We start from the raw sequence: 57,671 nt of genomic DNA on the forward strand, positions 1-57,671 counted from the left end.
GTGCGCACGCTCAGGGTCGGCCACCCGCTCGCCGTGGAGCACCCCGACGACCCCCACCCGCGGCTGGACTTCGGGCCGGTGATCAACGCGGCCAAGGCGAAGGAGCTGCGCGACCAGGTCACCGAGGCCGTCGAGCGCGGTGCCGTACCGCTGCACCACGGCGACGAGGCGGACGCCCGCTTCCTGCCCGGCCAGGACACCTCGGCGTACGTCCAGCCCGTCACGCTGCTGGACCCGCCCCCGTCGTCACCGCTGTACCACGCGGAGCCGTTCGGGCCGGTCGACACGATCGTCCTGGTCGACACCGAGGCGGAACTGCTGGCCGCCATGAACGCGTCCAACGGCGCGCTGGTGGCCACGCTGTCCACGGACGACCGGGCCACCTACGACCGGCTCGCCCCGCAGATCCGCGCCTTCAAGGTCGGCCACGGCACCCCGCGCTCCCGCGGTGACCGGGACGAACTGTTCGGCGGGTTCGGCGCCTCCTGGCGCGGCGCCTTCGTCGGCGGCGAGCTGCTGGTCCGTGCCGTGACGCAGGGACCGGCCGCGGAGCGGCTGCCGGGCAACTTCCCGGAGTACCACCTCATGCCCTGACGCGCCCCGTGCCCCGGGCAGGCCGGAGACCCCTGCCCGGGGCACGGAAACGCAGGTGAAAGGCACTGCGAAACCTTGGTATGGTTGTCCACGTCGCCGAGGGGAACGCCCCTGAAGGCGGCACACCTGGTCCGGGTGGCGGAATGGCAGACGCGCTAGCTTGAGGTGCTAGTGCCCTTTATCGGGCGTGGGGGTTCAAGTCCCCCCTCGGACACTCGCAGTGAAGACACGGATGCAAGGGCCTCGACCTTACGGTCGCGGCCCTTTTTCGTGCTTCCACGACCCCGTCCGACGACGCCCGCCCAGAAAACACCGCGGCCCCCTTCCCCCGCGCAAGGGGGAAGGGGGCCGCGGTGTGGAACGCCGGACGGTTCAGCGAGCCGCCGTGGGGGCGGGGGACTCGTCCCGGGTGGCGGTGTCGGCCGTGGCGGGGGCCTCGCCCTCGTCGAGGGCGGTGTCCTTCGTCTCCTTGCCGATCAGCAGCGAGACCAGGGTCAGCAGTGCCATCGCGGAGAGGTAGACGCCGACCAGCCGCGGCGAGCCGTCGGCGGCCTCCCACAGCGCCACCGCGATGAACGGGGCGACGGCCGCGCCGAGGATCGAGCTGACGTTGTACGAGATGCCGGAACCGGTGTAGCGCACGCTCGTCGGGAACAACTCCGGCAGGAGCGCGCCCATCGGGCCGAAGGTCATGCCCATCAGGGTGAAGCCGAGCACCAGCCACAGCACCACGCCCAGCGTGCCCAGGCCGATCAGCGGCACCCACACCAGCCCGAAGACCAGGATTCCGGCGGTGACCCAGATCAGGGTGGCGCGGCGGCCGTACTTGTCGGCGAGCGGGCCGGAGATCAGGGTGAACGCGGCGAAGAACAGCACCCCGAAGATCATCATCAGGACGAAGGTGGTGTAGCTGTACCCCAGGCCGGGCACGGCGGCGTCCGTCGCGGTACGGCCGTAGCTCAGCGAGAACGTGGTCATCAGGTAGAAGAGCACGTACGTGGCCAGCATGAAGAAGGTGCCGAGGAGCAGCTGCTTCCAGTGGTTGCGGAAGACGGTGGCCAGCGGCAGCTTCCGCACCAGCCCGGCCTCCTGGGTCTTGGCGAAGACCGGCGCCTCGACCAGACGCATCCGCACCCACAGGCCGATCGCGACCATCACGGCCGAGAACAGGAACGGGATGCGCCAGCCCCAGCTCAGGAAGGCCTCGGAGGGCTGCGACGGGTCGGCGCCCGCGGCGGACGGCAGCAGCGCGCCGATGATCAGGAAGAGGCCGTTGGCGATGATGAAGCCGAGCGGGGCGCCCAGCTGCGGGAACGTGCCGTAGAGGGCGCGCTTGTTCTTCGGCGCGTTCTCCGTGGCGACCAGCGCGGCGCCGCTCCACTCCCCGCCCAGCGCGAAGCCCTGGGCGAGCCGCATCAGCACCAGCAGCGCGGTCGCGATCCAGCCGGCCTGCGCGTAGGTGGGCAGCACGCCGATGAGGAAGGTGGCGATGCCCATGGTGAGGAGCGAGGCCACCAGCGTGCCCTTGCGGCCGAGCCGGTCGCCGAGGTGTCCGAAGACGACGGCGCCGATCGGGCGGGCGACCATGGCGGCGCCGAACACCGCGAAGGACGACAGCAGTGCCGTGGTCGGGTCGCTGTTCGGGAAGAAGAGCGAGGGGAAGACCAGGACCGCGGCGGTCGCGTAGATGTAGAAGTCGTAGAACTCGATCGTCGTGCCGACGAGGCTCGCGACGAGGACACGGGACCGCGAGTTGGCGGGCGCCGGGGCTGGACTGGTGGCTGGTGCGGGCATTTCTCGGTCTTTCGCACGAGGGCGGAGAACAGACGCCGACGGTGTGCCGCCGACGGCCCGTCCGACAGCGGGCGCCTTCCCCGGGGGAAGGCCGTATGTACGGTACAGGCAACTCAAGGTTCCCAAACATCTCACTCGTCAGTCGGCGCGTATCAGGATGTGGGACGAACCCGAGGTGTCCGGCGCTGCGGGCGCACGCGGGTCGGCCGCGGGAGCCGGCCCCGAAGAGCGAACGACGAACGGCCTGCGGCACGGAACCCGGGAGGAGTTCCCGGGCCCGCGCCGCAGGCCGTTCGTCAGGTCGCCGGACCGGACCGCCACCGGACCGCCACCGGGGCGCGGCGGTACCGGAAGGCTGACTCAGTCGTCGCGCGCTTCGGCCTCCACCGGCTTCGGGATCATGAAGGACGTCGCGAAGGCGGCGGCCAGGATGACCACTCCGGCGACCATGGCGGCGGTGTAGTCGGCGGGCGACGAGGGATCGTCCGGCAGGGCAGCCGTCTTGACCGCGTACAGCAGTGCGAAGCTGAGACCGGCGCCGAGGTTGAACGCCCCCGCGTTGAGGCCGGGCAGGAAGCCCGGGTTCTCCTTGGGGGACAGGACGATGCCGAGCCCGTTGAGCACGATGTTCGCCACACCCGCGTAGGCGATGCCGACCAGGATCGAGGTCAGCAGCAGCATGGCGCGGGACTGGGAGTCGACCGTGAGGATCATCAGGAGCACGCCCGCCACGGCCCCGATCAGCCCCAGCCGCAGGACGCGGCCGTACCCGAAGGTGGCGGCGAGCCGGCCGGCGAGGGGGCCCATGGCCAGGCCGGCCAGGGCGTACGGGGTGAGGGTCCACCACGCGGACTGCTCGGCGCCCATGCCGAGCCCGGCGTTCCCGTCCTGGGCGAGTGCCGGGATCAGTCCGTTCATGACGGCGAACACACCCGTCATGGTGAGCAGGGTGGTCAGCAGGGTCGCCCAGGTCGAGCGCTGCTTCAGGTGCCGGGTGGCGACCAGCGGGTGCGGGCTGCGGTCCTCGGTCCGCCAGAACAGGGCGAAGGCGACCGCGCCGACGACGATGAGGACGGCGACCAGGAGCCAGTGGGCGTCGGCGAGCTTGCCGGCCTCGTTCAGCGCGGTGAGCAGCGCGCCGACGGACACGACGAGGAGCGCGACACCCGGCCAGTCCATACGGGTCGCGTTGGGCGCCTTGGTCTCAGGGGTGAGGGTGGCGACCAGCACGGTGGCGAGGACCGCCACGACGGCCATCGTCCAGAAGACCGACCGGAAGCCGTAGGTGTCGGCGAGGTAGCCCCCGGCGAGGGCGTCGACACCGGCGATGCCGCCGTTGACGGCGGTGATCACGCCCAGCAGGGTGCCGTACTTCTTCGGTTCGCTCACCTCCTGCCGCAGCATGATCAGGCAGAGGGGGACGACCGGGCCGGACACACCCTGGATGATGCGGCCGACGAAGAGCACGGGCACGCTCGGCGCCAGTGCGGCCACGACACAGCCGACGGCCATGACCGCCAGCATGCCGGCCAGCACCTTGCGCCGGCCGAGGACGTCGCCCAGCCGGGGCAGGAAGAGGGAGAACAGGGCCGCCGAGGTGAAGAACGCGGTCTGGGTGAGCCCGATCTCGGCCGAGCTGGCGCCGAAGCTCTCCTCGATGTTCTTCAGCGCGGGGCTGAGCATGCTCGCGTTGAGCTGGAAGGCGAAACAGGCGGCGAGGAGCGCGGCCATCAGCACGCCCACGCGGGTGGCGCGCCGGCCCGACATTTCGCCGCCGGGCCGGTTCAGAGTGGTGGGTGCGCTCATGCCTCGACGTCACCGATCCGCTCGAGGGCGTCCACCACGAGGTCCCAGAAGCGCTCGCGGTCGAGCTCGACCGCGACCTGGGTGTGGCAGTCGGCCGGGGCCGGGGCGCGGAAGTCCGTCACGGTCATGCCCAGGGTCAGACCGCCGCTGAGCTCGACGTCCACGGGAGCCTTGCGCACCGTCATGACGGAGGGGTCGATCACGTACGCGACCGCGCACGGGTCGTGCACGGGCGGGTGCTCGAAGCCCTGCGCCTCCTTGTAGGTGGCGCCGAAGAAGTCCAGCAGCTCGCCGACGAACTGGGCGGGCTTGGTGCCGACCGCGGCGATCCGCTCGGCGACCTCGGGCGTCGCCAGGGCCTGGTGCGTCAGGTCGAGACCGACCATCGTGACCGGCCAGCTCTCGTTGAAGACGATGTGGGCGGCCTCGGGGTCGATGATGATGTTGAACTCGGCGACCGCGCTCCAGTTGCCCTCGTGGTAGCCGCCGCCCATCAGGACGACCTCGCGGACCCGCTCGACGATGCGGGGCTCCTTGCGCGCGGCGAGGGCGATGTTGGTCAGACCCGCCGTCGGGACGATGGTGATCTCGCCGGGCTCGTGCGACATCACCGTGTCGATGATGAGGTCGACGGCGTGCCGGCGGTCCAGCTCGAGGGTCGGCTCGGGCAGCTCCGGTCCGTCCAGACCGGTCTCGCCGTGGATGTCCGGGGCCGTCTCGATGGCCCGCACCAGCGGCCGCGGGCAGCCGGCGGCGAAGGGCACACCGGTGATCCCGGCGATGCGCGCCACGGAGAGGGCGTTGCGGGTCACCTTCTCCAGCGTCTGGTTCCCGACCACGGTCGTGACGGCGACCAGGTCGATGTCGGGGTTGCCGTGCGCCAGCAGCAGTGCGATGGCGTCGTCGTGCCCGGGGTCGCAGTCGAGGATGATTTTCCTGGTCATCGGAAGAGCCCCTTCGCTCTAGCGGGTCTGTGAGGAGGTGGAACTCCGCAGGGGCAGCAGTGGGCGGGCCACTGCGGAGGGTGCGTCGGCTCACGTCTCCGGCGCCGGAGGTGGCAGCGGCCCCCGCCGCGCTGCCGGGGGCATCGACACGTACGGAATCGCTGTCGCCGACCACAGGGGCGGACAAAACCGTCCGCATCCCTGGGCCATAGCGTGGGAAAACGTTCTCCAAAAATTTCACCCAAGCGTGCGCCGTTGTCAATGTCGGACATCCCATACTTGAGTGTGAATGAGTCGGTACTCGGCAGTTGTGCGGTGATAACGTTTGCCGAAACTGTTTCCGGGAGGCCGCTTCCAGCCCGGTGAAGCCCGATCGGGCCCAGCGCAGCCGAACCGAACGAAGGGGGTCGCATCGTGACAGACGTCACCCTGAGAGAGGTGGCCCGCGCGTCGGGCTGCTCCGTCGCCACGGTCTCCCGCGTCCTGGCCGGGACCCGTCCGGTCGGGGCCGAGACGGCCCGCCGGGTGCGGGAGGCGGCCGAGGCACTCGGCTACCGGCCCAACCAGGTCGCCCGTGCCCTGCGCAGCCGCTCCACCGGCACCGTCGGCCTCGTCCTGCCGCAGATCACCAACCCCTTCTTCCCCTCCCTCGTGCGGGAGGTGGAGCACGCCCTGCACGCCGAGGGACGTGCCGTGCTGCTCGTCGACTGCGACGACGACCCGGAGATCGAGGCCGCCCGGATCGCCGATCTCCTGGACCGTCAGGTCGACGCCCTGCTGGTCATCCCCGTCGACGAGAAGCGGAGCCGGGCCGCGGTGGAGAAGGCCGCGGCCCACGTGCCGCTGGTCCTGCTGGACCGCGGCTGCGGCCCCGGCGTCGCCGACTCGGTCGCGACCGACAACGCCACCGGTATGGCGCTCGTCATGGACCACCTGGTCGCCACCGGCCGCCGCCGGGTCTGCTTCGTGGGAGCCGCCGGAACCGGCTCGGCGGCGGTCGAGCGGCTCGCGGCGTACGAGGCCGAGGCCGGCGCCCTGCTCCCGCGCGGCTCCGGACAGGTCGAACTCGGCGACTTCTCGCTGGAGTGGGGGCGGACCGCGGCGGAGCGGATCCTGCCGTCCCGTCCGGACGCCGTCGTCTGCGCCAACGACCTCCTCGCGGTCGGCGTACTGCAACGGCTGCGCCAACTCGGCAGGGACGTCCCGGGCGACATCGCCGTCACCGGCTTCGACGACATCCCCATGGCGGATCTCGCCGACCCGGCCCTGACCACCGTCCGCCAACCCGTGCGCGCACTGGCCGCCGAAGCCGTGCACCTGCTCGGCCACCGGCTGGCCGGACAGAACGACGGGCCGCGCCGGTCGATCCGTCTCGCCCCCGAACTCGTCGTACGAGCATCCAGCGCGCCCAGCGCACCCCGCGTGTCCTCGACCGAGGACACCCGTAGCACCCGCAACACCCGCAACACGCGCACTCCAGAGGTAGAACAGTGATCGCAGTCGTCGGAAGCCTGAACCTGGACCTCGTCGCGCCGGTTCCCCGGCATCCGGTCCCCGGTGAGACGGTCCTCGGCGGTGACATGGCCCAGCACCCCGGCGGCAAGGGCGCCAACCAGGCCGTCGCCGCCGCCCGGCTCGGCGGGAACGTCTCCTTCGTCGGCCGGGTCGGCGAGGACGACGCGGCCGACGTCATGCTCGACGCCGTCCGGAGCGAGGGCGTGGACGTCGCGCACATCACCCGCACCCCGGGCGTGGCGACCGGCCGCGCCCTGATCGCCGTCGACCCGGCGGGAGAGAACACCATCATCGTCAGCCCCGGTGCCAACGCCCGCGTGGGCACCGCCGACTGCGAGGCCGCGGCGGCCGTGCTGCGGAAGGCGGCCGTGACCGTCCTCCAGCAGGAGGTCCCGGACGAGGCCAACCACGCCGCCGCACGGCTGGCCAGCGGCATCGTGCTGCACAACCCGGCCCCCGCCGTCGCCGGAGCCGTTCCGCCGCCCCACGTCGACGTGCTGGTCCCCAACCGCACGGAACTGGCGGCCCTCACCGGCACGCCCGTACCGGAGACGATCGACGAGGTCGTCGCCGCGGCCCGGAAACTGACCGGTGCGGGCGCGGTGCTCGTCACGCTCGGCGGCGACGGGGTGCTCCTCCTCGAGGGCGCCTCGCACCTGCACGTCCCCGCCTTCTCCGTCCGGCCCGTGGACACCACCGCCGCCGGTGACTCCTTCTGCGGCGCGCTCGCCGTCGCCCTCGCGGAGGGCCGCACCCTCGAGCAGTCCGCCCGCTGGGCCTGCGCCGCCGCGGCGATCAGCACCACCCGGGCGGGCGCCCAGCCCTCCCTCGCCCGCCGCGACGAGGTGGAGGCCTTCCTCGCCGGGAAGCGCTGAAACACCGTCCCGGCGGGAGGCGCCGGGGAGATCGTCGCCGTGGCGCGGACCGGGGTCCGACCGCGCGGGATCCACACCGGATCCACACCGGATCCGCGCCCGGGGCCTCGGCACGGCCCACGGCGGACCACTGAAGATCTCAACTTGAGAAAGAATCCGGACAAGATCGTTTCGATGTGTCCTGCACCTGTTGAATAGCGGTCTCCTGAAGCCGCGTACGCGGATGTCCTGCACCCTCACCGGGAGATCTGATGGTCCTCCGCTCTCTCTTCCGCAACGCACGGTCCGCCGACACCGAGCCGACACCGTCGCCGACCCCGCCGACGGACGCGGGCACCCGGAGGCTCATCGCCGACCCCTCCCGGGCCGAGCTCTCCGGGGAGTGGATGTTCGACCAGGCGCACAGCACCATCGGGTTCGCCGCCCGGTACGCCGTGGTCACCCGGATCCGGGGGAGCTTCACCGACTTCGACGGCTGGCTTCGACTGGACGGTGAACGACCGGAAAGCTCCGGAGCCGGTGTGGTGGTTCGGACGGCCACGGTCGACACCCGCGTCGCGCAGCGCGACCGTCACCTCCGCAGCGCCGACTTCCTCGACGCCGAGCGCTACCCGACCATCACCTTCCGCAGCACCCACATCGAGCAGGTCGGCGACGACCGCTTCCGGATGACGGGCGCCCTCACCGTCAAGGGCCGCACGCATCCGGTCACCGTCGACCTCCTCTACACGGGCCTGGTGGTCGACGCCTTCGGCGTCGAGCGGATCGGCTTCGACGGCACAGCCGTCGTCGACCGCACCCAGTGGGAGCTCGCCTGGAACGCGAAGCTGGAGACCGGTGGCCTGATGGTCAGCGAGGAGATCGAGCTCGAGTTCGACATCTCGGCGGTCCGTGCGCCCTGACCGCGCCCGGCGGATCACAGCACGCCGACCAGCGCCGGGACATCGCCCCGGGGCGCCGGGTGCGGGCCCAGCCTCCTCGGCCGACCGGCACCGGTCCCCGTGGTCCTCCACCAGGCTGCCGATGAGCGAGCGCAGGGCATCGGCGCGGTGCCGGTCCTCGCGCTGGGCGCGCAGGGCCCGGTGGATCTCCGGGAGCCGGGCCAGGGCGGCCGGCTCGCGGTCCTGCACCTCTCCGCGCACGCCGGCCGGAGTGGACGCCGTCGGGCGTACCGTGCTCGTCGCCGCCGACGGACGCGGCACCGACGCCCTCGGGCTCAGCATCGGCGAGAGCGCCGAAGTCGCCAAGGCACTTGGACTGCGCGACGCGGTCAACCTCGACGGCGGCGGCTCGACCACGATGGCGGCCGATGGCCGTGTCATCAACGACCCGTCCGACGCCGCCGGTGAACGCCCCGTCGGAGACGCCCTGTTGCTCCTGCCCCACAGGAACTGAACCGTCCGGGGCTCAAGAGAGATCTCAGGTCGTGGCGGCGACCCGGGCGAGCCACGGCGGCGGGCCCAGCCGCGCGCAGCGGGTTGAGGCGACGGGCCTGTTGCGGCCCGGAGCCGGCACGGTTCCACGTCGGCCGGAAAATCGTTCCGAACGCGTTCGAAGATCGCTCTATAGTCGTGCAGTCCGAGACTGATGGTGAGCATGACAGCTACTGGTCTCTGCGTGGCCCTTGCACGAGCCGAAGGGCGGCGAACCGGCCCGCGCGGGCCGGACAACCGAAACAGGGGGGACCCCACCGCATGAACACGCATTCCGGTCGGCGCGCCAGAACCGCCGCCGCGGCCACGGGACTGGCAGCCGTGCTGCTCGCCGCCACCCCGGGCATCGCCACGGCGGCCGGGGAGAACCTTCCGCCGCTTCAGCCGAGCATCGACACCCTCACTGCCAACTGGAGCAAAGCTTGCTCCGCCGAACCCGTCTACGTCCCCAACGCGCCCGAACTCCGGGCCGTCGTCGAGGACACGACGGAGGACAACCAGGAGGGGGAGACCAACGGGGCCGGGGCCGAGTTCGAGGCCTGGTGGACCGACGCTGACGGAACCCCGCAGCGCCGCAGCCACACCTCCGGCATCGTGCACTCTCCGATCACCCAGTTGTGGCGGACCCCCTCCGACCTCCCGGCCGACACCGTCGTCTCCTGGCACGTCCGGGCCGTCGACCGCGAGGGCGCGACCTCCGCCTGGAGCGACGAGGCCCCCGGCATCACCTGCCGGTTCGTCATCGACACGGTCAGCCCCGAGCCGGCGACGATCGTCTCGGAGCAGTACCCGGACGACGACAGCGGCTGGCACGACGGCGTCGGCGTCTACGGCAGCTTCACGTTCGACTCCCCGTCCGAGGACGTCGTCGAGTACGTCTACTCCGTCCTCGGCTCCGCCCCCGAGCGGGTCCGGCCCGAGGAACCGGGCGGACCGGTCACCATCCGGTGGATGCCGGAGGACAGCAGGCCCTACCACGTGCAGGTCCGCGCCGTCGACCGGGCCGGGCGGTCCAGCTCCCAGACGACTTACTGGACGCGCGTCGCCACCGGCCGCGCCCCCGTCGCCCGCTGGAAGCTCGCCGATCCGGCCGGAGCCGACAACGCCGCCGCCGAGGCCGGCCCCGTGGCCCGCGCCGAGGACGGCGTCGTCTTCGGCGCCCCCGCACCCTCCCGCACCGATCTCACCTCCACCGTCACCCTCGACGGCCGGGGCAACAGCTATCTCACCCCGGACGCCCCCGCGACGGACACCGCCAGGACCTTCGCCCTCTCCGCCTGGGTCCGCCCCGCCGCCACCGACTCCCCGATGACGGTGGCCAGCCAGGATGCCGCCGACGGCACCTCAGCCTTCACCCTCGGCCTGCGCCCGACCGCGGACTCCCCGGCCACCTGGGCCTTCCGCTACGGTGCCACCACCCTCACCGGCGGCAGCGCCTCCGCCGGCGGCTGGGCCCACCTGACCGGCCTGTACGACACCGAGGACGACACCCTGCGCCTCTACGTCAACGGCAAGGAGGTCGCCTCCGAGACCGGCGTCGCCCCGGTGGCCGCCCCCGGCGCCTTCCAGATCGGCCGCGCCCGCGGCGACGGCGGTGCGCGCTGGCAGGGCGAGATCGGCGACGTCCGTGTCTGGGACCGGGTCGTGCCCCGCAAGGAGATCGAGAGGCTGGGTTCCCGCCCCGCCGAACTGGTCGCCGCCTGGGACATCGAGCGCACCGACGACGGTGTGATCCCCGACCGGGACGGCGACAAGCCGCTCACCCTGCACGGCGGCGCCGGCTTCTACACCCCCGACTACGACGCCTGCTTCGAAGACCCCGGGTGCGTCGAGTTCCCGGCGGACGCCCTCGACGGCAACGACCATCTGGCCCTGGACGGCACGGATGACTACGCCGCCACCGATGGCCCCGTCGTCGACACCGCCGACAGCTACAGCGTCGGCCTGCGGGTCCGCTTCGCCGACACCACCCCCGACCGGCCGATGACCCTCCTGTCCCAGGGCGACGCCGACAGCGACGCCTTCAAGGTCCGCTACGACCCGGCCGCGTCCGAGTGGCAGCTGGTCGTCACCCGCGGCAGCGAACCGGGCGCCGCGGAGACCGTTGTCGCCGGGCCCGGCGCTCCCACGTCCCACACCGACGAAGTGGTCGTCGTGTACGACGACTCCGAGGGCCACGTCACCTTGTACGTCAGGGGCGAGGCCGTGGCCACCACGGAGTTCAACGCCTCCTGGAGCGCCCCCGGCCCGCTTCAGATCGGCCGCGGCCACACCGCCGACGGCGGCTGGGGCGAGTACTTCCACGGCGGGGCGGACACCGTCCGCGTCTTCGACGGAGCCCTCACCGCGTCCCAGGTGAGATCGTTCGCCTACCTCTACTGAGGTCCGCGGGAGCATCCTCCAACTGTTCCCGACCTCGCTCCTCTCCTATGTCCCCCAGGCCCCGGACCACTTGGCAGTTCGACCGGATGCCCAGTGGCCCGGGAGCCGTGCGGTGCCCGGTTTCCGGGTCGTGGTGGCGGAAGACGTCGCAGTGGAGGCCGGTCCCAGGGCCGGCACGGAGGTCCGATCCCGCCAGTAGCATGGCGGCCCTTCGGCACCCGCACGCGGAAGGGCCGCCACCGGCGCCGCCACGCCCGCGACAACTGCCCGGAGACCAGGCTCAGCGACCGGGAACTGCGCGACGAGTGTGCGGGCTGGTGGCCACGGGGATTCGCCAAGCTGGACAGCGAGGGCTTCCGGGCCCCCCTGCAGGAAATGGTGGGTCTCGGCGTCCTGGCACCGAACCATGACGGACAGGGCCGGCACCTGCGCAGCCCGAACGCCCTGCGCATGATCGGCACTGCGCAGAAGATTCAGGCACGCCTCCTGGGCGCCGAGCGGGACCACCGCCTGGAGGAGGCCGTCGTCCTGGAGAGCCGTCCCGGTCTTGACGACGGCTTTAGCTCCGCGCCCTTGACGATCAACCAGATCGACTTCCTCCTCGGCGAAGGCGGCAATCAGGGGCGCGTCGTCCCCGGCACCCGCGCGACGGGAATCGGCGACGTGGAGCGCACCCCGCGGGACGCCACCGGCCGCGTCGTGGGCCGGACCCTGCCGCCGATCGGGAACGCCAACACCTACCGCCGGGAACTGCTGGCGGGCCGGGTCGGCGAACGGCGCCTGCTCGCTGGCGACCTCGGTCCCGGCAGGGACAAGTCCTGCTGGGAGTCCCTCAGGTGATGGGGGAGCGGTTTCTCGTCGAAGTGGACGATCCGGTTGCGGATGTCCTTTCCCCATCGACCTCCTCCACACGGGCTCGGTGGTCGACGCCTTCGGCGTCGAGCGGATCGGCTTCGACGGCACAGCCGTCCTCGACCGCAGCCAGTGGGACCTCACCTGGAACGCGAAGCTGGAGACCAGTGGCCTGATGGTCAGCGAGAAGATCGAGCTCGAGTTCGACATCTCGGCGGTCAGGGCCTCCTCGGCCGACCGTCGCCGGGCCCCGTAGTCCTCCACCAGGTTGCCGATGAGCGAGAGCAAGCCAGGGAGCCGCGCATGGTGTTCGCGACCGTGTGCGCACAGCGGCCGACCGCGGACTGTCACTCGTCGCGATGGTGAGTGAGAACCAAACAAAATTGAACACGCTGACCGGCGTCAAGGGGGGTAATTTCAAAATCAGTCAACCTGGCTTGCAACTGGATGCCCATTGTTGAACCTCTTCCGACAAAGTTGCACACCGCGTAGTCTCGTCGCCCAGCAGTAGCACCAGGGGAACGATCCAGGACGCCAGGCGAGGGAGACACGTAGATGGCTCACTTTCCCGGGTGGAGAACCCGGTCCGGCACTCCCGTACGCACTGCGGTGGCCACGCTCGCTGCTGGGCTGTTGTGCGTCACCGCACTCGGCTCGCCGGCGTCGGCCGCGGTGACTCCGGAGGAACCCCGCGCCTCCGCAACAGCCCCGGGGGAGGACGGTGACGACCACCTGGCACTGACGCCGCCGATGGGGTTCAACAACTGGAACTCGACCCACTGCAGAGCGGAGTTCGACGAGGAGTTGGTCAAGGGCATGGCCGATCTCTTCGTGGAGAAGGGGCTCAAGGACGCCGGGTACGAGTACATCAACCTCGACGACTGCTGGGCCCTGCCCCAGCGCGACGTCGACGGCAAGCTCGTGCCCGATCCGGAGCGGTTCCCCCACGGCATCAAGGCCCTCGCCGACTACGTGCACGGCAAGGGCCTGAAGTTCGGCATCTACACCAGCGCGGGAACGAAGACGTGCAGCAGCATCGGCTTCCCCGGCGCACTGGGCCACGAGTACAGCGACGCCCAGCAGTTCGCCGACTGGGGTGTCGACTACCTCAAGTACGACAACTGCAACAACGAGGGCGTGGACGCGAAGCAGCGCTACACGACCATGCGCGACGCGCTGGAGGCCACCGGGCGTCCGATCCTCTACAGCCTCTGCGAGTGGGGTGAGAACAAGCCCTGGGAATGGGCCAGGGGCGTCGGGCAGTCATGGCGCACCACGGGGGACATCAGCGACGACTGGGACTCCATGCTGTCGATCATGAAGGCGAACCTGGCCCTCGACGAGTACGCGGGCCCGGGCGGCTGGAACGACCCGGACATGCTGGAGGTGGGCAACGGCGGCATGACCGACACCGAGTACCGCACCCACTTCTCGATGTGGTCGATCATGGCCGCGCCCCTCCTCATCGGCACGGACCTCCGGTCGGCGCCCCGGTCGGCCTTCGACATCCTCTCCAACAAGGAGGTCATCGCCGTCGACCAGGACGAGCTGGGCAAGCAGGGCAAGGTGATCAGTTCCGAGGACGGCCGCTGGGTCGTGGCCAAGGAACTGGCCGACGGCAGTCGCGCGGTGGCCCTGTTCAACGAGAGCGACCGGCCGCAGCGGATCTCCACCACGGCGCGTACGGTCGGCCTGCCGCACGCGGCCGGCTATCGGGTGCGGGACCTGTGGGAGCACCGCTCCACCCACACGGCGGGCGAGATCTCCGCGACCGTGCCCGGACACGGAACCGTGCTGGTGCGGGTGGGCCCGGACCGCGGCTGGGCCCAGCTGCCGCCCGCCATGGACTCCGGAGTGGACGGCGTCGCGATCACCGAGGCGGGTGACAGCGCACGGCTCACCGCGGTGACCGCGAACCTCGGACGCCGCCCGGTGCACTCCGTTTCCCTCGCGCTGACCGGCCCCGCGGGGTGGCGGACGAAGGCCGACTCCCGTCCCGGGAGCCCGCTGCTCCGTGGGGGCGCGGAGTTCCGGACCACGTGGCGAGCGAGGGTTCCGGAGGGCACCGACCCCGGTACCTACGAGCTGAAGCTCACCACGACGTACCGCACGCCGTCCGGGCAGGAGGTCCGTTCCGTCTCCCCGGTCCAGGTGAAGGTGTCCGTCGCGCCGGAGGACGGCACCACCTACCTCAGCGACCTCACACCGCTGTCAACGGCCAACGGCTGGGGGCCGGTGGAGCAGGACCGGAGCAACGGCGAGAAGGCGGCCGGGGACGGCGGGACGCTCACCATCGGCGGCCGCACCTGGGACAAGGGCCTGGGCGTGCACGCCCACAGCAGCGTCGAGTACTTCACCGCGGGGCGCTGCGAACAGGTCACGGCCCTGGTCGGTCTCGACGACGAGACGGGGACACGCGGCACCGTCGCCTTCGAGATCCGCGCCGACGGCGAGCGCGCGGCGGCCACCGGCCTCCTCACCAACTCCCAGGACGCGCAGGAACTCACCGCTGACGTGAGCGGTGCCCGGACCGTCACGCTGGTCGTCACCGACGGCGGCGACGGCAACGAGTACGACCACGCCGACTGGGCGGACCTGAAGGTCACCTGCTGAGAACTCCGGTGGCCGGGCCCGCCGTCGGGCCCGGCCACCGTCCGCTGCCTCGCAGGGCTCGTTCAGGGAACGTGTGGCGTTCCAACCTGTACGGTCGGCCCTGGTACTGAAGAAGCCCACGGACGACAGGTGGAGTTCACTGGCCCAGTCGGTCGGTGTTCAGCTGATCCAGGCACCGAGGTTCCACGGAATCCGAGCTGCGCCGGCGGCGGTACGCGGCCACGAACAGGGGCGGTGCGCGGAGCGGACTTCGTGAGACGCGGCAGCGAGTCGCTTCACGACTGCTGAGACACCTCTGCCCGGACGGTCCTGCCGCTCGGCGGACACGGCTCCGTGTTCCAGCGGTCGGCCAGGGCGGTGACCAGGAGGAGGACGCGGCCTGACTCCGTGTTCAGGAGCGTGGTCAAGTCCGTGGCGGGGGCGGGAGGTGATCCCCTGCTTCTGAGCCGCGACGGACCATCCGGAGCAGGACGAGCGGCCCGCCGTCGGACCCGGCCGATGCCACGGACCGTTCCCGCCTCCGATCCGGCGCAGGCTCCCACACGGATGTGCAGTGCCGTGGTCCCGCTCTCGAGGATCTTGGCGTGGGCCAGAACCGGTCGGTACTGCGGCAAGCGCGCAGTCGCCGTCCATAGCCGTGTCGGCACGAGGTGGGGGGAATGGTGCGCGTTCGGACCCGGTCTGCGGTCCACAAGCAGCGCGACTTCTGGAATGAGCGTCGACGAACCGTCGTCACATCCTCATGCCATCCCTCCAGGCGGTGCTGAGGAAGAAGAGACTGTCCGGCACGGGTGCCGCTGCCGGTGTCCTCGTCGCGATGGGTGTGCTGGCGGCGCCTTCGACAGGGACGGCACACGCCTGCACGTCGAACCGGTCCTCCACGCGGCGCCGGGCATCGTCGACACCGGCAAGTGATCGACCGGTGAGTGGGGGCCGGGGTCAGACCCGGCCCCCACTTCGGCGCACCGACACCTGTCGCCTTTCCTGCTCCAGGGCACCCGCACGGTTGTCGGTGACGCCAGGTAGCCTCGGACCCATCGTCAACGCGGCCCGACGGGCTTCCGCTCCACTTCAGTGGGGTCTCGAAGGACACGCCCCCACCCGCACGAGCTACTTCGTGCTGCCTGGGGGAAGTCCTTGCTGTTCCGCGCGTCCGCGAAAACGGTCGCCGTCATGGCGCTCGACGGTTCGCTGTTCCTGCACCTCACCGACCAGTTCGTCCACATGCACGGCTACCGGCCCGGCACCTCGGAAGTGCGCTCCTGGGAGCGCAGCATCCCCGTCCTGGCCGCCGCGCTCGACGACGCCGGCCTGGGCGACGTGGAGATGATGCTGGAGTACGCCCTCCCGCTGAACAGCAAGCGCGCCGATGCCGTGCTCGCCGGCGTGCACCCGGTCACGGGTGAGCCGTCGTACGTCGTCGTCGAGCTGAAGCAGTGGAGCCAGGCGGAGCCGGACGAGGACGATCCGGTGCTGTGCCGGATCGACGCCTACACGCATCCGGTCCTCAACCCGATCGAGCAGGTGCGCCGCTACTGCGAGTACCTCGTCAACTTCAACGGGGCGGTGGCCGAACACCCGGGCCGGGTCAGCGGCGTGGCGTTCCTGCACAACGCGACCGAGTTCGGTGTGAGCGGACTGCGAGCGGTCGAACTCGACGAGCGCGGCCAGCTCTTCACGGGCGAGCGGCGCGGCGAGTTCATCGACCACCTCCGCACCCGGCTCAGCGGCCGGCACCCGGGCGCCCGGGCCGCTGACGAACTCCAGGCGGGCAGGACGGTCCCGTCCAAGCAGCTCATGTCGGTGGCGGCCCAGGAGGTCCGCGAGCGCGAGCAGTTCGTCCTCCTGGACGAACAGCAGGTCGCGTACCGCATGGTGCTCAACGCCGTACGCAGGGCGAAGCAATCCGATCACAAGGAAGTCGTGGTCATCACCGGCGGCCCTGGCACCGGCAAGAGCGTCATCGCGCTCTCCCTGCTCGGCGAGCTGTACCGTCAGGGTGTTCCGGCCCTGCACGCCACCGGCTCCCAGTCGTTCACCAAGACGATGCGCAAGGTCGCGGGCACCCGTAAGCGCGAGGTGCAGGAGCTCTTCAAGTACTTCAACAGCTTCATGACGACCGAGAAGAACACCCTCGACGTCCTGATCTGCGACGAAGCCCACCGCATCCGCGAGACGTCCGCCAACCGTTACACACCGGCCGCACACCGCACGGGCAAACGGCAGATAGAAGAACTCATCGATGTCGCCCGCGTCCCCGTCTTCCTCCTCGACGAGCACCAGGTGGTGCGCCCGGGGGAGATGGGAACGGTGCAGGAGATCAAGGCGGCCGCGGCGGCCAAGGGCCTGGAGTGCCGTGTGGTGCCGTTGGAGAGCCAGTTCCGCTGCGGCGGCAGCGACGCCTATCTGCGCTGGGTGGTGCGGCTCCTGGGTCTGGAGCCCGGCGGCGCGGTCGTCTGGGAGCCCGACGACCGCATGCGGCTGCTCGTCGCCGAGAGCCCCCAGGAGATGGAGGCCTTCCTCGAAGCCCGCCGAAGCGAGGGCTACGGCGCTCGCATGTCCGCGGGCTACTGCTGGACCTGGTCTCCGGAGCCGAAGCCCGGTGACCCGCTTCCGGCCGACGTCGTCATCGGCGACTGGTCCCGCCCCTGGAACCTCCGAGGCGAGCGCTCCGTCTCCGGTGCGCCTCCGTCCGCCCTGTGGGCCACCGACCCGGCCGGCTTCGGCCAGGTCGGCTGTGTCTACACCGCCCAGGGTTTCGAGTACGACTGGTCCGGCGTCATCATCGGCCCCGACCTGCTCTGGCGCGGCGACCGCTGGATCACGGACCGTACGGCGTCGAAGGACCCGGTCTTCAAGAGATCGACCCCGGACGACGACGTCGACCGGCTGATCCGCAACACCTACAAGGTGCTGCTGACCCGGGGCATGGTCGGCACGATCGTGTACTCGACGGACCCGGAGACGCGGGAGAAGCTGCGGAAGCTGGCGGGCGGCCGGCTGGAGCGGCGGGCTTCCACGGTGTGACGGGGAGGCAGGTCCTCGCCACGGAGCACACGATCCGGCCATGATGGCTACGCTTCGCGTCGATCACGGTGTCGTCGTCGTCCGTAGGGCAGCTGGTCTTCCTAAGATCCCGAGTACTGATTGCGGCCCGACGGGCTTCCTCACGAGAGGACACGCCCCCACCCGCACGAGTCACTCGTGCTCTGGGGGACCCACCTCGTGTCCATGCTCCTGCTGCGGCTTGCAGCACAGGATCTGCTGACCCTGAACTCAAGGCGCCGTATGGTGCCCCACCTGGCCGCCAGATGGCGGCACTTCCGAGGCGCCGACGCCTCGCTGTCGGAACGTTCCGCGTGGGCCGAGAGCCTCGTGCACCTCGCGGAGGACCTGGTCGCCGCCGGGCGCGGAAACGTGGAGATGATCGTCGAGTGCGCCGCCACCCTCGACGAGGCCGACCGCCCCGGCGACCCCAGGCTCATCGACGTCGTCCTCGTGGGCCGTCACCCGGAAGAGAAGGGACTGTCCGTCCAGCTGGTCGAGCTGAAGCGCTGGTCGACGGTCACCCGAGTGGAACGGGCCACCGCGGAACTGGTCCACGTACCGGGAATGGGCAGGAAGAAGCATCCCGCCCTGCAGTTGCGCGAGTACTACGAGGCGTTCACGGGCGACAGGGGGCCGCTGCACGGACTGGACTTCGAATGCGGCGGGTTCGCCTACCTGCACAACGCCACCGACGCCTCCGTCCGGCCCCTGGTCGACGTGGACGCTCCGACCGGCGCCTACGCCCGCGTCTACACGAACGACCGGCGCGAGCAGTTGATCTCCGACCTCCGTAAGCACTTCGCCGACGAAGGCGGCGCGTCCGCGGCCGAGGTACTGCTGCAGAGCATGGGATTACGCAACACACCCCTGCTCGACGCCATGATCCGCTCCCGCGGAGAGGACACGGTGTTCACCCTGCGTGGCCGGCAGAAGAAGGTCGCCGACCAGATCCTGGACACCGCGGCCGAAGTCCTCCCGGATCCGCAGCGCCCCGCCCTCGTGCCGGACGAGCGGCGCGTGGTCTTCCTGGTCACCGGCGGTGCCGGTACGGGGAAGAGTGCCATCGGCCTCCAGATCAAGGCGGAGCTGGAGGCAGGCGGCCGCACGGTCAAGTACGCCAGCGGCAGCAGAGCCTTCAACGGCGCGATCCAGGAGCACGTCGGCTACGGGGACCGGGAGTTCAAGGAGACCTTCACCTACTTCAGCAACTTCGTCACCCCACCGGATCCGCCGCTGGACGTGCTGATCTGCGACGAGGCGCACCGCCTGCGGGACCGCTCGACCAACCGCTTCTGGAAGCCCGAGCACCAGGGAACCAAACCCCAGGTCGACGAGCTTCTCGACGCGTCCCGTCTGACCGTGTTCTTCCTCGACGAGGGGCAGTCCGTACGGCCGAACGAGGTCGGTACCGTCGAGCTGATCGAAAACGCGGCGCAACGGTACGGCGCCGCTCTTGTCCGGTACCGACTCCGGGAACAGTTCCGCTGCGGTGGCAGCGACGCCTACATCCGCTGGGTGCGCGCCGTGCTCGGGGTGGCGGACGAGGAACCGGAGCAGTGGACGCCGGACGGACTGATGCACGTGGAGGTGGCGGACAGCCCGGAGGAACTCGAACGGATCATCCGTACCGAGGCGCTGGCCGGGGCGTCCGCCCGTCTCGTCGCGGGGTACTGCTGGCCCTGGACGAAGCCGATCGGCAAGGAGAGGCGGCTGGAGGCCGACGTGCGGATCGGCGACTGGCACCGACCGTGGAACGCGGACAGCGACGCGTTCTGCGAGAACGGGGCGCCGCCGTCCAAGATCTGGTCCGTGCACGAGAAAGGGCTTGATCAGATCGGTTGTGTGTACACGGCTCAGGGTCTCGAGTGGGACTGGTGCGGTGTGATCCTGGGTGAGGACATGGTGCGCCGGGACGGCCGGTGGGTGTTCCGACGGGGCAAGGAGCGCAAGGACCCGGAGTCCGGCGTCAAGCGCGTCGCCGTCCCGGGCTCGTTCGACCCCAAGGTGAAGGCGGGCAGCGTCGGTGAGCAGGAGTTCGCCCGGCTGGTCCGCCACGCCTACCACGTGCTGATGACCCGGGCGAGCCGGGCGACGGTGCTCTACTCCACGGACGAGGAGACCCGCAACTACCTGAAGGACATGGTCGGCGGGCTCCAGATACACGGGCTGCGCCCCACCTGGGAGAACCTGCCGGAGGAAGCACGCGTGCCGCACCTGCCCCGGCCGCGCCGAGGGCGGCGCCCCCGCAAGAAGCGCCAGAGCACGGGCCCGCACTCGCCCGACCTGTCCCTGTTCTGAAGCGGACTGCTCGCATGCGGAGTGGCGGGCTCTCCGGGCCCGCCACAAGCCTGCGTCAGAAGACCAGGCGCGCTGCCGCGGCCAGGGCCGTCACCACGAGCTGGGTGGCGACACCGGCGGCGACGTCGACCAGGATCTCGCGAAGCCGGTGACGACGTGCAGGCTTGTACTCAACGGGGTTCATGGATGTCCACTCCTTGGCGTGAGCTGGGAATGGCAGGGACCGCCCTACCGGGCATCCGCACTCACGCCGCGTGCGTGGCACGCAGCGGAAACCACTCGTCAGTCACAACCGGGAACCGGCATCCGAACACCGCAGACGTACCCTCCGGGAAGGTGCGCAGCAGAAGTGACGGTAGTGCACCACTGTTGAGGGCTCATGCTTTTCGGCCACCGCTGGAGTGCGTTCGGACGCGGTCCTCGGTCCGGCTGCAGCCAGGACGGGACTTGAACGGGCACACGTGACGGCATGCGCATGTTCTCGGAGTCGCACACGGGCAGGACAGTGGGTTGCGTCCTGGGAAATGGTGTACGGGCTCCCACCTGATCCGGGTGTTTGGCCCGGCGCCGGAGTGAGTGCCCGGATATGAGAACGGCCACCGGCTGATCTTTCAAGACGACCAAGTCTTTGAAGGAGATCAGCACGATGACCGCACCGGACAGTCTGCCCCTGCACGCCTTCGCCGAGGAGAACCTCGCCGCGGCGAGTCCCGACCTGCTGCGCGCGATGATCAAAACGTTCGCCGACGCGCTCATGTCCGCCGAGGCCGACGCCCTCTGCAACGCCGAATACGGGCAGGTCAGCGACGAGAGAGTCAACCACCGCAACGGCTACCGCCCGCGCGAGTGGGACACTCCCCCAGCCTCCGGCCGGGGGTACCCCCAGCGCCGGCACCGTCGAGCTGGCCGTCCCCAAGCTCAGGTCCGGGAGTTACTTCCCGCACTGGCCCCTGGAGCGCCGTCGGCGGGCCGAGCAGGCCCTCATCAGCGTGGTCGCCACCGCCTACCTGCTCGGCGTCTCCACCCGCAGGGTCGAGACGCTCGCCGAGTCCCTGGGCGTCACCCAGCTGTCGAAGTCCCAGGTCAGCGCGATGGCCAAGCACCTGGACGAGCAGGTCGCCGCCTTCCGCACCCGGCCCCTGGACGCCGGCCCGTACTCCTTCGTCCGGGTCGACGCCCTGACCCAGAAGGTCCGCGAGGGCGGCCGGATCGTCAACGTCCATGCCCTGATCGCGGTCGGCGTCAACGCCGACGGGCACCGCGAGATCCTCGGCATCGACGTGGCCACCGCCGAGGACGGTGCCGGCTGGCTGGCCTTCCTGCGCTCGCTCATCGCCCGGGGCCTGTCCGGCGTCCAGCTGGTCATCTCCGACGCCCACGCCGGCCTGGTCGACGCGATCGGTGCCGTCCTGCCCGGCTCATCGTGGCAGCGGTGCCGGACCCTCCCCCACGCCCTGAACGGGCGCGGGCGGTGCCCCCATCACCCACAATCTGCTGAGCCAGGTGCCGAAGTCGGCCCAGCCTGGGGGTACCCCCGGCCGGAGGCTGGGGGAGGATGGCGACCCTGCTGCGGACGGTGTTCGAACAGCCCGATGCCGACGTGGTGACAGCCCAGATGCGGCATGTCCTGGACGCCTTGGAAGCCAAGGGGCCTTCACCCGTGATGGTGGACACGCGGTCATTGCTCACGCGGCGAGCGTGAGTTTAGCCGCGTGGTGTCGGCGTTCGTATTCGTTGGGGCTGAGGTGGCCGTTGGTGGAGTGCCGACGGCGGGTGTTGTAGCGGGTCAGCCAGGCGAAGACGGTCCTGCGGCAGGTGACCGCGTCGCCGTAGTCGCGGGCGCCCCGGAGCGTCTCGCGTTTCAGGGACGCGTGGAAGCTCTCGCAGGCCGCGTTGTCCGCGCTGGTGCCGACCGCTCCCATCGACCGGGTGACCCCGAGCTGGTCGCAGAGGTCGGCGAAGGCGCGGGACGCGTACTGGGCTCCGTGGTCGGAGTGGAACACCGAGCCGTCCAGGCCGCCGCGGGTCACGGCAGCCATCCGCAGGGCGTCGGCGACCAGGCCGGTGCGCATGTGGCCGGCGATGGACCAGCCGACGACCTTGCGGCTGAAACAGTCCAGCACGGTCGCAAGATAGAGGAACTCCCCGTTATCCAGCGGGAGATACGTGATGTCACCCATGTATTTCCGGCCCGGCTCGGTGGCGGTGAAGTCCCGCTGGAACAGGTCCGGGACCAAGGATGCGGCCGGGTCCGGGACCGTGGTGCGGACACGTCGGCGCAGCCGGATGCCGGCGATGGAGAACGTCCGCATCACGCGGGCGACTCGCTTCTCGTTGACCCGTAGGCCCGTTTCCCGCAGCTCTGCAGTCACCCTGGGCGAGCCGTAGGCGCCGCCGGACTCGGCGTGGACGCGACGGATCTTCTCGGCCAGGAGCCGGTCCTCACGCTGCCTGGCGACCCGGCCTGCGGCGCCGGCGAGCCACTTGTAGTAGCTGGACCGGTTCAGGTCCAGGACCTCACAGAGCCGCTTCACGCCGAAGGCGTCCCGGTGGTCGGCGACGAACTGGAAGCGGCTCACCAGTTCGTCTCCCCGGCGAAATACTTGGCTGCCTTGCGGAGGATGTCCCGCTCGGTGGCGAGCTTGCGCTCACTCGCCTCGAGCTCGGCCACCCGGGCCTCCAGCTGACGGATCCGCTCGTCCGGACCGGCGGACGGTGCCGCCTGCCCGGCCCGGGCCGGCGTCTCCTTTCCCACCGACGAGGCGGTGGCAGCGATGCCACGTCGTTCGCGGTCCCGCAGTACCCACTCGCGCAGGGTGGCCCGGTTGACGCCCAGGTCAGCGGCGATTCCCTTATAGGTCGCCCCGGGCGTGGACTCGTACAGGGCCACAGCATCGGCCCTGAACTCGTCCGAGTAGTCCTTCATCGCCATCGGCGGTCTTTCTCGCTTCCTCCGGATCAAGCAGATCCAGTATCAGCGTGTCCACCGCTCAGGGGGAGGCCCCAAGTTCCCCAAGGCGGCAGCCCACTTGGACGCCGCCCAGCACGACCTGCCGGCTTTCACCGCCTTCCCGCGCGAGATCTAGCGGCAGATCTGGTCGAACAATCCGCAGGAGCGGCTGAACAAGGAGATCCGCCGTCGCACCGACGTGGTCGGTATCTTCCCCGACCGCACCGCCGTGATCCGCCTGGGCGGGGCGGCCCTGGCCGAGCAGCACGACGAGTGGACCGAGGCCCGCCGCTACATGAGCCGCGAACTCCTTGCCAAGGCCCGCCTCCACCCGATCGAGTCAGAAACCGACGACACCGTCCTGCCGACCGAACTCACCGCATAGCCTCACAACGAGATCACCGAGTGGCCGTCGATACACCACTCCAGCGGACGTGACCCAGGGACGCACTATGCAGTCAGACGGGTTGAGGCTTCTTGGGCTTGAGCCAGCCGGGACCGACGCCTGTCGACCGGTGTACGGACGTCGTTGACGATTTCGGAGAAAGGGTCAGACCAACTGGTCGACAGTCCACGCCCGAACTTTCGAAGCAAGCTCGCCTTACGGGGCGGCCGTGTTCCTTTACCTGTTCGGTGGCTCCACGCGTGCGGTGATGCCGAGGTCACGGCGCATCTCATCCCGTAGATCAGTCAGCCGGTCCCAGAGCTCGTCCACCTGCCGACTCAGTTCTTCGACGTTCTCCTCCTGCCTCGGCTGCCCCGCTTCGAGACGCTTGACCAGCCCGTAGATCTTTCGCAATGAACCATTGGCGGCCCCCAGGACGGGCAGTACGGCATCAGACACGATCATGTGGGATTCCGCGTGCTGAACGGCGTAGGCGTTCCAGCGTTCATCCAGTTCCGCCTTCCGGGCCTCTTCCAAGGTGTCGGCCCGGCGCAGATCGTGCATGCATCCGGCCAGGGTGTCCCGGGCTGCTCGCGCTGCGGAGTGCAACCGCGAGTACGCGGCGCGCCGTTCCTCCAGCAATCGGCTGTCCCACTGACGGACCTGGTCCTCCTGGCGATGCCGCTCGATCCGCTGATGTTCACGGATCCAACCACGTTCCGCACCGCGCTGCGTAAGGAACACCGACGTCAGGGAAACCCCGCTTCCGAGCACCGCAGCCGCAAGCGCCACCAACGCCGTACTCATCACTCAGCCCCCTTGCTCACCAGTCTCCCGGCATTCTTCCTGGTATTCCCCACCACTCACCGGTTTGCTGTCATCGACGGGTATACGGCCGCCCCAGCGGCATCAAGCGGTGGTGTCGTCACCGGCATGAGGAAAGGATCTCGACGCCCCGGCGTTCCCGGCCGGGACGGGCACCGATGAACCCCCCCCAGTCCGGCAGAGATCTCAGGCTGTGGTGATAGCCCGGGGTTTCGTGGATTCCGCTCCCGTGAGCACTAACGCGACTGATCGTCCTGGTCCTGCTGAGGGGCCGGGCCATCTCTCTTCGGCCGCAGCCCGACGACACCCGCCCTCCCGCGGAGGCCGTTCAGGAAGCAGCCCCTCCGCACCATGTCCCGCCTGACTCGCGGGTCGAAGTTCCGGCGACGCAGCAAGCGTTGACGAGTCGGACGGTCAGCCGACCTCGCGGCGAGGAAAGAAGCGTCGCCGCAGGCGGTCGCCGAGTTCACCGACGACAATCACAAACGCGGCGCCCGCCGCGCACTCCCCAAGACCCATCGGCTGATCGGTAACCGCACCCAGAAGCGCAAAGGCAGCGGTAACGGCCGCCCACCACATGGCCCACAAGCTGATCAGAACCCACCAACGCCGTCTCTTCACGGCCTCACGATACGTCTCCCGGTGCTTCCGGTACGGCGGCTTCACCTGAGTCTTCGCGTGGGCGGGTGGCACGGGCCGCTGCCGCGTGCCGGCGGGGCGAGCAGGATGGCTCCGGGGGATCGGCGCAGGTCACGGGTGCCTTCGGTGAGTCCTGCCGGTGTCCGGGCCCGGATCGGCAGCCGTTAACATCTGCATTTGTCGGTAACTGTCGCGCAGTGCCTCCCGCACAGCGTCCGGCGGTGCGGGGCGTGTCTCCGTGCAGGGGTGGCGTACCGGCTTCCGGGGCTCACAGCTCGACGCGTCCGGAGAACTTTTCGAAAGAGCTGGAGAACCGTTGTCCGATCTGCTGGCCAAGGACCGGCGCACCGCCGAAGCCGCCGCTGGTGAGAGTCTCTCCCTGTCCGACGACCAGGCGAAGGCGCTGTTGGGAGAACTGGGCCCACAGGAAGACGTCCGGGCCGTCTACCGCAACGGCTGGGGCTGGGCCGTGCTCACGAAGAACGACCTCGTTCTTCTACGGGGTCTGGTGAGACCCAGGGCGATCCGCGTCCCCGCACCCCTGCGGATCTCCCGCCGCACCTACGGCATGTTCCGGTCCGTCGAGGTCCTCGTCCACGGGCATCCGCACAAGCTGTGGGGCTCGAAACTCGACCCGAGGGGCGAGCTCCTCGTGGCCACGGGCGAGGTTCTCCCTCCCGACTCCCCCTTGCGCCCAGGCCGCGGAACACGGTTCGCCACCTGGATAAGCCGACACCCTGTCTTCGTCTCCGTAGCGGTGATCGGATTCCTCTTCGCCAACCTGGGCCCGGGCGCCGGCGAGAAGGAGGCCGTGGTCCAGAAGCCCGAGCCCGCTCTGACCGTCCCCGACTTCACGGGTACCTCTCTCGCCCTGGCGGCTGTGTCGGCCGACCTGCATCCGTGGAAGACGGTGTCGGCAGCCGACGCCTCCTCCGACCAGCGGCCTGTGAACACCACCACGAGCGGCTGGCAGGTCTGCTTCCAGAGCCCGGTCCGTGACGAGACGGTCCGTCCAGCAGCCAGGACGCTGACCCTGTACGCGGTTCCGGAGAAGGAGGAGTGCCCGCCCCGGTTGCACGGCCCCCGCCGGATCGTCGTGCCGGACCTCGTCGGCGAGCAGACCGACGATGCTTCCCGTGCTCTCGGCGACCTCGGTCTCGAGCACGTGATCTACTTCCACGCCCACACCGGCAAGCGTCTGTACGACGGGCTGGAGGAACTGGCCGACTGGCAGGTGTGCAGGCAGCAGCCGGAGCCCGACACCGAGGTCTCGACCGGGACGCAGATCGACCTGTGGCTGATCGGCCCCAGCGACCCCTGCACCAAACCCAAGCCGAAACCGAAGCCCAAGCCGGAGCCAAAGCCTGAACCGAAGCCTGAACCGAAGCCCGAGCCCAAGCCCGAGTCGAAGCCGCGACCGCGGCCCTCGTACGGCACCGGCTCGAGCGGCGGCACCACGGGCGGCAGCAGCAGTGGCGGCTCGTCCGGCGGCGGTTCCACCAGCGGCGGTTCCACCAGTGGGGGCTCCACCAGCGGGGGTTCCTCCGGCAGTTCGGGCGGCGGCACCGGGAGCCGGCCCGGCGTCCAGTTCGGTCAGTACTGTTCTCCCGTCGGCGCCGTCGCGACGACCACCGACGGGCGGCCCGCGAAGTGCTTCATGGGCAAGGACGGCAACGCCCGATGGGGATACAACTCCGGGTGACCGCAAACGACTCCCGGCCCGCTCCTGCCGCCGGCGGCACGACGGTCAGTCCAGGTCGGCCTGCCACAGGTCGGGGCCGAAGACCTCGTACTGGATGTCGCGCGGGGCGACCCCCTGCTCGATCAGCCGGCTCCGTACGGCCTGCATGAAGGGCAGGGGCCCGCACAGGTAGTAGAGGGCGTCGTCGGGAATGTCGACGGAGGACAGGTCCATCTGTCCCTCGAAGACGCCGTTCACCGGTTCGAGGCTGTGCGCGCCCTTCTCGTACCAGAGGTGCATCCGCGCGTCCTGCAGCGCCAGCACGTCGTTGACGACCTGCCGCCGCAGCGGGAAGGACGCCTCGTCGAGGTCGGCGTGGAGAAGGGTGATCGACAGCCCGGAGTCGGCCGTGACCAGGTGCGACAGCATGCCCGCCATGGGGGAGACCCCGATGCCCGCACTGGCGAACACCACCGGACGTCCCGAGTCGTCGAGCACCACGTCGCCGTACGGCAGCGACAGCGTCAGGTCGTCGCCCACCTGGACGGAGTCGTGCAGCAGCGCCGACATCTCGCCGTCGGGGTCGCCGTCCTCACCACGCACCCGCTTCACCGAGAACTGGCGGTGCTCGCCGTCGTCCGCGCGGGTCAGGCTGTACTGACGCGGCTGCAGCTTCCCGTCGGGCATCCGCATCCGGACGGTGACGTACTGGCCCGGCAGCGAGGTCTTCACCAGGCGGTCGTCGTTCCGCTTGACCACGAAGGTGACCACGTCGTCGGTCTCCCTGATCTTCCGCTCCACCCGCCAGTCCCGCCAGACCGTCTCCGGCCGGACCCCGCGGGCGCTGTAGAGACCGCGCTCCTGGTTGATCAGGGCGTTGGCCATCAGCCAGTACACCTCGTCCCAGGCCGCGGCGACCTCCGCGGTGACCGCGTCGCCCAGGACGTCGCCGATCGCCCACATCAGGTGGTCGTGGACGATCGGGTACTGGTCCGGGCGGATGCCGAGCGAGGCGTGCTTGTGGGCGATCCGGCTCAGCAGCTGCTCCGGCACCCGCTCCGGTGTCTCCACCAGGGTCGTCGCGAACGCGGCCACCGAGCCGGCCAGGGCCTGCTGCTGGTGGCCGTGCGCCTGGTTGCCGCGGTTGAAGACGCCGTCGAGGAGTTCGGGATGCGCGGAGAACATGTGCCGGTAGAAGCGCTGGGCGATCTCACCGATGTGGTCGGCGACCACGGGGAGTGTGGCGGTGACGACGGGGCGGGAGGTGTCGGAGAGCATGGCTTCCCTCCAGGTCGGCGGGGGCTCCTGGCCCGCTCCAGGTACCCGCCCCCTCCTGAGTGACACGGCTTGCCGGCGGTCGGGGCCGCTCGGAGGGCGCGGGCGCCGGTGACGGAAGGGAAGTCGGCGCCGGAGGTGCGTTCCGGGCCGCTGATAAGCTGTGCCCGCGCTTCATTGCACCGGGGCCCGTACCGAACGGTACGGGCCCCGGTGCGCTCCGGGCGCCGGATCAGGAAGGTGCCCCATGAACGCGAAGCCGTCGACCGTCGGACTCTCCGGACTCTCCGGGGGCGGTACGTCCCCGCGAGTGGCAGCGCCGCCGGAGGCGCCCCCGGCCGCGTCCTTCGACGCGTTCGGGCTGCCGCCGGAGCTGGTGGAGACGATGGGCGGGCTCGGGGTGACGGAACCGTTCCCCATCCAGGCGGCGACGCTGCCCGACGCGCTGGCCGGCCGTGACGTCCTCGGACGGGCACGCACGGGATCCGGCAAGACGCTGGCCTTCGGGCTCGCTCTGCTCGTCCGGACGGCGGGTCGGCGGGCGGAGGCGAAGCGGCCGCTCGCGCTGGTACTGGTCCCGACCCGGGAGCTCGCCCAGCAGGTGAGCGACGCCCTGGTGCCGTACGCGCGGACGCTGAACGTACGGCTGGCGACGGTGGTCGGCGGGCTGTCGATCAACCGGCAGGTGGCGGAGCTGCGGAGCGGTGCCGAGGTGGTCGTCGCGACGCCGGGGCGGCTGGCCGACCTCGTGTCGCGCCGGGACTGCCATCTGAACCAGGTGCGGATCACGGTGCTGGACGAGGCGGACCAGATGTGCGACCTGGGGTTCCTGCCGCAGGTCTCGGACATCCTGGAACAGGTCCCCGCCGACGGGCAGCGGCTTCTGTTCTCGGCCACGCTCGACCGTCACGTCGAGCAGTTGGTGCGAAGCCATCTGACCGACCCGGTCCACGCGTCGGTCGACCCCGGGGCGGGCTCGGTGAGCACCATGGACCACCACGTCCTGACCGTGCATCCCGCCGACAAGTACGCCACGGCGACCGAGATCGCCGCCCGGGACGGCCGGGTGCTGATGTTCCTGGACACCAAGGCGGGCGTCGACCAGTTCACACGCCATCTGCGGGCCGCCGGCGTGCGGGCCGGCGCCCTGCACAGCGGCAAGTCGCAGCCGCAGCGCACGCACACGCTCGGCCGGTTCGCGGACGGTGACCTCACCGTGCTGGTGGCCACCAACGTCGCGGCGCGGGGCATCCACGTCGACGCGCTCGACCTCGTCGTCAACGTCGACCCGCCGGCCGACCCCAAGGACTACCTGCACCGCGGCGGGCGCACCGCGCGGGCCGGGCAGTCCGGGACCGTGGTCACCCTGGTCACCCCCGCCCAGCGGCGCGAGGTGAACCGGATGATGTCCGACGCCGGTGTCCGGCCGACCGTCACCCCGGTGCGTTCCGGCGAGGCGACGCTGACCGCCCTCACCGGTGCGAAACGCCCGCCGGCCGGGACGAAGGCCGGCAGCGGCAATGCGCCCTTCCGCGGCCTCGGCAGCCGCCCGGGCCGTCCGGGCAAGGAGTCCCGCAAGGCCGCCGAGGCCCGCAAGGCGGCGGAGGCCCGGGCGGCGGCCCGGGTGCGCAGGGGGCGCTGAACCGGGCCAGGAAGCCATTGCCTGGCCAAACGCCAGGCCGAAGGCCGTGTCGAGCGGGTGAGCCGAGCAACGGGCGGCGGGCCCGTCGAACATCCGGTCCGGTCACCGTCTCGGGCCCGCGACGGCGTAGGCCGCGGTGCCGACGACCGTGAGGGCCAGGGCCGTCCAGGTGCCCGCCGTCGTTCCGGGGGGCAGCAGCATCCAGGACGCCACCTGCGTCGGCACACTCGTCGGGGGCGGGGCGAAGAACGCGAACGAGAGCCAGGCGAACGGCAGCGTCCACGCGTACTGCCCGCCCGAGAGCGCCGCGCCCAGGGCGGCCAGGCCCATCAGGCCCGCACTGTTCCGGACGACGAACGCGGTGGAGGCCATGTCCTCGCCCGTGGCCCGCACCGCCAGCAGCGCCGTGCCGACGACCGCGCCGGCGAGCAGCACGTGCGCCGCCCTGCGGGGCATCCAGCGGATCGCGGCCGTCCGGTCCAGTGCGAGGTCCTGCCCGCTGAGCCCGGTCGAGGCCGCCATCGCCCCCGCGGCGAGGAGGAGGACGGGGAGCCGCGGATCGCCGGGCCCCCCGCCCCCGTTCCGGGAGAGCGCCCACGCCGCCACCGTGCTGATCACCACCGCGGCGAGCGACGCGGGCACCTGACGCGAGCGCGCGTACAGCGTCAGCCATCTCACCGGGACGCACCGCCGGACAGGGCCTCGAAGGCGTCGCCCTCGCAGGAGAGCGCGGCGGCGCGCATCGCGTTGATCCGCGAGAGCTGCTCGGCCCGCGGCAGCGCCGTGAGCTCCTTCCACACCGGGCGGGTCTCGGTCTCGACCTCGCTGCGCAGACTCGCCGGCTCCGTGCCGGGAAGCGGCCTGAGGTCCCCGAGGACCCAGCCCACCGCGACGGCCCGCGCGAAGTCCTCGGTCCCCCAACCGCTCCAGCCCACGGGGGTGCACCCCGGCACCATGGCCTTGGCGATCAGGGCCCGGGTCAGTTCCTCGCCCTTCGCGGCGGCGACGATGTTGTCGTCGAAGTCGAAGAGCACGGTCTCGCCGGACCACTGCGGCATGGCGCCGTCCGGCAGTACGGCGGTGTTCTCCCGGACCGAGACCGGGGCCCGGTCGCCCAGGGCGCCGTGCAGCAGGCGCAGCGCCTCCTTGCCGGGGCCTGCGAGGTCGGCGAGTCGGGTCCGGTGCGTCTGGGTCGCGCACACCGGACCGTCGCACACCAGCTCCGCGGCGGCCTCGTCGACGACGTACATCCGGCGCGGGTCGGAGGGGAGGACGAGCAGGGCGAGCACCGCGCCCGCCAGGACGGGAGCCAGGGCGACCAGCCGGGCGCGCCGGGTCGTGGCGACCAGCAGTGCGAAGCCGGTCGCGGCCATGCCGAGCAGCCAGATCGTCTGCCCGACGTGCACGGCGGCGGAGAACGTGACGAGCACGTTGCGCACCTCCTCCACCGCCGGGGACAGGAGGGAGACCCGGTTCGGCTCCATGCTTGGAACCCCCGTCGCCGTGGTCGTCTCCGTCCGGCCCAACGACATGTGCATGAGGGCCGTGAACACGAAGGCGCCCATGGTCAGCGCGGGCGGGGTGAGCGCGGACGGCAGGGCCCGCCCGGCACCCATGCCCAGTACCGCACCCGCGACGAGGAAGAGTGCCCCCACCAGCGAGATCGGCAGCCACCCGAGGTGCGTGTACTCGGTGTGGGCGGCCACCTGGACCGCGCCCACGAGGACGAGGAGCGTGAAGGCCGAGGCCAGCGTGAGCGCCGTCGTGCCCGCCAGCGCGGCCGCACGGTGCCGGGCGGGTCGCGGCGTGGTCGTCAGCAGCTCCGGCATCTTCGAGCGGTGGTCGCGCAGACCCTGCAGCGCCCCGAGCCCCACGGCGAGCGGCCACAGGTAGAACAGCAGGGAGCGGGTCCACATCGCCATGGACGTCCACTGGGCCGTCCACGCCGTGGTGCCCCTCCACCACGAGGCGTCCACCAGGTACAGGAACGCCAGCGCGCTCGTGAAGACCAAAGCGCCGGCCCACGGGGCGACGGAGCGCCTCAACTCGATGCGCAGAACACGGGTGTTCACCAGGTGCCCCTCTCCCGGACGGGACCCTGCAGCAGTGCCGAGTAGCCGCGCTCCAGGGGGCTGTCGCCCACGTGCTCGGGGCCGCCCGCCGCGGCCAGCTCGTCCGGGGTGCCCTGGAAGACCAGCCGGCCCTCGGCGAAGAGCACCACGTCGGTGCAGGCGGCGGCGACGTCCTCCACCAGATGGGTCGAGACGAGCACACAGGTGTCCGTGCCCAACTCCTGGAGCAACTCGCGGAAGCGCAGCCGCTGCGCCGGGTCCAGGCCGACCGTCGGCTCGTCCAACAGCAGGATCGCCGGGTCGTTGACGATGGCCTGGGCGATACCGACCCTGCGCACCATGCCGCCCGAGAGGGCCTTCATCCTCTCGTCGGCGCGGTCCGCCAGCCCCACCCGCTCCACGGCGCGCTGCACCGCCGCGGGGATCTCCGCCTTCGGTACCTCCTTCAGCCACGCCATGTACTCGACGAACTCGCGCACCGTGAAACGCTTGTAGTAGCCGAACTCCTGCGGCAGGTAACCGATCCGGCGGCGCAGCGCACGGTGCCCGCCCCTGCCGTCGGCGGACTCGCCGAGCAGCTCCAGGGTGCCCTCGGTGGGGCGCAGCACGGTGGCCAGGGTCCGGATGAGGGTGGTCTTGCCCGCCCCGTTGGGGCCGAGGAGCCCGTGTACGCCGGTGCCCAGCGACAGGTCGAGGCCGTCGACGGCCATGCGTTTCCTGCCGACCCTGACCTTCAGCCCGGTGGCCCGGATCTCCCAGGCGTAGGCCGTCGGTGCGAGGTCGGCCGCGCTCACGGCGGACGTCATGTGGTGTTCCTTTCCGATGGTCCGATAGTCATCGAGGAGCTCCCGGCACGGAGTACGCGCCCCTGCGGGCGATCACGACACCGGTGCCGAGTGCGAGGAGGAGCCCCCACACGGGCAGACCGCCCGTCTGCAGGGCGAAGGCCGTACGGCTGGTGGCCAGGGTCGGCGCCACGACCACGGCAGCCCACCCGGCGGCCAGCACGACAGCGGCGCGGGTCACCCCGATGGCACCGCCGAGCGCCAGCGTCGCCGCCGTCAGGGCCAGACAGGGCAGCAGCCACTGGGCCACCATCACCCCCGTCACCCATCCGCCCACCAGCAGCGCGGGGACGACCACGCCGAGCACGGACGCGGTGCGCCGCAGCACCAGGGGGAGCCCGGCCCTGGGCGCCGAGGACGTCAGTTCGTACGCCGGGTCCAGACCGCGCGACCAGGAGGCCGCGACACCGAGCACGGGCAGGACCGGCGCGAACAGCAGCACCAGCGACACCTCGCCCGAACCGGTGCCGACCAGGTCGAACAGCAGGGCCAGCAGCACCACACCCACGACCATGGCCAGCCACGGCACCATCGTGGGCGTCAGCCACCTCGACAGCCGCGCCGGCCGGCGCCGTCCGCGCGGCATCGTGGCGGTGACCGCCAGCCGGGGTTCGAGGCCGGACCACACGGTGCCGACCAGCGTCGCCACGGCGGGCGCCTCGGTACCGACGGCGGCGGACAGCCGGTCACGGCACACCCGGCACGCCTCCAGATGGGCCTCCACGGCCCACACCTCGTCGACGGCGAGGTCCGTACCGCCGCGCGCATACCCCTCGACGATCCGCGTCGACGGATGTTCCCCACTCACGCCAGCGCCCTCCGCATCGCGATCCGGGCCCGGCGGGCACGGGTCTTGACCGTGCCCTCGGGCAGCCCGAGCAGGACCGAGGTCTCCCGGACGGACAGCCCGTCGAGCACCATGGCCTGCAGTACCTGTCTCAGTTCCGGCGCGAGGCACCGCAGCGCGTCCCCGACCTCACCGCCGACGGTCGCCGCGAGCGCCTCCTCCTCGGCGGCGGGCGCCGCGCCGGGCACGGCGGCGGCCGGCGGCGGCTCCGCGTGGTGAGCCCTGCGCCGGAACGCGTCGACCAGGCGGCGCGCCGCGATCGTCCACAGCCAGCCGACGGCCGTCCCGCCGACCGCGGCCCCGGCGAACGCGCCCGCCGCGCGCCACACCGCCAGGTAGGTCTCCTGCATGACCTCCGCGACGATCTGCTCGTCCGCGCACCGGCGGCGCAGCCGCACCGCCAGCCACGGCGCCGTACGCCGGTACAACTCCTCGAACGCGGCACGGTCGCCCTTCGCCACCAGCCGGACGAGACGTTCCTCGTCCACCTCGTGCGGTGCTGCTCTGACTGATCTCACACCCGCTAGACGCCCGAGCCGCGCTGCGGGTTTTCCCCCCGACGTGATCCCCGCCACACGGGAAAAGCCGTGGCTCCGCCCACCCGGCCCTCCCTGCACTCCTCGGCGACGAGCAGGCGCCGCCCCCGCGGAGGGGCGCGCCGCACCCGGGGCCGCGGCACCTTCACCACCCGGCCCACCGGCTACGCACCGGCGCCTGCCGCGGTGTCCGTGCGGTGACGGGGACGGCGGTCCCTCCCGGACTCAGGGGGAGGGACCGCCGTCGGCATCACACCGGTGCGCACCGTGACCGCCGGCTCCGGTCACGGCGCGCACCGCACACCGGGGTCAGGGGTAGGACACCACCTTCGACGGCACGGTCTCGGTGCCCGAGGTCGGCGAACCCGTGTCGTTGATGACGCACTCGTACTGCCCGTGGCCGCTGAGCGACACGACCAGCAGGTGGTGGAAGCGGACCCCCGGACGGTTCGGGGCGGCGAAGCCGTGGTGCTGCACGATCGACGGGTTGACGTTGTAGTAGCAGTAACTGCCCATGCCCCAGCCCTCGTGGGTGGTGACGTGGTCGCCGACCTTGTACGCGGCGTAGCCCTTGATCGAGCCGTTCTGGACGGCGGCCTGGTTCGGCGCGTCGTAGGCCTTCTCGTTCTGGAAGAAGATCGTGCGCCCGCGTTCGCCGTTCCACTGGACGTCGTACTTGTTGAAGTGTTCGACGAACAAGCCGGTCGCCAGGACGTCGTGGCCGTTGACGACGACGCCGTAGTCGCAGCGGTTGGTCTCCCAGCCGACGCCCTCGCCGTGGTCGGCGCGCCAGATCCAGGTGTGGTCGACGATGGTGTGCCGGGCGTTGACCACCATGCTGGTGGTCGCCTTGCCGGGGCCCGCGCCGCCGATCCGGATGAACACGTCCTGGACGGTGATCGGGTCGGCCGAGTGGTTGCGGGAGGAGCCGTCCGGGCCGACCTCCACCAGGGTGCGGGAGTTGACCGGTCCGGCGTCGACCAGGAAACCGGCCAGCCGTACGCCGTCGACGTCGGCGACCTTCAGGGCGGTGACGCCGTTGTCGGGGATCAGGGTGGCGTAGCCGAGGCCGAGGACGACCGTGCCCGCCCGGTCGACCCGGACCGGCTGGTCGACGTGGTAGATGCCCGGCGTCAGCAGCAGGTTGAGGCCCTGGTCGAGCGCCTGGTTGAGGGTGGCCGCGGAGTCGCCGGGCCTGGCGACGTAGAAACGGTCCAGGGGCAGGGAGGTGCCGCGCGGGGTGCCGCTGCCCCAGCTGACACCGCGTGCGTCCCGGCGCAGCGCGGGCAGGAAGACGCGGTAGTCGGCGCCGGCCAGGTACAGGAACGGCTTCTCGCGGGAGATCGGCGTCCGGTCGAGCGTGGTGTACGGCGGCTCCGGGAAACTCTGTGCGGGGGCGCCCTGGACACCCGAGAACACCATGTTCCACACGGCGTTGGTCCACCCGCCGACCGAACTGTCCCGGGTGTACCACTGCTGCTGCGAGTACGGGCCGACCGTGCCGTCGATCCGGCTGTCGGCGATGTAGCCGCCGCTGGCCCAGCCGTAGCCGTCGGGCGCCAGGTTGAGGCCGCCGCGGATGTGCATCCGGCGGAACGGGGCGGCCTGGGAGACCGCCCAGCGGTTGGTGCCGTTGACCGGGACGAGGGCCAGGTTCTCCGCCGAACGCCAGAAGTTCTGGGTGGCGTTGCCGTCGAACCAGCCGGCGTCGACCGTCACGTCGCCGTTGATGGTGGTGTCGTCGGGAGAGAGACCGAGGCCCGAGATCGAGGTGTAGAAACCGAGTTGGGCGTTGAGCCCGTGGTAGGTGCCCGGTTTGAAGAAGAACTGGTAGCGGCCCGGGCCGAACTGGTCCGATTCCTGCCGGGCGAACACCTCGTCCAGCTTCGCCTGGATGCCCGGTGTGGACGGGTCGAAGACGATCACGTTCGGCCCGAGGTCGCCGCCGGCCCGCAGTCGGCGCGGCTTGCCGGGCTTCGCCGCGACGGAAGGGGCGGTCGGCGCGGCGGGGGCGGCCGGTGCGGCGGAGGCCGTGGTGGTCAGCGCCGCCAGGACGGGGGCGGCGGCCGCGGCGCCGAGAACGGCCCGGCGCCGGACGGCGGAACGGGGGTCGTCGGAGGGCGGCTGGACGGAGGGGGAGTCGGGGGTCATGAAGGGCTCTCCTGGTTCAGGAAGTGAACGATGTGGGGGAGTTGGGAGCGCTCTTTCGCCGCTGATGGTTCATGCGTGGAACAGATGAGTCAAGGGGCGCGGCGAGAGTCGGATGACTCCGTCCAAACCCTTGACGTGCCGCCTCCGGAGGGTTTAACTCACGTCCTAAATTAAGTCATGAGTCGCCGACCCCGCCATTCTTCTCCGCTTCTCCACTTCCTGCCCGCACCCCCGGAAAGGCACATCAGGAGCCATGCGCAGCATCCGAACCGCGGCCACCGGCGCCGTCATCCTGCCCCTCGCACTCGCCGTCTCGGCCTGCGGAGGCGGTACGAGCACGGGCGGCGGGTCCGGCGACTCGCCCGAGGAGCTCACGTACTGGGCCTCCAACCAGGGCGCCAGCGTCGAGATCGACAAGAAGGTGCTCCAGCCCGAGCTGGACAAGTTCGAGAAGCAGACCGGCATCAAGGTCAAGCTCGAGGTCGTGCCCTGGTCCGACCTGCTCAACCGGATCCTCACCGCGACCACCTCGGGCCAGGGCCCGGACGTGCTCAACATCGGCAACACCTGGTCCGCCTCGCTCCAGGCGACGGGCGCGCTGCTGCCGTGGGACGCGAAGAACTTCGACAGGATCGGCGGCAGGGACCGCTTCGTCGACTCCGCGCTCGGCTCCACCGGCACCGAGGGCCAGGACCCGGCCGCCGTCCCGCTGTACTCGATGGCGTACGCCCTCTACTACAACAAGCAGATGTTCGCCGACGCGGGCATCGACGGCCCGCCCGCCACCTGGGACGAGCTGGTCGCCGCCGGCAAGAAGGTCTCCAAGGACGGCAAGTGGGGGATCGGCACGGAGGGTTCGAACCCCTCCGAGAACATCCACCACGCCTTCGTCCTCGCCAAGCAGCACGGCGCCGACTTCTTCACCGCCGACGGCAAGCCCGACTTCACCAACGACGGCGCGGTCACCGCGGTCAAGCAGTACGTCGACCTGATGGCCAAGGACAAGATCATCGCCCCGGGCAACGCCGAGTACGCCCAGAACCAGTCCGTGAGCGACTTCGCCAAGGGCAGGACGGCGATGCTGTTGTGGCAGTCCGCGTCCGCCAACCTCAAGTCCCAGGGCATGAGCGAGGACGACTACGGCATCGCACCGGTGCCCGTGCAGTCCGGCACCCCGGGCGCGGGCAAGCAGGTCAACTCGATGGCCGCCGGCATCAACCTGGCCGTCTTCAAGAACAGCGACAACCTCGACGGCGCCACCGAGTTCGTGAAGTTCATGACGAGCGACGCCGAGCAGAAGATCCTCAACACGGCCTACGGCTCCATCCCGCCGGTGAAGGCGGCCCAGGAGGACCCGGCCTTCGACTCCCCGGCCAACGCCGTCCTGAAGGACACCCTCGCCACCAGTGCCGTGGCGCTGCCGCAGGTCCCCGACGAGTCCCAGTTCGAGACCGCCGTCGGAACCGCGGTCAAGGACCTGTTCGCCGACGCCGCCGGCGGCCGCGAGGTGACCACCGGGTCGGTCAAGGCCGCACTCACCAAGGCCCAGCAGCAGATGCCCAAGAAGTGAGTCACGACACCGCCATGACCGCCGCTGCCCCCGCGGAGGCCGCCGTGCGGAAGACGTCCCCCGGGGCGGCGCGCGGCCCCCGCCGCCGCCCCGGGCGGATCCGCCGCATCGGACTGCCCTACCTGCTCCTGCTGCCCGCCGTCCTCCTCGAACTCCTCGTCCACCTGGTGCCGATGGTGATCGGCATCGTGATGAGCTTCAAGGAGCTCACCCAGTTCTACATCCGCGACTGGGGCACCGCCCCCTGGACGGGCCTCGACAACTACACGGTGTCGGTGGACTTCGACGCCCCCGTCGGCGCGGCCCTGCTCCACTCCTTCTTCGTCACCGTCGCCTTCACCGTGCTGTCGGTCGGCCTGTGCTGGCTCATCGGCACCGCCGCCGCGATCTACCTGCAGGACACCTTCCGCGGCCGAGGCCTGCTGCGCGCCCTGTTCCTGGTGCCGTACGCCCTGCCGGTCTACGCCGCCGTCATCACCTGGGTGTTCATGTTCCAGCACGACAACGGCCTGGTGAACCACGTCCTGCACGACCAGCTCGGCCTCACCGACAAGCCGTCCTTCTGGCTGATCGGCGACAACAGCTTCTTCGCACTGCTGACGGTGTCCGTGTGGAAGGGCTGGCCGTTCGCCTTCCTGATCGTCATGGCCGGCCTGCAGAACATCCCCCGCGAGCTGTACGAGGCCGCCGCCCTCGACGGCGCCGGGATGATCCAGCAGGTCCGCCGCATCACCCTGCCGTCACTGCGCCCCGTCAACCAGGTCCTGGTCCTCGTCCTGTTCCTGTGGACGTTCAACGACTTCAACACCCCGTTCGTCCTGTTCGGCAAGGCCGCCCCCGAGGCCGCCGACCTCATCTCGGTCCACATCTACCAAGCGTCCTTCGTCACCTGGAACTTCGGCACCGGCTCCGCCATGTCCGTCCTGCTCCTGCTGTTCCTGCTCGCCGTGACGGGCGTGTACCTCGTACTCACCTCGCGCGGACGGAGGACCGCCCCATGAACCCGCCCCGGTCCCCGATGGCCCCGCCCCGCTCGTTCCTGTGGTCCCGGCGGATCTTCCTCACCCTGCTCACCGGCTTCGTGCTGATCCCGGTGTACGTCATGGTCTCCAGCTCGCTGAAACCGCTCGCGGACGTCACCGGCACGTTCCGCTGGCTGCCGAGCGAGGTGACGGTCCGCCCGTACATCGACATCTGGTCCACCGTCCCGCTCGCCCGGTACTTCGTGAACTCGCTGATCGTGGCGGGCGCGGCGACCGTCTGCTCGGTGGTGATCGCGGTCTTCTCCGCCTACGCGGTGAGCCGCCACACCTTCCGCGGCAAGCGCGTCTTCACCGTGACCGTGCTGTCGACGCAGATGTTCCCCGGCATCCTCTTCCTCCTCCCGCTGTTCCTCATCTACGTCAACATCGGCAACGCCACGGGCATCGCCCTGTTCGGCTCGCGCGGCGGTCTGATCCTGACGTACCTGACGTTCTCCCTCCCCTTCTCCATCTGGATGCTGATCGGCTACTTCGACTCGGTGCCGAAGGACTTGGACGAGGCCGCGATGGTCGACGGGTGCGGTCCGCTCGGCGCGCTCTTCCGGGTCGTCGTGCCGGCCGCGATCCCCGGCATCGTCGCGGTCGCCGTCTACGCCTTCATGACGGCCTGGGGCGAAGTGCTGTTCGCCTCGGTGATGACCAACGACACCACCCGCACCCTCGCCGTCGGACTCCAGGGCTACTCCACCCTCAACGACGTGTACTGGAACCAGATCATGGCGGCCTCGCTCGTGGTGAGCGTCCCCGTGGTCGCCGGCTTCCTGCTGCTGCAGCGCTACCTCGTCGCCGGCCTGACGGCAGGAGCCGTCAAGTGACCGGCGTCCCCGTACCCGAAAGGACCTCCGTGACCATCGACTACGCAGCCCTCCCCGACGACTTCCTGTGGGGCACGGCCACTTCGGCCTACCAGATCGAGGGAGCCGTGACGGAGGACGGCCGTGCGCCGTCGATCTGGGACACCTTCGCGCACACCCCCGGCGCCGTCGACAACGGCGACCACGGCGACACCGCCTGCGACCACTACCACCGCTGGCGCGAGGACATCGACCTGATGCGCCGCCTCGGCACCAACGCCTACCGCTTCTCCCTCGCCTGGCCCCGCGTCGTCCCCGGCGGCGACGGCCCGGTCAACGCCAAGGGCCTCGACTTCTACGACCGGTTGACCGACGGCCTGCTCGAGGCGGGCATCACCCCGTCCGTCACCCTCTACCACTGGGACCTGCCCCAGGCCCTCCAGGACCGCGGCGGCTGGCCGGAACGCGACACCGCCGAGCACTTCGCCGCGTACGCGTCGGCGGTCGCCGAACGCCTCGGCGACCGCGTGCACCACTGGGCCACCCTCAACGAGCCGCTGTGCTCGGCCTGGATCGGCCACCTGGAAGGCAGGATGGCGCCGGGCCTGACCGACCTGACGGCGGCGGTCCGCGCCTCCTACCACCTGCTGCTGGGCCACGGCCTCGCCGCGCGGGCGATCCGCGCCGCCGCCCCGAACGCCCAGGTGGGCATCGTCAACAACCTCTCCACGATCCACGCCGCCACCGACCGCCCCGAGGACCTGGCCGCCGCCACCCGCATGGACGGCCACACCAACCGCTGGTGGCTGGACCCCGTGCACGGCTACGGCTTCCCCGCCGACATGCGCGAGGTCTACGGAGTCGAACTCCCGGAACGCCCCGGAGACCCGGCGACCATCGCCGCCCCGCTCGACTGGCTCGGCCTCAACTACTACTTCCCCCAGGTGGTGGCGGCCGACCCCGACGGCCCGGCGCCGCACGCCGCCTTCGTGCGCCGCGCCGACGTCCCGCGCACCGGCATGGACTGGGAGATCGACGCGAGCGGCATCGAGACGCTGCTGCTGCGCCTGACGAACGACTACGGCGCACGCAGGCTCTACGTCACCGAGAACGGCTCCGCCTTCCCGGACGTGGTCCGCCCCGACGGCACGATCGACGACCCGGAACGCCAGGACTACCTGGAACAGCACCTGGCCGCCTGCGCCTCCGCCGCCCGCAAGGGCGCCCCGCTCGCCGGCTACTTCGCCTGGTCCCTGCTGGACAACTTCGAGTGGGCGTACGGCTACGCCAAGCGCTTCGGCCTCGTCCACGTCGACTACGCCACCCAGACCCGCACCATCAAGGGCTCCGGCCACCGGTACGCCGACATCGTCCGCGGCCACGGGAACCGGACACGGCGCGCGGCCTGACCCACCGGGCCACCACCGGGCCCGCCCCACGCCCCGCTCCGCCCGCTCCGCCCGCCGTGCGTCGGCGCGACGGCCGGGGCGTGCGGCCGCCCCGCCGCCTGAGAAGCCGTATGCCACATTAACCTCGTTAACGTCGTCAACGGTCATTCTGCATTGATGCAGGTAGCCAGCCTGTGTACGGTAGATGGCATGTCACAGACCCCGGCCACTCCTACGAACCCGTTGGTGACAGGTTCCGAGATCGCTCGGATCGCGGGTGTCACCCGGGCCGCCGTGTCCAACTGGCGGCGGCGGTACGACGACTTCCCGGCCCCGGCCGGAGGCGGGGCCAACAGCCCCCTCTTCGACCTGGCCGAGGTGCAGGCGTGGCTGAACAAGCAGCACAAGGGACAGGACGTCACCGACGAGGTCCAGCTGTGGCAGGTGCTGCGCGGAGCCTACGGCGACGACATCCTCGGCGGACTCGCGGACGTCGCCCAGGCCCTCGCCACCCCCGAGGGCGAGGAGCCGTCAGCACTGCCGGACCAGGCCGTCCGCCTGGCCCGCCGCATGGCGGAGGAGAGCTCCCCGGCCGACGTGGTGGACGGGCTGGCCGAGCGGTTCACGGAGTCCGTACGGCGGGCCGGATCGGATCAGGTGACCTCGCCCCGCGTCATCCGCGCCGTCCGGCACAGTGCCGGTGACCTCGCCTCCGACGCGGTGCTGTTCGACCCGGCCTGCGGAATCGGCACCCTCCTCCTGACCACCGGGACGAACCGCGGCAGCAGGCGGTACGGCCAGGAAGTGGACACCCGCAGCGCACGGTTCGCGCGCCGGCGGGCCGAGCTCGCGAAGCCGGCCCCCATCGAGGTCAGGCAGGGCGACTCCCTGCGCGCCGACCAGTGGCCGGACCTCAAGGCCGACCTCGTCGTCTGCGACCCGCCGGTGAGCGACACCGACTGGGGGCGGGAGGAACTGCTCCTCGACCCGCGCTGGGAACTCGGCACACCCTCCAGGGCCGAGGGCGAACTCGCCTGGCTGCAGCACGCCTACGCGCACACCGCGCCGGGCGGCCGGGTCGTCATGGTGATGCCGGCCTCGGTCGCCTACCGCAAGGCAGGCCGCCGCATCCGCGCCGAGCTCGTCCGTCGCGGCATCCTGACCCAGGTCACCGCCCTGCCCCCGGGCACGGCCGCCGCGCACGCCCTGCCCGTACACCTGTGGCAGCTGCGGCGGCCACGGACACCGGGCGACACCGCCGCCACCGTCCGCATGGTCGACCTCACCGCCAACGACCCGGACGGGCCCCTGGAGCCGCGCCCCGAGCAGGTCGCCGACGTCGCTCAGATCGACCTGCTGGACGATCTGGTGGACCTCACCCCGGGCCGCCACGTCGACGAGTCCCACCGCGACTTCGTCACCGAATACGACGCCCTGCACCGCGAGTTGACCGAGCAGCTGCAACGCCTGGGTGAACTGCTCCCCACCCTGGCCGCCGGTGAGGGACCCGGCCCCCTCGACGGGGCCAGTGTGAGCGTCGCCGACCTCGTCAGGGCCGGACTGGTCGAGTACGCGGACCCGGAACCGGTCTCGGTCAGCGACCAGCTCGACACGGACTTCCTCCAGGGCTTCCTGCACAGCACCGCCAACAGCCGCCGCTCCACCACCGCCAGCGGCACCTTCCGGTTCGACGGCAAGGGCGCCCGCATCCCCCAGATGGACATCGCGGCACAGCGCCGCTACGGAGCGGTCTTCGGCGCACTCGGGGAGTTCGAGCAGCGGTCGCGGAGGGTGGCCGAGCTCAGCAGGCAGATCACCGCACTGGCGCGGGACGGCCTCGGCAACGGCGCCCTGAGGCCCGGCGACTGACAGGGCGCGACGGTCGCCCCCCCGGGCTCACTGAGGCAGGAACGGGCTGCCCGCACCGCTCCACGACACCGCCAGTGCCTCCCGGGCCCTGGTGCACGCCACGAACAGCAGGCACCGTTCCCGCAGCAGATCGGACTCGTGCTGCAGAGCGTCCACGGAGGCCGGCGTCACCTCCCGTCCGAACGGCACGGCACCGGCCGTCACGCCCAGCACGGCGACACACCGGAACTCCAGCCCCTTCATGGCGTGCATCGTGGCGAGCCGCACCCCGTTCACGTCACGCCCCGGATTGTCCCTGACCCGCACCACCGGCACGCCGGCCGCACTGAGCTTGTCGTAGGCCTTGTCCAGCAGGACGTTGAACCGGGCGCACACCCCGATCTCCGAGGGGTGGATGCCCTGCGCCACCCAGTCCCGCACCCGTGCCACGAGCGCCGCCACTTCCTCCTGCTCCGATCCGTACCCGGTGACGTGAGGCCTGCGGCCGTGCAGCAACGAGCGGTAGCCGGCCAGCGTGTCGTTGCCGTCGCCGCCCAGGTCCTCCACGGTCACCGGGCTCAGGAGCTCGGTGGACCACGTCAGGATCTCCTCGGTGCTGCGGTAGTTGAGCCGCAGCCGGTGGGTGCGCCCGGTCACCGCGATGCCCAGCGAGCCGAGCGACACCTTCGAGTCGTAGATCCGCTGGTGCGGGTCGCCCGTGATGAACAGATCGTCGTTGCCGGAAGCCACCGCGCCGCGCAGCACACGCCACTGCACGGGGTGCAGATCCTGCGCCTCGTCCACCACGACATGGTCGTGCGTGGGTGTGGAAGCGGCCAGCAACTCGGCCGCCCGCGCGCACACCTTCAGGTACGTGGTGCCCTGCCGGTCGCGCAGCATCGACTCGAACAACTCGACGGCGGGCCACAGTTGCTCACGCCTGCCCGGTGACAGGGCGGTGCCCCGGCCGCGCCGGGACGCGGCACGGTAGTCGTCCAGGGTGCGCAGATCCTGTGCGAGCACGACGTGCCGGTACTCCTGGGCGAGGAACTGCTCGGTCCACGGCAGGCCGAGCTTCTTGACGACGCGCTGCCACAACTGCCGTTCCTCGCGGTCACCGACGGGGGAGGGGGCCTTGCCGTCGAGGCGGCTCACGACACCGTGCGCGTAGGAGCTGACCGTCGTCACGTCCACCCGCTCCAGGAGGTGCTCGTCGCCGTCGAGGAGCAGGGCCAGGTTCTCGCGCAACGAGGCCGCCAGTGCGTTGGTGTACGTGGTGAGCAGGACGCGGGTGTGCGGTGAGCGGCCGAGCAGATGCTGGACGCGGTGCAGTGCGGCGACCGTCTTCCCGGTCCCGGGGCCGCCGGTGACCTGCACCGGGCCGCCGTAGGACACCCGGTAGGCGACCCGTCGCTGCGAGGGGTGCAGGAACACCCGCCAGGCCGCGAAGGGCTTCTCCAGGATGCCGGCGAGCTCCTCCGGCCCGGTGACCAGCGTGATGCGGCTGGTGGTGTTCGCGATCGCGGCGGCCAGGCTCTCGTCCGGGTCGGGTCCGGCGGCGACCGGCCGCCGAACGGCGACCACGTCGCGGTACACCTCCTCGGGGCTGAACCCCTCGGCGAGGTACTGCAGCACCTCGAACTGGTCCTCGGGCAGCAGGGTGCCGAACGCCTCCAGCTGGGGCTTGTCGATGATGGTGCGCACCGCACGGAGCACCTGGTCGTCGAGGCCGAGTTCACGCAGCACCGTGTCCGAGTACCGGGCGAACAGCAGGGAACCGGCAGCGGCGGCGGCCTTCTCCAGCTGCGGCGTCAACTGCTCGATCGCCACCACGTTGCGGACCTCGAGCGCCCTGGTCGCCGCGTTCGTCGTGTACAGCCGCTTGGCGGCCCAGGTGTAGGCGTCGTCGTGCCGGACGACGTTCACCAGCAGGAAGACGTCACTGCCGTCGTCCGGGGCGAGGACCACACCGCGCCAGAAGTCGTTGATGCGGATGGTTCGCATCCGCGTATCGCGCGCCTTCTCGACGGACTCCAGGTGCAGCCCTTTGTCCGCCTGCAACTCGGGCACGGTGAGCTGCTGGAACTTGCGCATCGCCTTGCGCACGCCGGCCTTGACGGGCTTCTCGAGAACGTCGTAGCTCTCCCAGAAGCTGTTGGCGAACGCAAGCTGCGGCACGTGCCCCCCGACCCTGAATGGACCATCCGGGCCGATCATACGCATCGGGTGCACACCGTCCGACCGTCATCTCGCCGTGTGGACACCCTTTGATGTTCCGTTGACATCATCAACGGACTAAATCTACGGTTTACTTGTGCAGCCCCGCCGTGACTGAGGTAGCGGGGTGTGTACGTGAACATTCAGCACTGCCCTTGGGGGGACCATGCACGCCCGCATCAGAATCGCCGCCGCCGTAGCCGCCGCCCTCGGCGCGCTCACCCTCACGGCCTGTGACACCGGCAGCACCGTCGTCGACAAGCCGAAGGAGAACGCCGCCGCCCAGGCGGACAGCGGCAAGGACACCGCGAAGGAGAAGTTCGCCGCTCCCGAGGTCGCCAAGGTCGGCGACACCCTCACCCTGGAGGGCTTCGAGGAGGGCAGCCAGCTCGACGTCACCGTCGTCAAGGTCGCCGACCCCGCCAAGCCGGCCGACGAGTTCATGAAGCCCGCTTCCGGCAAGCGGTTCGTCGGCGTCCAGTTCCAACTCGTCAACACCGGTGAGGCGGCCTACAGCGACAGCCCGTCCAACGGCGCCCAGGTCGCCGACACCGAGGGGCAGCAGTTCGACGCCACCTTCGGGGACATCACGGCCGGGCCGTCCATGGCCTCCAGCCTGAAGCTCAAGCCCGGTGCCAAGGGCCTCGGCTGGATCGTCTTCGAGGTTCCCGAGGCGGCGAAGGTCGACACCGTGCAGTTCACCATGGACTCCGGCTTCGCCGACAAGACCGGCGAGTGGAAACTGCAGTAACCGCAGTAACCGCAGTAACCGCAGGAGCAGGAGTCGCCCCAGGAGGTCGCGTCAGCCGTTCCGCATGCGCTGCGCGACCTCCGCGACGTCGGCGAGCAGCCCCGCCGGTTCCTGGTCCAGGTCGAGGGCGTGCTGGTGGATCAGGATGCCCGCATGGCGCACTCGGTGGGCCGCATGTGAAGCGTTGCCCTTCGCGTAGACCAGGTGCCCCTCGCTCAGGCCGAGGGCGGTGCAGTACGCCAGCATCTGGTACAGATCGGCGTCCGGGTAACCGCCCCGCTTCTCCGCCTTGTACTTCGCGTCCGCGACCGCGCACGGGACGCCGTCCGGCCCGTACAGCACGAAGTCCGGCCGCATGCGGAGGGCGGCGGCCTCGTCGAGGTGATGGCTGTCCTGGAAGCGGGCGGTGCGGCCCGACCCGCGCAGGGCCTCGCGCAGAGCGACGGTCACGAAGTCCTCGAAGAGCTCGTTCATGTCGAACAGGAACCCGTCGATGCGCAGTCCGCCGGGCCCGTGCTCCGGGGAGGCGTCCTCCAGCACGGCCCGCGCCAGGTGCAGGGCGTGGTGGTACCGGGAGTTGAGGCGGCTCGGACGCCACTCGGGCAGGGGCCGGCCGCGCACCGGCACCGTGATGTCCGCCAGCCGCGCCCGCTGGTGCAGCAGCCTCCGGCGCACCTCGCGCGGCACCCCGGGCAGCCGCAGCAGCCGCTCCACGGCCGCCCGCAGGATCCGGTTCTCCGCGATGTCCGTCGTGAACTCGTCGTACGTCACCTCCACCGGCAGCGTCGCCCCGAACCGGCGCCGTATCTGCTCGGCCTCCCGGATCCGCCCCCGCACGACCACCGAGGTCTCCTCCGTCACCCGGTACCCCTGCAACAGCCCCTGCCGCAGAGCCCGGTCCACCTGCCGCTCCACCGCGTGCGCGAGCGCCGGCAACAGGTCCCGATGCTCGGCCACCTCGACCTCACCGTCCCGCCAGGCACCGGTGGGACCGAGGCCGTAGCCGAGCAGGAAGAAGAGGCGGGCGACGGGCACCTTGGGGACGACGCGGACCGTGAGCGGATCGTCGTGACCCGGCACCGTGAGCGTGACGGCCCCGACCCTGCTGCCCGCCCGCAGCGACCAGCGGCCCGGGGAGTACGGGTCCGGCGCGGCGTCCACGACGCGCAGCGCCGCGAGCGCCCGCCCCACACCGTCCGGCAGGGGCACGCTGACCGCCGGCGCGTGCTCGACGAGCTCGACGACCGGCGTCACCCCGACGACTCCCGCAGCGCCGCCAGCCCGTACCGCTTCTCGACGTCCACGCCCTCGCCGTAGTGGTGCTCCTCGAGCAACGGGAGGATCTTCGTCCGCCAGGTGCGCTCGAGGCCGCCCTCCCGGTACACGCCCTTCTTCATCAGGTACGAGGGCCCGATACGGAAGTCCGGGTCGTCGATCCGCGTGTTGAGCGCGTCGAGCAGGTCCGCCGGCTCGGAGTCCTTCCCCTCCCGCTCCAGCCACCTCCGCAGCAGGCCGCTCGTCGGCTCGACGCGCGGCGACAGCTCGACGAAGGCGAAGCGCCGACGCATCGCGGCGTCCACGAGCGCGATGGACCGGTCGGCGGTGTTCATCGTCCCGATCACGAACAGGTTCCGGGGCAGGGCGAAGTCGTCACCCGAGTAGGTCAGCCGCACCGCCTTCTTGCGGTACTCCAGCAGGAAGTACAGCTCGCCGAAGACCTTCGCGAGGTTGGCGCGGTTGATCTCGTCGATGACCAGGAAGTGTGGGATGTGCCGGTTGCCCTCCCGGGACGCGAGATCGGCGAGCTCGCGCAGCGGCCCCGCGGTGAGCCGGAAGGCCACCTCGCGGGTCTCCGGATCCTCCTGCGGCCGGAACCCCTCGAAGAAGTCCTCGTAGGAATAGGAGGGGTGGAACTGCACGAGCTTCACCTGCTCGGGGCCACCGCCCAGGAACTCGGCGAGCTTGAGGGCGAGGTAGGTCTTGCCAGTGCCGGGCGGCCCGTAGAGCACGAGCTGCCGCTCGTCCCAGAGCAGATCGCGCACTTCCTCCAGCCACGCCGCGTCGTGCACGAGCAGGTCGGCGGCCAGCTCCTCCGTCGGTCGAGGCAGTTTCAGCTCCCGACGGGCCGTGAGGGCGGGGATCTCCACGCTGGGATCGCGGTCGGTGGCCTCGGCCTCGTCGATCAGGTCCTGGTCGCTCAGTCCGAGGCCGTCGATGAGGTCCTTGACCACGGTGAGGTCGACCACGTCGTGCTGGGCCGAGAGGCGCTGCTGCAGTTCCTCCGGCAACTCGTCGTAGGGATGCCCTTGCTCCGCCCAGTCCACCGGGCGGCGCAGATCGGACCGTCCGTCCTCGGAGTCGACCTGCTCGGCGGGTCCCGAGATCTCGCCGACGTGGAGTCGACCACCGGAGATCGTGCACATCGTGTCACCGGGCCGCATGCGGGAGAGGAACGCGTGGATGTCCTCGACCAGTTGCATCTTCTGGTTGTACGTGGCACTGGACGCGTAGTCCTCGTCGACGGCCGTGCGCAGCCTGTCCTTGCTGATGCCCTGCTCGATGCCCTTGCGCAGGTGACGGGCCGAGAGGGAGACCAGCCCTTCGGACAGCCACAGTCGTCGCACGAGGTCGAGGCCCGAGACGTTGGAGCCCCGCACCAACCAGGCCCTGCTGCGTCCCCACCAGACCTGGTCGAGGTAGTCGGCGAGCGGATGCCCGTCGGCCGACTTCCATTCCTTCCACCCGTTGGAGCTGCGCCCGGCCAGGATCTCGGCGGCGGCCGACGGCGAGTTGCACTCGATGTCCCGGGTCGTCTCCAGCCGGCCCGGCCAGCGGGTGGACTCGACCAGTGCCCCCGCGGCGATCAGCCGTTGACGCAGCCGGTACGACGACTGCATGCGCTGCGGGAACGAGGGCACGACCTCCGTGCGGCCCGGCGACCCGGCCAGGACGACGAACTTCTGACTGCCGTTGGTGCCCTTGTCGGCGAGGAGCCGTCCCCGGGCCTCGGGCCCGCCGCCCGGCAGCCGCAGCCGGAACTCCGGGTACTGCGCCGTCCCGGAGGGGGATTCGTACTCCTCGCTCACACCTGCTCCTCGTCCGTGGAGAGCCTGGACCGTCCTCCAGGACCCTACGCGTCGACCGACCGGCTCCGCCGCTCGCGTCCGCGAAAGGCGGAGCCGTCGGTCATGTGTCCGTGTGCCGGCCCACCGCTGCCGTTCCCGGACCGGCCCCCAGGGCGGCCAGCAACTCGGTGACCTCCTCCAGCCGGGCCTGGATCTCGGCCGGGGCGGGTGGCAGTTCGTACGTGCGGTAGTGGCAGGCCGCACTGAGCGCCACCCACGTCGTGCGGCACCGGCGCGCGGTGTCATGTCCCGCGTACCACTCCAGGCACAGCATGCGGTGCTTGCCGATCCGGGTCATCCGCGGGGTGACCTGCCGCCAATAGGCGTCGAGGGCCTGCTCCAGGGCCAGGCGCAGCAGGACCGCGGCGGCACGGGCCCGCAGGCCGGGAGCCAAAGTCTGCGCGGTCCCCGCCGGAGGGAGCAGCAGCCGGCCGGCGTCGGTGACCAGGCTTTCCGGGGCGAGCGTCATCGCGCACCCCCCGGGGTCCCCGGGGCCTGTGCGCCACTGCCCGGGACGCCGGAGCGGAGGATGGCCGCCGCCAGGGCCTTGGTACGGGACACCAGCGCCTTGCGGTCGTCGACCGTGGGCAGCGACGTGTGCGTACCGGAGTTGAACGCCTCGATCAGCTTCCAGCCGCCCTCCCGGATCCTTTCGACGGCGTCGTGGGCGCTCCGCTTCCCGTCCCCCAGCAGGGCGAGGGCCGCGTACTCCTTGGTGCGTTCCAGGGACGCGATGCGCTTCTCCACCTCGGACAGCGGCAGTCCGTGCTCGTCGCGGAGCCGGCGGCGCGCCGTGACCAGACAGGCGACTTCGACAGCACCCCGGCACATGGCCGGCAGCACGCGATCGGCCACGTCCTGAGGCACCCACGGGTCGAGCGAGATGGCCCGCGCTTCCGCGAGTGCCTGGTCGACGGGATCGGTCACCGTTTCGACGCCCACCACGGAGTCGGTCTGACGGGTGACCCGCAGCACGGTGGCCCGGATACCGAGGTGGGAGATCGCCTGCTGAAGCCGGGTGTCATGGGTGAAGACGATCACCTGGCGGTCCTTGGCCACGGTGTCGAGCACCCGGGCCAATCCCTCGACCTTCTCCGGGTCCATGGACTGCACGGGGTCGTCGATCACCAGGAAGCCGAACGGGCTGGCCTCGTGCGTGGCACGCGGCAGGAACAGCGAGAGCGCCAGCGAGTGCAGCTCGCCCTGGCTCATCACGCTGTAGGCCGGTGCGGTCATGTCGTCGACCGTGACGCCCAGTTCCACCCTGCCGCGACCGGGAGTCCCGGCCAGGGTGACGGAGCCCAGCGTGACGCTGCTGTGCTCGCACAGCTGCTGCCACACCTCCTGCGAGCGCTCGGCGAAGGGGCGCAGCCGCTCGTCCCGCAGCTCGTCGATGACCTTCCGCAGCCAGGCGCGCGCCTTGGCCATGTGGGGGCGACGAGCGCGGGCGGCCTCGGCCGCTTCCGCCACGGCCAGCCAGTCCGTGAGCCGCACGGCCATCGGCTGCCACTCGCCGTCCTGGTCGGCCAGCCGACGGAGTGATTCATCCCGCACCTGCCGACACGCCTCCTCCAGAGCGACGGCGGCTCGCTCCACCTGGTCGGCCAGGTCCGAGGCGTCGGTGATGCTCCGGCACCGAGCCCACTGCCGCCAGAGCTCGGCGAGCGGCGAGTCGTCCGCCTGCAGCCATACCGGGACGGGCTCGATCACGTCGTGGAGGGCCTGCCGGGCCTTCGCGGCTTCCTGCAGAGCGGCCTCCGCCTCGACCGCCTCACGCTGCAACCGTTCCACCTCGGCCCGGGCCCGCTCGGCCCACGCCTGGTCGAGCTGTCCGGCGTTGCCGCACACCGGGCAGTCCGGAGACTGGGACCGCCGCCGGTGATCCAGCGCCGCCTCCAGCAGATTCGCCAGTCGCCGGGCGTCCTCCGCACTGCCGTGCCGGGCGTCCTCGGCGCGAGCCGCCGCCTCGCGCAGTCGCGCGACGGCACCGGAGACCTCGCGCAGTTCGGGACCGGTGAGGCCGGCCCGTCGCCGCAGCCCAGCCAGTTCCACCTCGACCGAGGGAGAGCGGCTCGTGAGCAGCGCCCGCACCCTGCTCGTCTCCGGCCGGGTCCCGGACAGTGCCTCGACCGCGTCCCGGGCCCTCGGGTCGTCCAGTTCGGCCAGTTCGCCGCGCAGTTGTTCCGTGCGCTGCTTCTCGTGCTTGTCGGCCTTCTCGCACTCGCTCACGGCGTCCTTGACGCGTCCGTCGAGCTCGGCGAGCAGCTCCAGGCCGAGGAGCTTGAAGAAGGCGTCGTGCAAGTCGGAGAGCGTGCCGTTGATCATCGAACCGAGTTCGCTGTACGGCAGGAAGGGCCGGGCGAGGTCGAGCGCGTCGGCGTCGAGGACCTCGCCCAGCTTCCGCTCCGAGCCGTCGGACCCTTCGGCGTGCGTGCGCGCATCGTCCACCTTGGCCCCGTACCAGGTCCGGCGCACGGTGACGGGCTCGCCGTGTTCGCCGACGCTCAGTTCGACGGACACCTCCGGCACCACGTCGGGGCTGTGCAGGTTGCGCCAGCCCTGCTTCCAGTCACCGGTCCGGCGCTTCTCCCAGCGGGAGTTGCGTCCGGTCAGGGCCGTTTCCGCGGCCTCGGCGAAGCTCGACTTGCCGGAACCGTTGGGCCCGGCGACGACCACCAGCCCCGAACCGGGCGGCAGTTCGAGCGTGGTGCGCGGGCCGATGCCGCGCCAGCCGACGGCGGTGATGGAACGCAGGTGCACCGGCCCGGTTCGGCCTTCGCTGCTCCTGGCGCGCTCGTCGGGCAGCAGTTCGCGCAGTTGGGACCGCGCCTCCGGGGTGAGATCCGAGCCGTCGAGCCGAGCGAGGAGTAACTCCCGCACGGAGGGCGGGGGACCGGCGGGGGAGTCGACGGAATCCTGCGGTTGGTCGATCACGAACTGTTCCTTCCACGGCAGTGCGGGATGAGACGCACCTGAGAGTGACAGGCGAGTGTTACCGCAAGAAGAGTGACGTAGATTTGTGAGCAGTGTCAACGGGTTAACGAGAATTAAGGCGACTCGAAAACGTGTACATGTGAAGGGTTGTTCGACGGGCGGGTCGATCATGCGCGTCAGGAGGGGAAGGGAGAACCGTTGGTGTGCCTGACGGCCGGCGGTCGACTCAGAGCAGCGTGCTCCCGACCCACGCGACTGTCTGCTCGGGATGCGTAGCGGTGTCGATGCCGATGACATGGAGCGTGGAGAGCATGCCCCGCGGAGCGCTGACCTCCAGCGAGCGATGGGCACGGCCACCGGGCTGTGGATGCACTATGACGGCGCTCGCTGGAGCGTAGGCACTGTAACCGGCGGCATAAGTGAGCAGTTGGTGGACATCGGCAGCGCTGACGCTGTGTCGGTCGTAGCGCTTGTACGTGGCGTCCACGGGTAGCGGCGAGCGGGCGGAGCCGCTCCGGCCGGGGAGTTCGAGCAGCACGTCGGGCCGGAAGGCGGAGGTGTTCCCCAGGTCCCCGCGGACCGTGGTGCCGGCACCGCCACTGGGAAGGACCCGGCCGCCGTGCCGGGCGGCGGCCTCGACTGCGAGGCGTCGGACGACGGCTTCCCAGAGAGCGGGCATGCGCAGGAGCAGTCCGTCGGCCGCTGTGCCCCTGTCGGTGAGGAGATCGTTCACACCGCCGCCGCGCAGGATGAGGCGGGCCAGGTGTGGGCGGCGCGGTAACGCGCGTTGAGCCTGGTGCAGCGGATGCCGTCCAGGGCATGGAGCGCCGCGGCGGGGGAAGTGGCCGGGGGAAAGAACTCGGCGACACCGTGCAGGTCGCGGGCGAGCCCCGAAGTGGTCGTCAGCCGCAGCGCGGCGCGCAGTACGGCTCCCACGACGTCCGGGGAGCCGATGCCCCACTACTGCGCCGGGCCCCGCAGCCTGATCGGGGTCCGGTTGCGCGTCCCGTCCAGGACCGTGTGGTCGATGGCAGGCCGGGCTCGGGGTGCGGCCGCCGTGAGCGTGATGACGCCACGGTCGCTCAGCGCGGTCTGCCACTCGCCCGGCCGGGGCCGGGTACCGCGCTCGCCGGCGGCCTGCGCGAAGAGCCTCCGCACTCCGTCGCTCTGCCGGTCGTTGAGGCAGCCGGGGACGAGTTCCAGATCCTGGCCCGGTATGACATATGGCTCCTGGGCGACGATGCGCCCCGCCACCAGAGCGGTCTTGTAGGCGTCCGTGTCCACCGTCGCGTCGGTGGAGGGCGCCAGCGGGTCGTTCCAGTCCGGAGTGGCGGCCTGAGCCTGGACCGCCGCGCGTCCCACCCGGCGGAAGCCGTCGCAGTCCAGGAAGTGGACGGCGGGCTCGGGCGAGAGGGACCACAGAACGTTGGCCTGTGAGATGTCGCCTATCACGAGTCCGGCGTCGTGGAACCAGCCGATGGCCTCGACGCAGGCCAGCGCGAGGGCCCTGCGCTGCTCCGGGGTCGGCTGAACAACGTCCTGCCAGGCAGCTTTGGACGGCCGGATCAGGTACTGCAGCTCGAGGAGCTTCGTCGCCCCCGTCGCGGTGCGCCACGACATGGGGGCGGGGGCCCGCCTCATGAGGAAGCCGAGCGTCCGGCCGCCCTCGACCACACGGCACAGGGGCCAGGCGGCAAGGGCATCGAGGCGGCTCCGGTCCGTCTGACCGAGGCCCTGTCGCAGCCCGACCAGGTCCGCGAGGGCGGTCCCGTTGACCTTGGACGGGTCCTTGTACTCCTTGAACAGGAGGGGGCCACCCGTGACCGCGTACACGTCTCCCTGGCCTCCGCTGCCGACCCGTTCACCCAGGGTGAGCGACGACCGTGCGACGTCGGCCCCGTCCTCCGCGCTCATTCCGGCTTCTCCCACACGCAGATGACGGTCCGGTCGTCGTCGTAGGACTTGGCTCTCGTCTGCGCCTGCCACAGGAAGTCGGACAGCGAGGGCACTTCAGGCCCGCCCCACGCGTTCGCGAGGCGCTGGGCGAACTCGGGATCCCTCTGGGTGAGCGGGTTGGTGATGCCGTCGGTGCCCAGGAGAAGGACTTCGCCCGGTTCGGTGTGCAGCAACTTGGCTTTGATGCTGCGGTAGGCGTGCGGGAGTGCCTCGGTACGGGTGTCGAGCAGGTCACCGTCATCGTTCGGAATCCTGTGTTCCCAACGGCCTTCACGCAGTACGAACAAGCCGCCATCACCCACGCTGAACAGGACCCGCTCGCGGACACGGGGGTCTGTGGGGATGAGGAGAACGTGCAGGGTGGTGGCGTAGTCCTGGTCGGCGTAAGGACGAGTCCCACGGCGTGCTGCGGACGTCTCCCACTGGGCACGCAGGCGACCGACGGCTTCAACGACCGCCTTGGTGGCGATGAGGCGCAGTTCCATCTCGTTGCGAGCGCACAGCGCCGCGTACAGGTTCTCCGCCCCCCGATCGAGGTGAACGGCAGCCAGGCGGGAAACCTGGTGCGAGCCCACATGCGAGTACAGCGACGAGCCCACGCCGTCGGCGACAGCCAGCAGGAGCATCTCTGCCTCAGGCGGACCGATCCGGGTCACCGCCATGGCGTCCTGGCGGCAGCTGCCCTCCCAGTTGTGGGAGTCGCCGCGCACGGAGGCGGCACGTACCGTCAGCCGCCGGAATTCACCGCCGTCCAGCAGAACAACGGGAGAGAAGGCCGCGGATTCGTCCCCGTCCCGCAGGGAGGGACGCCCCAGAGGACGGGGCGGATAACTGGGAGGACGATTGCCGACGTGCTCAGGGGTTCCTCGCAGAACCTCTGTCTCGGACGCCTGGGCCGATTCCGGGTGGTCCGGTACTGGGGAAGGCAGCTGTTCGGCAGGTGCCGGAGCCGCCCACTCCCTGTGATCCATCGGGCCGCTCACAGCTTGTCCAGGGAAAGGCTGGTGAAGCCGGGCACATGCTCTTCGACCTGGAGGTCGAAGCCTTCCCCGCCTTGGGCGGCCATGCTGGTTGCCGAGTTGACGATGGACCGGGTGATGCTGGAGGCGAACTCACGCAGCGCGATGGCCGGGGAGATGGAGTCGTCCTTCTGGATGAACGCCTTGAAGTTGGCCACCTCGGTGATGGTCGCGGCGTCGGCGTCACTGATCCCGAACGCGATGATCTTCGGCGCGTAGCGGAACGCGTTCAAGTCGTCGAGCGCGGTGCGCCAACCCTCGTCCGTGGGGATGCCGTCGGAGAGGAAGAACACCACGGGTCGGTACACGTCGTGCCCCTCCGCCTTCAGCGCCGCGACGTCCTTCTCGATGGTGTCCTTCAGCAGCCGGAAGGCCGCCCCGAAGGAGGTCACGCCGCCCGCCGACAGGGACGGCAGTTGCGTCAGCTCGCTCAGGTCGGCGAGCGGCTGCAGCACGGAGGCCTGCGTGGAGAAACCGATGAGCGCGAAGCGGGTCTTGTCCGCGACACTCGGATTAGTGCTGATCTCGTGGTGCAGGTCGGGCAACGCCGAGTTGATGGCGTCCACGCCGCCGCCGGCCATGGAGCCGGACTCGTCGCACACCATGTAGAAGGGAAGGATCTGCATGGGTTGGTTCTCCTGAGCTGATGAGACGGCGTGGCCGTCAACGGGTGTAGAAGTAGATCTCCAGGTCGGCGGAGCCCGAGGGGCCGCCGGTCCAGAAGTCCCGCGTGGTCGCGTCGGTGAACATGTCCGGCCGCGCCTTCCGCAGGGCTTCGTTCACCTCCCGCGCGTATGCCTGGCCGTTACCGGGCTCCGGTGCCTGGCCGAAGGTCAGGACGAAGGCGGCTTCACGTCCCTGGTAACGGGTGGTGGTGGCACGGAGTTGTTTCACCATCCGCGTGGTGTCGCCGACCGCTGCGGTCAGATGGATCTTCACCGGCTTGCGCGCCACCGACCGCGGTCCCGTCGGCGTCGGCGTCGGGCTCGGTTCGGGGGACGGCGTGGCATCGGCCGACTTCGAGGGACTGGCGCTGGCCTGCGCGGCGAGCGGGTCACCGCGGTCTCCCATGGACACCAGGGCGAGCACGAGCAGCATGTCGGCGAAGAGCCACCCGGCCAGGTGGAGCGGTGTGAACCGGAAACGCCTCTTCAGCGGACTCACCGGTCCGGTCCGATCCCGGCCCGCAGCTTCTCCACTTGTCGCAGCTCGCTCTCCGCGCGCCGCTGGGCCGCCTCGGCACCCAGGCGCGCCGTCTCCGCTTCGCCCCGTGCGCTCTCCGCCTCGATCTGCGCCGTCTCTGCTCGGCCCCGTGCGCTCTCCGCCTCGATCCGCGCCGCCTCCGTCTCACGGAGTGCCCGTTCCAGGACGTCGGTGACCGCGACGAAGCGGTCCGTCGCCTCCTGGACGGCGCGGCTGCGCGCCTCGATGCCGAGCAGGGCCTCTCGCGAGGCCTCGGCGGCCTCACCGGTCCGGTCGGCCACCGTGCCGAGGTCGTCGAGCAGGCGGCCGTTGACGTCCGCCACGACCTCGATGCCGGTGGTGAACCCGCGCTGTGAGGCGGCCAGTACGGTCAGCGACTCCTCGACCTGGCGGGCCGCGTCCGACAGCGCGCCGCGCACGCGGTCACCGTTGTCGCCGACCGCCGTCTCCAGCCGGTCCGCCGTACGGGACAGAACGTCGCGCATGTCGTCGCCGGCCGTCCTCAGGTCCTCCAACGCCTTGTCCAGGACACCGGTCTGCCCGCTGACGGCGTCGGCCAGGCGGCGGCCCGCCTGCGTCAACGGGTCGTCCAAGCCCTGGACGGCGGCCTGAATGGCCGTGCCGCTGTCCCTGACGGTCTCCTCGATCCGCAGCACCACCTGCTCGATGGGCCGTACGTACGCCTCCGCCTGGGCGAGGCGCTGCTCCGCCTTGTCCGCGGCCTCGCCCACCAGCTCGGCGGCCCGACTGAGCGCCTCCTGCGTGGTGATGGCCTTGGAATGCATGCGCTGCAGCCGGCCGGCCGCCGAGTTGAGCTCCGCCGCGAAACGCTGCGGCGAGGCGAACCGGTGCTCGTTGAGCGAGAGCTGCGCACGCGTGAGGACCGGGACCAGGCGGACCAGAGCCGCACGGGCACGCTCCCGCGCCTGCTCCTCGCGACGCTCGGCGCGTGTGCGCCGGTAGCCGTGCACGGCCGTGAGGACGAACAGCATCACCAGGGCCAGGCACCCGCCCACGGCGACGTGGCCGAAGCGGTATGCCCCGCTCAGGTACCCGTCGAACCCGGACTGCCACAACTGCAGGAACGGTCGGCCGGCGGCCTTGGGATCGTCCCCGGTGAGCGCCCCGTAAGCACTCGACGCCTGCCACAGGCCGAACCACGTGAAGAGCAGAGGGAGGAAGACCAGGGCTCCCAGCACCCAGTCCAGCACTGAGTCGATCCGTTCGCCCCGACCGATGTCCACCGGTTCGGAGATGCTCTCGGGCCGGGCGAAGTGGGTTATCAGATCGAGATCGGCCCATGCGTCAAGGGCGCGCATGTCGATGGAGTCGAGTGCCTGGGCCAGCGCGCGCAGTTCTTCGGCGCGTGGGGCGAGCGCAGGGTCCTGCGCCGCGTCCTCGAGGTGACGTGCGGCCACCCCTTTGTCGAGTTGTGTCCCGGTGAACATTCCCCACCCTTGCCCGGTGAAGCCGGGACTTTGTGCAGATCGGAGCGCGACGGGGAGGGGGCGGTGGCGTGCCACGTACTCCCCTGCCGCGCAAACGAAGTGACGGAGATTTTCACGTCTCCTTCACTGGTCGGGCAATAGTAGACGACGATCACATGGTGCCGGCGGCGTGGCGCAAGACAGTTACGCAGGTTGTTGTGATAGAGGAGGCGCTCATTGAGTGGCGACGGTAGGTGGGGGCTGGTGCTGTTGACCCCTCACGCTGTTGCCGATCAGATGGTGACGCATGTACGTTAGCGATGTCAACGGGCCAACGTGTAACTTGCTTCTAGGTGTGTGTACTATCGCGGGTGCGTGTCACCGAGTGTGAACG

General features: G+C 70.7%; 44 protein-coding genes, 1 tRNA gene and 3 pseudogenes (1 of these 48 cut by a window edge). 22 read left to right on the forward strand and 26 right to left on the reverse strand.

Features of this window, described 5'->3' with window-relative positions; genetic code table 11:
* Positions 1 to 594, forward strand: partial view of an aldehyde dehydrogenase family protein gene (locus tag ACWEQO_RS07780; RefSeq protein ID WP_452980047.1) — the 3' portion only. It extends 957 nt beyond the left edge of the window; only the last 594 of its 1,551 coding nucleotides appear in the window; the start codon falls outside the window, past its left edge; its stop codon occupies positions 592 to 594.
* A gap of 129 nt (positions 595 to 723) precedes the next feature.
* A tRNA-Leu gene (locus ACWEQO_RS07785) sits at positions 724 to 808 on the forward strand.
* A 158-nt stretch (positions 809 to 966) separates the two neighbouring features.
* On the opposite strand, the gene ACWEQO_RS07790 is transcribed toward ACWEQO_RS07785, so the two are convergent.
* The 3 genes from ACWEQO_RS07790 to uriH all read right to left on the reverse strand — a co-directional run bounded on the left by ACWEQO_RS07790 (position 967) and on the right by uriH (position 5,138).
* A complete protein-coding gene (locus tag ACWEQO_RS07790) occupies positions 967 to 2,388 on the reverse strand; it encodes an MFS transporter (protein ID WP_452980050.1) in 1,422 nt (473 codons plus the stop codon).
* Between the two features lie 360 nt (positions 2,389 to 2,748).
* The gene (gene uriT, locus ACWEQO_RS07795) at positions 2,749 to 4,194 is read right to left on the reverse strand and encodes a uridine transporter UriT (RefSeq protein ID WP_452980052.1); all 1,446 of its coding nucleotides are present in this window, start codon (positions 4,192 to 4,194) and stop codon (positions 2,749 to 2,751) included.
* Entirely contained in the window at positions 4,191 to 5,138 is a 948-nt protein-coding gene (gene uriH / locus ACWEQO_RS07800; protein ID WP_361452434.1) for a uridine-preferring nucleoside hydrolase UriH, read from the reverse strand. The genes uriT and uriH overlap by 4 nt, the downstream gene beginning before the upstream one ends.
* Before the next feature lie 414 nt (positions 5,139 to 5,552).
* Here uriH and ACWEQO_RS07805 point away from each other — a divergent pair, with 414 nt between their 5' ends.
* From ACWEQO_RS07805 to ACWEQO_RS07850, 10 genes and pseudogenes are all read left to right on the forward strand, one after another.
* Positions 5,553 to 6,632, forward strand: a complete 1,080-nt coding sequence (locus tag ACWEQO_RS07805) for a LacI family DNA-binding transcriptional regulator (protein WP_452980055.1) — start codon at positions 5,553 to 5,555, stop codon at positions 6,630 to 6,632.
* Positions 6,629 to 7,528 carry a ribokinase gene (gene rbsK / locus ACWEQO_RS07810; RefSeq protein ID WP_452980059.1) on the forward strand — a complete coding sequence of 300 codons (900 nt, stop codon included), beginning with the start codon at positions 6,629 to 6,631 and terminating at the stop codon, positions 7,526 to 7,528. Before ACWEQO_RS07805 ends, rbsK begins: the two co-directional genes overlap by 4 nt.
* Positions 7,529 to 7,779: 251 nt before the next feature.
* Entirely contained in the window at positions 7,780 to 8,430 is a 651-nt protein-coding gene (locus tag ACWEQO_RS07815; protein WP_452980062.1) for a YceI family protein, read from the forward strand.
* A 229-nt stretch (positions 8,431 to 8,659) separates the two neighbouring features.
* Positions 8,660 to 8,923, forward strand: a pseudogene (locus tag ACWEQO_RS07820) (phosphodiester glycosidase family protein); the annotation flags it as partial.
* A gap of 299 nt (positions 8,924 to 9,222) precedes the next feature.
* Entirely contained in the window at positions 9,223 to 11,343 is a 2,121-nt protein-coding gene (locus tag ACWEQO_RS07825; RefSeq protein WP_452980065.1) for a LamG domain-containing protein, read from the forward strand.
* A 375-nt stretch (positions 11,344 to 11,718) separates the two neighbouring features.
* Positions 11,719 to 12,183: a hypothetical protein gene (locus ACWEQO_RS07830; protein ID WP_452980068.1), complete on the forward strand. Its 465-nt coding sequence runs from the start codon at positions 11,719 to 11,721 to the stop codon at positions 12,181 to 12,183.
* Positions 12,184 to 12,262: 79 nt separating this feature from the next.
* On the forward strand, positions 12,263 to 12,451 hold the full coding sequence (locus tag ACWEQO_RS07835; RefSeq protein WP_452980071.1) for a YceI family protein: 189 nt from the start codon (positions 12,263 to 12,265) through the stop codon (positions 12,449 to 12,451).
* Between the two features lie 299 nt (positions 12,452 to 12,750).
* Complete coding sequence (locus ACWEQO_RS07840) at positions 12,751 to 14,808, forward strand: NPCBM/NEW2 domain-containing protein (RefSeq protein WP_452980074.1); 2,058 nt, start codon at positions 12,751 to 12,753, stop codon at positions 14,806 to 14,808.
* Between the two features lie 1,137 nt (positions 14,809 to 15,945).
* Entirely contained in the window at positions 15,946 to 17,835 is a 1,890-nt protein-coding gene (locus ACWEQO_RS07845; RefSeq protein ID WP_452980077.1) for a DNA/RNA helicase domain-containing protein, read from the forward strand.
* 204 nt (positions 17,836 to 18,039) lie between these two features.
* Positions 18,040 to 20,154 (forward strand): DUF2075 domain-containing protein, encoded by a 2,115-nt coding sequence (locus ACWEQO_RS07850; RefSeq protein ID WP_452980274.1) that lies wholly within the window; start codon positions 18,040 to 18,042, stop codon positions 20,152 to 20,154.
* A gap of 55 nt (positions 20,155 to 20,209) precedes the next feature.
* Here ACWEQO_RS07850 and ACWEQO_RS07855 read toward each other — a convergent pair whose 3' ends face one another.
* Positions 20,210 to 20,338 carry a DUF6408 family protein gene (locus ACWEQO_RS07855; RefSeq protein WP_361452461.1) on the reverse strand — a complete coding sequence of 43 codons (129 nt, stop codon included), beginning with the start codon at positions 20,336 to 20,338 and terminating at the stop codon, positions 20,210 to 20,212.
* Positions 20,339 to 20,800: 462 nt separating this feature from the next.
* Here ACWEQO_RS07855 and ACWEQO_RS07860 point away from each other — a divergent pair.
* Positions 20,801 to 21,596 (forward strand): annotated as a pseudogene (locus tag ACWEQO_RS07860) (IS256 family transposase); the annotation flags it as partial.
* A gap of 243 nt (positions 21,597 to 21,839) precedes the next feature.
* Here ACWEQO_RS07860 and ACWEQO_RS07865 read toward each other — a convergent pair.
* Positions 21,840 to 23,086 (reverse strand): IS3 family transposase gene (locus tag ACWEQO_RS07865; protein WP_452980081.1). Its coding sequence is split into 2 segments (ribosomal slippage): positions 21,840 to 22,744 and positions 22,744 to 23,086, totalling 1,248 coding nucleotides; the frame shifts between segments, so codons are not numbered across the junction.
* Positions 23,087 to 23,159: 73 nt separating this feature from the next.
* Here ACWEQO_RS07865 and ACWEQO_RS07870 point away from each other — a divergent pair.
* A pseudogene (locus ACWEQO_RS07870) lies at positions 23,160 to 23,489 on the forward strand (transposase); the annotation flags it as partial.
* Positions 23,490 to 23,726: 237 nt separating this feature from the next.
* Here the strand turns inward: ACWEQO_RS07870 and ACWEQO_RS07875 are convergent.
* Together ACWEQO_RS07875 and ACWEQO_RS07880 are read right to left on the reverse strand one after the other, a co-directional pair.
* On the reverse strand, positions 23,727 to 24,296 hold the full coding sequence (locus ACWEQO_RS07875) for a hypothetical protein (protein WP_452980084.1): 570 nt from the start codon (positions 24,294 to 24,296) through the stop codon (positions 23,727 to 23,729).
* Between the two features lie 432 nt (positions 24,297 to 24,728).
* Positions 24,729 to 24,935 carry a hypothetical protein gene (locus ACWEQO_RS07880; RefSeq protein WP_361452467.1) on the reverse strand — a complete coding sequence of 69 codons (207 nt, stop codon included), beginning with the start codon at positions 24,933 to 24,935 and terminating at the stop codon, positions 24,729 to 24,731.
* A gap of 334 nt (positions 24,936 to 25,269) precedes the next feature.
* Between ACWEQO_RS07880 and ACWEQO_RS07885 the strand changes: the two genes are divergently transcribed.
* The gene (locus ACWEQO_RS07885) at positions 25,270 to 26,655 is read left to right on the forward strand and encodes a PASTA domain-containing protein (RefSeq protein WP_452980087.1); all 1,386 of its coding nucleotides are present in this window, start codon (positions 25,270 to 25,272) and stop codon (positions 26,653 to 26,655) included.
* Between the two features lie 45 nt (positions 26,656 to 26,700).
* On the opposite strand, the gene ACWEQO_RS07890 is transcribed toward ACWEQO_RS07885, so the two are convergent.
* Positions 26,701 to 27,912 carry a globin domain-containing protein gene (locus ACWEQO_RS07890; RefSeq protein WP_452980090.1) on the reverse strand — a complete coding sequence of 404 codons (1,212 nt, stop codon included), beginning with the start codon at positions 27,910 to 27,912 and terminating at the stop codon, positions 26,701 to 26,703.
* Positions 27,913 to 28,156: 244 nt separating this feature from the next.
* On the opposite strand from ACWEQO_RS07890, the gene ACWEQO_RS07895 reads away from it, so the two are divergent.
* Positions 28,157 to 29,551, forward strand: coding sequence for a DEAD/DEAH box helicase (locus ACWEQO_RS07895; protein ID WP_452980093.1), 1,395 nt, complete (start codon positions 28,157 to 28,159; stop codon positions 29,549 to 29,551).
* 102 nt (positions 29,552 to 29,653) lie between these two features.
* Here the strand turns inward: ACWEQO_RS07895 and ACWEQO_RS07900 are convergent, their stop codons facing one another.
* From ACWEQO_RS07900 to ACWEQO_RS07925, 6 genes are all read right to left on the reverse strand, one after another.
* Positions 29,654 to 30,229 (reverse strand): hypothetical protein, encoded by a 576-nt coding sequence (locus tag ACWEQO_RS07900; RefSeq protein WP_361452479.1) that lies wholly within the window; start codon positions 30,227 to 30,229, stop codon positions 29,654 to 29,656.
* Positions 30,226 to 31,623: a hypothetical protein gene (locus tag ACWEQO_RS07905; RefSeq protein ID WP_452980097.1), complete on the reverse strand. Its 1,398-nt coding sequence runs from the start codon at positions 31,621 to 31,623 to the stop codon at positions 30,226 to 30,228. Before ACWEQO_RS07905 ends, ACWEQO_RS07900 begins: the two co-directional genes overlap by 4 nt.
* Positions 31,620 to 32,429 (reverse strand): ABC transporter ATP-binding protein, encoded by an 810-nt coding sequence (locus tag ACWEQO_RS07910; protein WP_452980100.1) that lies wholly within the window; start codon positions 32,427 to 32,429, stop codon positions 31,620 to 31,622. The genes ACWEQO_RS07905 and ACWEQO_RS07910 overlap by 4 nt, the downstream gene beginning before the upstream one ends.
* Before the next feature lie 28 nt (positions 32,430 to 32,457).
* Positions 32,458 to 33,276 (reverse strand): zf-HC2 domain-containing protein, encoded by an 819-nt coding sequence (locus tag ACWEQO_RS07915; protein ID WP_452980103.1) that lies wholly within the window; start codon positions 33,274 to 33,276, stop codon positions 32,458 to 32,460.
* Entirely contained in the window at positions 33,273 to 33,776 is a 504-nt protein-coding gene (locus tag ACWEQO_RS07920) for an RNA polymerase sigma factor (protein ID WP_452980277.1), read from the reverse strand. The genes ACWEQO_RS07915 and ACWEQO_RS07920 overlap by 4 nt, the downstream gene beginning before the upstream one ends.
* A gap of 384 nt (positions 33,777 to 34,160) precedes the next feature.
* Positions 34,161 to 36,002: a coagulation factor 5/8 type domain-containing protein gene (locus tag ACWEQO_RS07925; protein WP_452980106.1), complete on the reverse strand. Its 1,842-nt coding sequence runs from the start codon at positions 36,000 to 36,002 to the stop codon at positions 34,161 to 34,163.
* A gap of 253 nt (positions 36,003 to 36,255) precedes the next feature.
* Here ACWEQO_RS07925 and ACWEQO_RS07930 point away from each other — a divergent pair, with 253 nt between their 5' ends.
* The 5 genes from ACWEQO_RS07930 to ACWEQO_RS07950 all read left to right on the forward strand — a co-directional run bounded on the left by ACWEQO_RS07930 (position 36,256) and on the right by ACWEQO_RS07950 (position 42,666).
* Complete coding sequence (locus tag ACWEQO_RS07930; RefSeq protein ID WP_452980109.1) at positions 36,256 to 37,572, forward strand: ABC transporter substrate-binding protein; 1,317 nt, start codon at positions 36,256 to 36,258, stop codon at positions 37,570 to 37,572.
* Positions 37,573 to 37,586: 14 nt separating this feature from the next.
* The gene (locus ACWEQO_RS07935) at positions 37,587 to 38,573 is read left to right on the forward strand and encodes a carbohydrate ABC transporter permease (protein ID WP_452980112.1); all 987 of its coding nucleotides are present in this window, start codon (positions 37,587 to 37,589) and stop codon (positions 38,571 to 38,573) included.
* A 17-nt stretch (positions 38,574 to 38,590) separates the two neighbouring features.
* A complete protein-coding gene (locus tag ACWEQO_RS07940; RefSeq protein WP_361452747.1) occupies positions 38,591 to 39,430 on the forward strand; it encodes a carbohydrate ABC transporter permease in 840 nt (279 codons plus the stop codon).
* A 29-nt stretch (positions 39,431 to 39,459) separates the two neighbouring features.
* Positions 39,460 to 40,818, forward strand: a complete 1,359-nt coding sequence (locus tag ACWEQO_RS07945) for a GH1 family beta-glucosidase (protein WP_452980115.1) — start codon at positions 39,460 to 39,462, stop codon at positions 40,816 to 40,818.
* A gap of 189 nt (positions 40,819 to 41,007) precedes the next feature.
* Positions 41,008 to 42,666 (forward strand): N-6 DNA methylase, encoded by a 1,659-nt coding sequence (locus tag ACWEQO_RS07950; RefSeq protein WP_452980118.1) that lies wholly within the window; start codon positions 41,008 to 41,010, stop codon positions 42,664 to 42,666.
* Between the two features lie 27 nt (positions 42,667 to 42,693).
* On the opposite strand, the gene ACWEQO_RS07955 is transcribed toward ACWEQO_RS07950, so the two are convergent.
* On the reverse strand, positions 42,694 to 44,823 hold the full coding sequence (locus ACWEQO_RS07955) for a UvrD-helicase domain-containing protein (RefSeq protein ID WP_452980121.1): 2,130 nt from the start codon (positions 44,821 to 44,823) through the stop codon (positions 42,694 to 42,696).
* A 205-nt stretch (positions 44,824 to 45,028) separates the two neighbouring features.
* Between ACWEQO_RS07955 and ACWEQO_RS07960 the strand changes: the two genes are divergently transcribed.
* Positions 45,029 to 45,613: a DUF4352 domain-containing protein gene (locus ACWEQO_RS07960; protein ID WP_452980124.1), complete on the forward strand. Its 585-nt coding sequence runs from the start codon at positions 45,029 to 45,031 to the stop codon at positions 45,611 to 45,613.
* Between the two features lie 51 nt (positions 45,614 to 45,664).
* Here the strand turns inward: ACWEQO_RS07960 and ACWEQO_RS07965 are convergent, their stop codons facing one another.
* The 11 genes from ACWEQO_RS07965 to ACWEQO_RS08015 form a co-directional block, all read right to left on the reverse strand.
* Positions 45,665 to 46,867, reverse strand: a complete 1,203-nt coding sequence (locus tag ACWEQO_RS07965) for an McrC family protein (RefSeq protein ID WP_452980127.1) — start codon at positions 46,865 to 46,867, stop codon at positions 45,665 to 45,667.
* Positions 46,864 to 48,699: a DUF4357 domain-containing protein gene (locus ACWEQO_RS07970; RefSeq protein WP_452980130.1), complete on the reverse strand. Its 1,836-nt coding sequence runs from the start codon at positions 48,697 to 48,699 to the stop codon at positions 46,864 to 46,866. Before ACWEQO_RS07970 ends, ACWEQO_RS07965 begins: the two co-directional genes overlap by 4 nt.
* A 100-nt stretch (positions 48,700 to 48,799) precedes the next feature.
* Positions 48,800 to 49,207, reverse strand: coding sequence for a hypothetical protein (locus ACWEQO_RS07975; protein WP_452980133.1), 408 nt, complete (start codon positions 49,205 to 49,207; stop codon positions 48,800 to 48,802).
* Positions 49,204 to 51,672 (reverse strand): AAA family ATPase, encoded by a 2,469-nt coding sequence (locus ACWEQO_RS07980; RefSeq protein ID WP_452980136.1) that lies wholly within the window; start codon positions 51,670 to 51,672, stop codon positions 49,204 to 49,206. Before ACWEQO_RS07980 ends, ACWEQO_RS07975 begins: the two co-directional genes overlap by 4 nt.
* 226 nt (positions 51,673 to 51,898) lie before the next feature.
* Entirely contained in the window at positions 51,899 to 52,405 is a 507-nt protein-coding gene (locus ACWEQO_RS07985; RefSeq protein ID WP_452980138.1) for a hypothetical protein, read from the reverse strand.
* The gene (locus ACWEQO_RS07990) at positions 52,402 to 52,608 is read right to left on the reverse strand and encodes a hypothetical protein (RefSeq protein ID WP_452980141.1); all 207 of its coding nucleotides are present in this window, start codon (positions 52,606 to 52,608) and stop codon (positions 52,402 to 52,404) included. Before ACWEQO_RS07990 ends, ACWEQO_RS07985 begins: the two co-directional genes overlap by 4 nt.
* Positions 52,609 to 52,632: 24 nt before the next feature.
* Positions 52,633 to 53,586: a hypothetical protein gene (locus ACWEQO_RS07995; protein ID WP_452980144.1), complete on the reverse strand. Its 954-nt coding sequence runs from the start codon at positions 53,584 to 53,586 to the stop codon at positions 52,633 to 52,635.
* On the reverse strand, positions 53,583 to 54,338 hold the full coding sequence (locus ACWEQO_RS08000; protein ID WP_452980147.1) for a protein phosphatase 2C domain-containing protein: 756 nt from the start codon (positions 54,336 to 54,338) through the stop codon (positions 53,583 to 53,585). Before ACWEQO_RS08000 ends, ACWEQO_RS07995 begins: the two co-directional genes overlap by 4 nt.
* Before the next feature lie 269 nt (positions 54,339 to 54,607).
* On the reverse strand, positions 54,608 to 55,273 hold the full coding sequence (locus ACWEQO_RS08005; RefSeq protein ID WP_452980150.1) for a vWA domain-containing protein: 666 nt from the start codon (positions 55,271 to 55,273) through the stop codon (positions 54,608 to 54,610).
* Positions 55,274 to 55,310: 37 nt separating this feature from the next.
* A complete protein-coding gene (locus tag ACWEQO_RS08010; protein ID WP_452980153.1) occupies positions 55,311 to 55,811 on the reverse strand; it encodes a hypothetical protein in 501 nt (166 codons plus the stop codon).
* The gene (locus ACWEQO_RS08015; RefSeq protein WP_452980155.1) at positions 55,808 to 57,298 is read right to left on the reverse strand and encodes a hypothetical protein; all 1,491 of its coding nucleotides are present in this window, start codon (positions 57,296 to 57,298) and stop codon (positions 55,808 to 55,810) included. Before ACWEQO_RS08015 ends, ACWEQO_RS08010 begins: the two co-directional genes overlap by 4 nt.
* Positions 57,299 to 57,671 lie beyond the last annotated feature (373 nt).

The organism is Streptomyces sp. NPDC004051, assembly GCF_053604275.1.

Excerpts from the sequence above, each read along its gene's own strand:
- ACWEQO_RS07855 (WP_361452461.1), bottom strand. The coding sequence starts at position 20,338 with ATGAACCCCGTTGAGTACAAGCCTGCACGTCGTCACCGGCTTCGCGAG.
- ACWEQO_RS07850 (WP_452980274.1), top strand. The coding sequence starts at position 18,040 with ATGCTCCTGCTGCGGCTTGCAGCACAGGATCTGCTGACCCTGAACTCA.
- ACWEQO_RS07825 (WP_452980065.1), top strand. The coding sequence starts at position 9,223 with ATGAACACGCATTCCGGTCGGCGCGCCAGAACCGCCGCCGCGGCCACG.
- ACWEQO_RS07940 (WP_361452747.1), top strand. The coding sequence starts at position 38,591 with ATGGCCCCGCCCCGCTCGTTCCTGTGGTCCCGGCGGATCTTCCTCACC.
- ACWEQO_RS07950 (WP_452980118.1), top strand. The coding sequence starts at position 41,008 with ATGTCACAGACCCCGGCCACTCCTACGAACCCGTTGGTGACAGGTTCC.
- ACWEQO_RS08015 (WP_452980155.1), bottom strand. The coding sequence starts at position 57,298 with ATGTTCACCGGGACACAACTCGACAAAGGGGTGGCCGCACGTCACCTC.
- ACWEQO_RS07930 (WP_452980109.1), top strand. The coding sequence starts at position 36,256 with ATGCGCAGCATCCGAACCGCGGCCACCGGCGCCGTCATCCTGCCCCTC.
- uriT (WP_452980052.1), bottom strand. The coding sequence starts at position 4,194 with ATGAGCGCACCCACCACTCTGAACCGGCCCGGCGGCGAAATGTCGGGC.
- ACWEQO_RS07925 (WP_452980106.1), bottom strand. The coding sequence starts at position 36,002 with ATGACCCCCGACTCCCCCTCCGTCCAGCCGCCCTCCGACGACCCCCGT.
- ACWEQO_RS07935 (WP_452980112.1), top strand. The coding sequence starts at position 37,587 with ATGACCGCCGCTGCCCCCGCGGAGGCCGCCGTGCGGAAGACGTCCCCC.
- ACWEQO_RS07975 (WP_452980133.1), bottom strand. The coding sequence starts at position 49,207 with ATGACGCTCGCCCCGGAAAGCCTGGTCACCGACGCCGGCCGGCTGCTG.
- ACWEQO_RS07830 (WP_452980068.1), top strand. The coding sequence starts at position 11,719 with ATGGTGGGTCTCGGCGTCCTGGCACCGAACCATGACGGACAGGGCCGG.
- ACWEQO_RS07995 (WP_452980144.1), bottom strand. The coding sequence starts at position 53,586 with ATGAGCGCGGAGGACGGGGCCGACGTCGCACGGTCGTCGCTCACCCTG.
- ACWEQO_RS07790 (WP_452980050.1), bottom strand. The coding sequence starts at position 2,388 with ATGCCCGCACCAGCCACCAGTCCAGCCCCGGCGCCCGCCAACTCGCGG.
- ACWEQO_RS07840 (WP_452980074.1), top strand. The coding sequence starts at position 12,751 with ATGGCTCACTTTCCCGGGTGGAGAACCCGGTCCGGCACTCCCGTACGC.
- ACWEQO_RS07910 (WP_452980100.1), bottom strand. The coding sequence starts at position 32,429 with ATGACGTCCGCCGTGAGCGCGGCCGACCTCGCACCGACGGCCTACGCC.
- uriH (WP_361452434.1), bottom strand. The coding sequence starts at position 5,138 with ATGACCAGGAAAATCATCCTCGACTGCGACCCCGGGCACGACGACGCC.
- ACWEQO_RS07895 (WP_452980093.1), top strand. The coding sequence starts at position 28,157 with ATGAACGCGAAGCCGTCGACCGTCGGACTCTCCGGACTCTCCGGGGGC.
- ACWEQO_RS08005 (WP_452980150.1), bottom strand. The coding sequence starts at position 55,273 with ATGCAGATCCTTCCCTTCTACATGGTGTGCGACGAGTCCGGCTCCATG.
- ACWEQO_RS07890 (WP_452980090.1), bottom strand. The coding sequence starts at position 27,912 with ATGCTCTCCGACACCTCCCGCCCCGTCGTCACCGCCACACTCCCCGTG.
- ACWEQO_RS07960 (WP_452980124.1), top strand. The coding sequence starts at position 45,029 with ATGCACGCCCGCATCAGAATCGCCGCCGCCGTAGCCGCCGCCCTCGGC.
- ACWEQO_RS07875 (WP_452980084.1), bottom strand. The coding sequence starts at position 24,296 with ATGAGTACGGCGTTGGTGGCGCTTGCGGCTGCGGTGCTCGGAAGCGGG.
- ACWEQO_RS07815 (WP_452980062.1), top strand. The coding sequence starts at position 7,780 with ATGGTCCTCCGCTCTCTCTTCCGCAACGCACGGTCCGCCGACACCGAG.